Below are 57,090 nucleotides of genomic sequence, written 5' to 3'. Positions count from 1 at the left end.
TGGGTCAGGCGGTTGGTCGGCCAGCGGGTTACTGCGGATTTGAACGAGTTCTGTACCGAGGCGTAGAGGTTGCCCACGCCGGTGCCGTGCAGTGCCGAGATAAAGTGAATATCGGCAAACTCGACGAAGAACAGGCGACGCTGCAACTCGATCTTGACGAAGTCGCGCTCGCTCGGCGTCATGCCGTCCCACTTGTTGATCGCGATGACCAACGCACGACCGGCCTCAAGGGCAAAGCCCAGCAGGTTGAGGTCGTGGTCCACCACACCTTCGCGGGCGTCCATCACGAAGATCACCACGTTGGCGTCTTTGATCGCTTGCAGGGTTTTGACCACGGAGAACTTTTCGACTTCTTCGTGGATCTTGCCGCGCTTGCGCACACCGGCGGTGTCGATCAGCGTGTACTTCTCGTCGTTACGCTCGAACGGGATGTAGATACTGTCGCGGGTGGTGCCGGGTTGGTCGTAGACGATTACCCGGTCTTCCCCGAGCATGCGGTTGACCAAGGTCGACTTGCCGACGTTCGGACGGCCGATGATCGCGATCTTGATCCCGTCTTTTTCGCTTGGGCCAGGAATGCGCTTGGCTTCCTCGCCTTCGGCGACGTCTTCTTCCTCGCCTTCTTCCAGCTCGTCTTCGTCTTTCGGGAAGTCACTCAGTGCGATTTCCAGCATCTGAGTAATGCCACGACCATGAGCGCCAGCGATCGGGATCGCGTGTCCCATGCCCAACGGAGCGAATTCGGCGCGGGCCATTTCCGGGTCGATGTTGTCGACCTTGTTGGCGACCACGTAGGAACGCTTGTTACGTTTGCGCAAATGCTCGGCGATCATCTGGTCGGCGGCGGTGAAACCGGCCTTGGCATCTACCAGGAACAGCACGACATCGGCTTCTTCAATGGCCAGCAGCGACTGCTCGGCCATCTTTTCGTCCATACCATGTTCGTCACCGGAGATGCCGCCGGTGTCGATCAGAATGTAGGAACGCCCTTGCCACTTGGCCTCACCGTACTGGCGATCACGGGTCAGACCGGACAAGTCGCCGACGATGGCGTCGCGAGTCCTGGTCAGGCGGTTGAACAAGGTGGACTTGCCGACGTTTGGTCGGCCCACCAGGGCGATTACGGGAACCATGCGGCTCTCCACTTCGTTATTTCAGAAAATACAAAAGCCGCTGCGAGGCAGCGGCTGGTGCTCGGGGCAACGCCTGAAAGCGCTGCAAACCCCGGAAATCCGGAGCCGCCTGGGGTGTTAACCCCAAGCATAGTTCTTACTTGATGGTCAGGGCTTCCAGTTTGCCGCTGTTGCCATATACATAAATCGTGTCACCCATCACCAGCGGACGGGCACGCAGGCCGTCGCTGTCGATGCGCTCGCGGCCGACGAAACGACCGTCCACCTGACTCAGCAGGTGCAGGTAACCTTCCAGGTCACCGACTGCAACGTAGCTGGAGAACACTTCCGGGGCCGACAGTTGACGACGGGCCAGCGAATCGTTGCTCCACAAGGCTGTGGTGGAACGCTCGTCGACGCCTTCAACGGTGCCCGAAGACAGGCTCACATAAACGGTACCGAAACCCTGGGCGACACCGGCGTAGCTGGAAGCATCACGCTGCCAGAGCTGACGGCCGCTTTGCAGGTCCAGAGCGGCAACGCGCCCCTGATAGCTGGCGACATACAGCGTCTCGCCCGACAGCAGCAAGCCACCGTCGATATCGACCACACGCTCCAGCTCCGAACGACCTTGCGGGATCGCTACGCGCTGTTCCCACACCGGTACGCCGTTGGTGATATCCACGGCAACCACTTTACCGGTCGACAGGCCAGCCACCGCGAGGCGGTTGGTCACGATCGGTGCACTGGTGCCACGCAGGGTCAGTACCGCAGGGGTGCTGTCATAGATCCAGCGACGGTTACCGGTGGAGGCATCCAGGCCGATCAGGCGATCATCCTGGGTCTGAACCACCACAACGTCACCGTTGTTGGCTGGCGGTGCCAGTACTTCGCTGGACACGCGAGCGCGCCACTTCTCTTCACCGTTGATGGCGTCCAGGGCAACGATTTCACCCTTGAGCGTACCGATGGTGACCAGACCGTAACCTACGCCAACGGCGCCGGAGACAGGCAGCTCGAGATCTTTCTTCCATTTGACGTCGCCGGTGTTGCGGTCCATCGCCATCAACACGCCAGTGACGTCGGCGGCATAGATGGTATCGCCATCGATGGCCGGAACCAGCATGTTGTAGGTTTCGCCCTGACCGTCACCGATCGAACGACTCCACTGCTTGTGCAGAACCACTTCTTCCTTGAAGTCGACCAGTTCGGCCGGAGGCAGTTCTTTTTTGCTGTTGCTGCTGCAACCCGCGGCCAACAAGGCCAGAGCCAGCAATGCTGCATGTTTCCAACGAATCACGTCACGCATCCCCTTTGGCCAGGTCGTCCAGCTTGATTTGCAGGCCACCGACCGCCGCTTCATCCGACAGAGCCGCCTTGGCTTTTTGATACGCCGCGCTCGCCTCATCGGTACGCCCCAACTGCACCAGCAGGTCGCCCTTGAGCTCTTCGCGAGTGGCCAGGAATGCCTTGTCGGCATCGCCGTCGAGCAACTTCAGTGCTTCGTCGGGCTTGTTCTGCGCACCGAGCACCTGGGCCAGACGCTGACGGGCGATTTCGCCCAGCGCCGGGTTGGCCGGCTTGGCGACGATGGCTTTGAGCTCGCTGGCCGCGTCGTCCAGCTTGCCGCTGTCGACCGCAACCTTGGCCACGAACAGGCTGCCGTACTGCGCGTAGGCGCTGCCGCCGAACTCGCTGTTGAGCTTGCCGGCCAGGTCCGAAACACGGGCCGCATCAGGCTTGCCATCAGGCGTCAAGGTGGTTTCGAGCAATTGCTGATAGAGAATCGAGGCGCCTTGCGACTGATTGCTCTGATACTTGTGGAACGCCTGCCAGCCGAACACGATGACCAGCGCCAACAGGCCGCCAGTGACCAGGGGCTTACCGTTGCGTGACCACCATTCCTTCAATTCCGCCACATGTTCGTCTTCGGTACTCGACACCCCAATACTCCTTAATCGCTAATTCGGCTGTTTAGACAGCTTCAACCCTGCACGACGCAGGTGGCCAGGTGTGCTGCAAGCGCATCCCAGGCAATGCTTTGTTGTTCGCCCTGGCCACGCAGGGGCTTGAAACCTACCACTTGCTGGGCCATTTCGTCGTCACCGAGGATCAGCGCATACAGCGCACCGCTCTTGTCGGCCTTCTTGAACTGGCTTTTGAAACTGCCGGCGCCGGCATTCACTTGCAGGCGCAGGTTGGGCAACTGATCACGAACGCGCTCTGCCAGGATCAGCCCGGCGAGCTCGGCGGCTTCACCGAAGGCGCAGAGGTAGACGTCGACCTGACGGGAGATCTCCTGCGGGATCTGCTCCAGGGTTTCGAGCAACAGCACCAGGCGTTCGATGCCCATGGCAAAGCCAACGCCGGCGGTCGGCTTGCCGCCCATCTGCTCCACCAGACCGTCGTAACGGCCACCGGCACACACGGTGCCCTGGGCGCCAAGCTTGTCGGTGACCCACTCGAAAACGGTCTTGCTGTAGTAATCCAGCCCGCGAACCAGCTTCGGGTTGATCACGTAAGGAATGCCGGCGGCGTCCAGGCGAGCCTTGAGGCCCTCGAAATGCACACGGGATTCTTCGTCGAGGTAGTCGGCCATTTTCGGCGCATCGACCAATACCGCCTGGGTGTCGGCATTCTTGGTATCAAGAACCCGCAGCGGGTTGGTCTTCAGGCGGCGCTGGCTGTCTTCGTCCAGCTTGTCCAGATGCCGGGACAGGAACTCGACCAGTGCTTCGCGATAACGACCACGGGATTCGCTGGTGCCCAGGCTGTTGAGCTCGAGCTTGACCGCATCGCGGATGCCCAGTTCGCCCCACAGGCGCCAGGTCAGCACGATCAGCTCGGCGTCGATGTCCGGACCGTCGAGGTTGAACACTTCGACACCGATCTGGTGGAACTGGCGATAACGGCCTTTCTGCGGACGCTCGTGGCGGAACATCGGGCCGATGTACCAGAGTTTCTGCACCTGGCCGCCACCGGTGATGCCGTGCTCCAGCACTGCGCGCACACAGGCCGCCGTGCCTTCAGGGCGCAGGGTCAGGGAGTCGCCGTTGCGGTCGTCGAAGGTGTACATCTCTTTTTCGACGATGTCGGTCACTTCACCGATGGAACGCTTGAACAGTTCGGTGAACTCGACGATCGGCATGCGGATCTGCTTGTAACCGTAGTTATCCAGCAGGCGCGAAACGGTGCCTTCGAAATGACGCCACAGGGGGGTCTGCTCGGGCAGGATGTCGTTCATGCCACGAATGGCTTGCAGAGACTTGCTCACTTTAAATCCTTAAATTCGTTCGGCTCTTCAGTCAGGTTCAGCCGCGCGCAATAACGGCAGCGTCAGCTTCGACCTTTTCGGCCGCTTTCTGGCGGATCAAGCGTTCAAGCTCATCCACCAGATTGTCATTCGTCAGTTTCTGCGACGGCTTGCCGTCGATGTAAATCAGGTTCGGCGTACCGCCGGTCAAGCCGATATGGGCTTCCTTGGCTTCGCCCGGGCCGTTGACCACGCAACCGATGACCGCGACATCCAGCGGCACCAGCAAATCTTCGAGGCGCCCTTCCAGCTCGTTCATGGTCTTGACCACATCGAAATTCTGCCGCGAGCAGCTCGGGCAGGCGATGAAGTTGATGCCACGGGAACGCAGGTGCAGGGACTTGAGAATGTCGTAGCCGACTTTCACTTCCTCGACCGGGTCGGCCGCCAGCGAGATGCGGATAGTATCGCCAATCCCTTCGGCGAGCAGCATACCGAGGCCCACGGCAGATTTCACCGTGCCGGAACGCAAACCACCGGCTTCAGTGATGCCCAGGTGCAGCGGCTGGACGATTTCCTTGGCCAGCAGGCGGTAGGCTTCGACGGCCATGAACACGTCGGACGCTTTCACGCTGACCTTGAAATCCTGGAAGTTCAGGCGTTCAAGGTGCTCGACGTGACGCAAGGCAGACTCGACCAGCGCAGCCGGGGTCGGCTCGCCGTATTTCTTTTGCAGGTCTTTTTCCAGGGAGCCGGCGTTCACACCGATACGGATCGGGATCCCGCGGTCACGGGCGGCATCCACCACCGCACGCACGCGGTCTTCGCGACCGATGTTGCCCGGGTTGATCCGCAGGCAATCGACACCCAGTTCGGCTACGCGCAAAGCGATCCGGTAATCGAAGTGAATGTCGGCAACCAGGGGCACCTTGACCAGCTGCTTGATCTTGCCGAAGGCTTCGGCAGCGTCCATGTCCGGTACGGAGACCCGCACGATATCGACGCCGGCCGCTTCCAGGCGATTGATTTGCGCGACAGTGGCCGCGACATCGTTGGTGTCGCTGTTGGTCATGCTCTGCACAGCGATAGGTGCATCGCCGCCAACAGGCACGTTACCGACCCAGATCTTGCGGGATTCGCGACGTTTGATTGGAGATTCGCCGTGCATGACTTATTGACCCAACTTCAGGCGAGCAGTCTCGCCACTGGTGAACGGAGCGACATCAACCGGCTGGCCGTTGTAGCTGACCTGAGCGCCGCGGGCAAAGCCCAGACGCACGGTAAACGGTGGTTTACCATTGACTGCCAGGCTGGCGCCTTTGCGCTTGAGACCGCTGAACAGTACCTTGCCACTACCGTCGGTCACTTGTGTCCAGCAATCGGCGGTGAACTGCACCTGAACCTGGCCTTGACCGGCCACTGGCGCGGTTACCGCTGGAGCAGGAGCGCTCGGGGCTGCCGGAGCAGTCGCGACCGGGGCAGCAGGCGCTGCCGGGGCGGGAGTTGCCGGAGTCACTGGTGCTGCGACAACTGGCGCTGAATTGTGAGCAGGCGCGACGGGAGTGGCCGGCACCGCCGGTGCAGTCGCCTGAGCTTCTGCCGGAGTGTCGGCCTGTGGCAGTGCGAGGACGGTTCCGCCTTCGGTCTGACCTTCCACGACAGCCTGGTCTTCCGGCTCGTCCAGCGGATGAATCTGCGTAGTACCGTCGGCGCCTTCGACTTCAACGTGTTCCGGAACCAGCCCGATCAGGTCCTTGGTACGCATCGAGGTCTGATCCTGCCACCAGACGAATCCGCCACCGATCACCGCGATCAGCAACAGCAGGCTGACGATTCGCAGGATGGTGTGGGAGACCCGGACCGGTTCTTCGATACGACCCAGACTGTGAACACTGCTGCCCTGGGAGTCGGTACCGGTGGATTGATCGAATTGCTGGACCAGTACGGCCTGGTCCATGCCGAGCAATTTGGCATAGGCACGAATGTAACCACGGGCAAAAGTATGCCCGGGCAGCTTGTCGAAAGCGCCGGCTTCCAGATTGCTCAAGGAAGTGGGGGTGAGGTTGAGCTTGAGGGCCACTTCGGCCAGCGACCAGCCATTGCTTTCGCGGGCCTGGCGCAAAGTCTCACCGGGGTTTACGCGATTCGCTGCTACAACTTCGGGATGCGCCGCTTTCATCATTGCTCCGACAGGTATTGCTGATATTCCGGTGTACCGGGATAGAGTCTTTTTAGTTGCAGGCCGGCACTTGCGGCCTTGTCGCGGTCGTCAAACACTTTTGCCAGCCGAACGCCGAGCAATAGACTACGTGCATTTTGTTCAGTGAGCTGGCTAAAACGGTCGTAATAGTCACGCGCGGGCACATAATGCCTGTCTTCGTAAGACAACTCAGCCATTTCCAGCAATGCACGAGGTTGTTGGCGGTTCAGGCGCAGGGCTTTTTCCAGTTGCTGCTGGGCCAAATCGCGCTGACCGAGCATCGCAGCGGTCATGCCCAGGTTCTCGAACACCCGCGAACGCTCAGGATACAGGGTATCGGCTGCGGCTTGTTCAAAGCGCTCGTAGGCTTCCTTGTAACGCTTCTGCTCGAACAGAAAACTGCCGTAATTATTGAGGATTCGTGCATCGGCGGGACGGGAAGACAGCGCCTTGCGGAAATGCTCATCGGCAAGTTCCGGTTCCATCTCGGCCTGGAACACCAGCCCCAGCGCCGCGTTGGCATCAGGGTCGGAGCCATCCAGTTCCAGCGCTTTTTTCAACGGGACCTTGGCGCGCTCGGTCATCCCCTGCTGCAAATACCCGATACCCAGCTGAACGTACGCCTCACGCGCTTCATCGCGGCCCTTGCTGGTCTTCATCGGGCTGTAGTCGCCCGAAAGCACGCAGCCAGCACACAGGCTGGCCAACAGCAAAAGCAGCGCAAAGCGCAGGGACATAGAGTTCCTCTCTTGGTTATTTCGCGGCGTCTTGCGCTACATCGTTGTCGGCGTTGAGTTCACGCACGGCGATATAACGTTCGCTGCGACGGGTGCGATCCAGCACCTGCCCTACCAATTGACCACAGGCGGCGTCGATGTCCTCACCACGGGTGGTGCGGACGGTGACATTGAAACCTGCATGGTGAAGCTGATCCTGAAAACGACGAATCGCATTATTGCTCGGACGCTCGTAACCGGAATGCGGGAACGGGTTGAACGGGATCAGGTTGATCTTGCACGGGATGTTCTTGAGCAGCTCGATCATTTCCACCGCGTGCTCGACCTTGTCATTGATATCTTTGAGCAAGGTGTACTCGATGGTCAGCACGCGCTTTTCGCCGAGATTCGACATGTAGCGCTGGCACGACTCGAGCAGCATCTTAAGCGGATACTTCTTGTTGATCGGCACCAATTGGTTACGCAATGCGTCATTCGGTGCGTGCAGGGACAACGCCAGGGAGACGTCGATGTGCTTGGAGAGCTCATCGATCATCGGCACCACGCCGGAGGTCGACAGGGTCACACGGCGCTTGGAAATGCCGTAGCCCAGGTCGTCCATCATCAGATGCATGGCCGCGACGACGTTGTCGAAGTTCAGCAGCGGCTCACCCATGCCCATCATCACCACGTTGGTGATGGCACGGTCGACGGTTGCCGGGACGCTGCCAAAGGATTTGTTGGCAATCCACACCTGACCGATGACTTCGGCGGCGGTGAGGTTGCTGTTGAAGCCTTGCTTGCCGGTGGAGCAGAAACTGCAATCCAGGGCACAGCCTGCCTGGGACGAAACGCACAAGGTGCCGCGCTTGCCCTGGGGAATGTACACGGTCTCGACGCAGCTGCCGGACGCCACGCGCACCACCCATTTACGGGTGCCGTCGGTGGAAATGTCCTCGCTGACCACTTCAGGACCGCGAACTTCAGCAATCACCTTGAGCTTGTCGCGCAAGGCCTTGCTGACGTTCGTCATGGCGTCGAAATCATCGACGCCAAGGTGGTGAATCCATTTCATTACCTGACCGGCACGGAAACGCTTCTCCCCGATTGAGTCGAAGAATTTTTCCATTTCCTGTTGAGTCAGACCCAGCAGGTTGGTTTTTACAGTCGATGTAGTCATGGATTCACCTTCACTCTTAAGCCAATGCTTAGCGAGTGGTTACTTCAGTAGCTGCGAAGAAGTACGAGATTTCGCGAGCGGCAGCGGCTTCGGAGTCCGAACCGTGCACAGCGTTGGCGTCGATGGAATCAGCGAAGTCAGCGCGGATGGTGCCGGCAGCAGCTTCTTTAGGGTTGGTAGCGCCCATCAGCTCACGGTTCAGAGCGATAGCGTTTTCGCCTTCCAGAACCTGAACGACAACCGGACCGGAGATCATGAAAGCAACCAGGTCGTTGAAGAAACCACGAGCGCTGTGCTCAGCGTAGAAGCCTTCAGCTTCAGCTTTGGACAGTTGCTTCAGTTTCGAAGCTACAACGCGCAGGCCAGCTTTTTCGAAACGAGTGGTGATCTCGCCGATAACGTTTTTTGCAACAGCGTCAGGCTTGATGATGGAGAAAGTACGTTGAACAGCCATGGTGTAACTCCAGAAACGGTAATTTACGAAAAATTAAACCCGCGAATTATACGCGGGTTCTTGGGTATTGCCTAACCTGCAGCGTGGCTCAGTCGCGTTCTTCGATCCAGTGGGCCTGAATGGCCTCCAGAATCTTTTCGCCACAATGCTCAGGCATGTCGTCGAAATCGGGCAACTCCATCACCCATTTACGCAGATCGACGAAGTTGACCGACATAGGGTCCACGTCGGGCTTGCTTTCAGCCAGCTGGATCGCGATCTCCAGCACATCAGTCCACTTGAGTTTCATGACAATTCCTTGAATCAGTGTGCTGCTTCGGCTGCGTGGTTGAGCGAGTACTTCGGAATTTCGACGGTCAGGTCTTCGGTACCGACCTTGGCCTGGCACCCCAAACGCGACTCACGCTCAAGACCCCAAGCCTTATCAAGGTAGTCTTCTTCCAGCTCGTCGGCCTCTTCCAGCGAATCGAAACCCTCGCGGATGATGCAGTGGCAAGTGGTGCAGGCGCAGACACCGCCACAGGCACTTTCCATCTCGATATGGTGCTCATGGGCCAGCTCGAGGATGGACGTACCGGTCTCAGCCTCTACAACCATGCCTTCAGGGCAGAACTTCTCGTGTGGCAGAAAAATGACCTGCGGCATCGTTATTCCTCAATCTCATTCAGGTTGCGCCCCGCCAGCGCGGCTTTCACCGTCGAGTCCAGGCGGCGGGCAGCAAAGGCGTCGGTCACTTGCGACAGACGCTTGGTCTGCTGCTCGATGGCATAACCATCGGTACCTTTCATCAGTTCGGTCAGTTCCTGCACCTGCATGTCGATGACCAGGCGCTCTTCGGCGTCGAGCAAGCGCTCGCCATCCGCCTCCAGAGCAGCCTGCACCGCCTCGATCAGGCGCTGGGCGTCGACCTGCTGCTCGCGCAATACGCGGGCAACCTTGTCGTCATTGGCGTGCTGGAACGAATCCTTGAGCATTTTGGCGATTTCGCCGTCGGTCAGACCGTAGGACGGCTTGACCTGGATGCTGGCCTCGACGCCCGAACCCAGTTCGCGGGCGGAAACACTGAGCAGACCGTCGGCATCGACCTGGAAGGTCACGCGAATCTTCGCCGCGCCAGCCACCATCGCCGGAATCCCGCGCAACTCGAAGCGTGCCAGGGAGCGGCAGTCGCTGATCAGCTCACGCTCGCCCTGCAATACGTGGATGGCCATGGCCGACTGGCCGTCTTTATAAGTGGTGAAGTCCTGGGCGCGGGCGACGGGGATGGTGGTGTTGCGCGGAATCACCTTCTCCATCAGGCCGCCCATGGTTTCCAGCCCCAGGGACAACGGAATCACGTCGAGCAGCAGCAATTCGCTGCCATCACGCTTGTTACCGGCCAACGTATCGGCCTGGATCGCAGCGCCGATCGCTACCACTTGATCCGGATCGATTTCTGTCAGCGGCTCACGGCCGAAGGCTTCGGCGACGGCGTCACGAACGCGAGGAACGCGAGTCGAACCACCCACCATGACCACGGCATGCACGTCTTCCAGCTCGATACCGGAATCACGAACAGCGCGGCGGCAGGCCTTCAGGCTGCGGGCAACCATCGGCTCGATCAGCGCATTGAAGGCTTCACGAGTGAGTTCAGCCTTCCAGTCGCCATAAGCGACTTCGACGCTCGCAGAGTTGGTCAGCGCTTCTTTTGCCGCACAAGCAGTCTGCAGCAGGTTGCGTTGCACGCCCGGGTCGAGATCGGCGGACAGGCCAGCGCTCTCGATGATCCAGCCAGCGATCGCGTGGTCGAAGTCGTCGCCGCCCAGGGCGCTGTCGCCGCCGGTAGCCAGGACTTCGAAGACACCGCCGGTCAGGCGCAGAATCGAAATATCGAAGGTGCCGCCGCCCAGGTCGTAAATCGCGACCAGGCCTTCGGCGTGCTGGTCCAGACCGTAAGCCACGGCTGCCGCGGTCGGCTCATTGAGCAAGCGCAGCACGTTCAGACCTGCCAGCTTGGCCGCATCCTTGGTGGCTTGACGCTGAGCGTCGTCGAAATAGGCCGGAACGGTGATCACCGCGCCCACCAGTTCGCCGCCCAAGGTCGCTTCGGCGCGTTGACGCAGGACCTTGAGGATATCGGCGGAGACTTCGACCGGGCTTTTCGGGCCCTGGATCGTGTCGATGAACGGCATGTGCGACTCGCCGCCGACAAAGCGGTACGGCAACTGATCGCCCAACTGCTTGACGTCGGACAGACCACGCCCCATCAAGCGCTTGACCGACAGCACGGTGTTCAACGGATCGGTGGCGGCGGCCAGTTTGGCGGATTCGCCAACCTCGACGCGATCAGCGTGGTAGCGCACGGCAGACGGCAGGATGACCCGCCCTTCTGCGTCGGCAAGCGGCTCGGAAAGACCACTGCGCAATGCAGCGACCAGCGAATTGGTAGTGCCCAAGTCGATCCCCACAGCCAGACGACGCTGGTGCGGTTGAGGACTTTGGCCGGGTTCGGCGATCTGCAGTAGGGCCATCGTTATCAGGACTTATCTGTATATCAGGCGTGCGACCGGAGCGGCACTGGGTTAATCGTCGAGGCGCTCTTCTAACTGGCGCACTTCGTAGGTGAGCTTGTCGAGAAACTGCATGCGCCGCATCAGGCGCTCGGCCTGCTCACGTTGCGCTGCATCATTCCAGCAAGCCGCGAAGCTTTGGTTCAGTACATCCTGAGCGGTTTTCAAGCGACGCTTGAACGCTGCAACACCGGCCAAATCGGCACTGTCTTGCAGGTCTTCGAGCTCTTCACGCAACTCCATCTGCTGCAGAAGAAACTCCGGATCATGCACCGTGACCTCCAGCGGCAGCTCGCCACCATTCAAGGCGAGCAGGTAACGCGCGCGCTTGGGTGGACTCTTGAGCGTCTGGTAGGCCTCGTTGAGGCTCGCGGATTGCTCCAGCGCCAACCGCTGCTCGCGCTCGGAAGCGTCAGCAAAGCGGTCCGGATGAACGCCGCGCGCCAACTCTCGGTAGCGCGTAGCCAGCTGATCGAGGTCCAGATTGAAACTCGGTTGCAGCTCGAATAAAGCGAAATGACAAGGAGTACCCACGACAAGCCTCAGATGTTGAAGCTTTCGCCGCAGCCACATTCACCGCGCACGTTGGGGTTGTTGAACTTGAAGCCTTCGTTCAACCCTTCCTTGACGAAATCGAGCTCGGTGCCGTCCAGGTAGGCCAGGCTTTTCGGGTCGATGATCACTTTTTCGCCGTGACTTTCGAACACCTGGTCCTCTGCAACCACCTCGTCGACAAACTCCAGCACGTAGGCAAGGCCGGAACAGCCTGTGGTGCGAACACCCAGACGAATCCCTTCACCTTTGCCGCGCCCGTCGAGGGAGCGCCGCACGTGTCGAGCAGCCGCTTCTGTCATGCTGATAGCCATCGGTGACTCCTTACTCGTCGCCAAAACTCGAAAATCAGATCAAGCCTTTCTTCTGCTTGTAATCGCGAACAGCCGCCTTGATGGCGTCTTCAGCGAGTACCGAGCAGTGGATTTTCACTGGCGGCAGGGCCAGTTCTTCAGCCAGCTGGGTGTTCTTGATGGTTTCCGCTTCGTCCAGGGTCTTGCCCTTCATCCACTCGGTGGCGAGGGAGCTGGAAGCGATTGCCGAACCGCAGCCATAGGTCTTGAACTTGGCATCTTCGATGATGCCGGCGTCGTTGACCTTGATCTGCAGGCGCATCACGTCGCCGCACGCCGGAGCGCCGACCATGCCGGTGCCGACATCAGGGTCTTCCGCGTCCATCTTGCCGACGTTGCGCGGGTTTTCGTAGTGGTCGATGACCTTTTCGCTGTAAGCCATGATTCTTAATCCTCACTCATCAGAGAGTCGCTCTTGAAGCCCTGAAACCTGAGTTTACAGGGCTGATTGCGGCGACTTGAAATCAGTGTGCCGCCCACTCGATTTTCGAAATGTCGACACCGTCTTTGTACATGTCCCACAGCGGCGACAGAGCGCGCAGCTTGGTAACGGCCTCGCAGACTTTCTGCGCGGCGTAGTCGATTTCTTCTTCGGTCGTGAAGCGGCCGAAGGTGAAGCGGATCGAGCTGTGTGCCAGTTCGTCGTTGCGGCCCAGGGCCCGCAGTACGTACGAAGGCTCAAGGGACGCCGAGGTGCAGGCCGAACCGGACGAAACCGCCAGATCCTTGAGCGCCATGATCAGCGACTCGCCTTCAACGTAGTTGAAACTCAGGTTCAGGTTGTGCGGAACGCGGGCGGTCATGCTGCCGTTGACGTACAGCTCTTCCAGGTGCTCGACCTGCTTGTAGAAGCGGTCGCTCAACGCCTTGATGCGTGCGTTCTCGGCAGCCATGTCTTCCTTGGCTACGCGGAAAGCTTCGCCCATGCCGACGATCTGGTGGGTCGCCAGGGTGCCGGAACGCATGCCGCGCTCATGACCACCACCGTGCATGGTCGCTTCGATACGTACGCGCGGCTTGCGGCTTACGTACAGGGCGCCGATGCCTTTAGGACCGTAGGTCTTGTGGGCGGAGAACGACATCATGTCGACTTTCAGCTTCTGCAGGTCGATCTCGACCTTGCCGGTGGACTGGGCGGCGTCGACGTGGAACAGGATGCCCTTGGAGCGGAGCAGTTCGCCGATCGCTGCGATGTCGTTGACGGTGCCGATTTCGTTATTCACGTGCATGACCGAAACCAGGATGGTGTCGTCGCGCAGTTCGGCTTCGATCATCTCCGGGGTCACCAGGCCATCGGTGCGAGGCTCGATGTAGGTCACTTCGAAGCCTTCACGCTCCAGTTGGCGCATGGTGTCCAGGACAGCCTTGTGCTCAATCTTGGTGGTGATCAGGTGCTTGCCCTTGGTGGCATAGAAATGCGCCGCACCCTTGATTGCCAGGTTGTCGGATTCGGTGGCACCGGAGGTCCAGACGATTTCACGCGGGTCGGCGTTGACCAGGTCAGCGACCTGACGACGGGCATTTTCGACGGACTCTTCGGCTTTCCAGCCGAACACGTGGGAACGGGACGCCGGGTTACCGAAGTTTCCGTCGACCAGCAGGCATTCACTCATTTTTTGCGCAACACGCGGATCAACCGGGGTGGTCGCAGAGTAATCAAGGTAAATCGGCAATTTCATGGACTATCTCCTAAATCAGGCTGGCTGGCGTGCCGCTAGCTCTTCGGCTGTCATTCGACGGCGGACGCTTCAATCTTGTCCAGGCGTGGCGCCTTGCTGTTGCAACGGCGCTGGTCCTGACGCTGGGCTACTTCTTGCACCTCACGGCGAGTCACAAGGTCAGCCAAGCTGATACCGCTCAGAAATTCGTGAATCTGCAGGCTCAGATCGCACCACAAGTGGTGAGTCAGGCAAGTGTCGCCGGAATGGCAATCACCCTGCCCCTGGCATTTGGTTGCATCGACCGATTCGTTCACCGCATCGATCACCTGGGCGACCTGGATGCCCTGCATGTCGCGGGACAATTGGTAGCCACCGCCCGGACCGCGCACGCTGGACACCAGATTGCTGCGGCGCAATTTGGCGAAAAGCTGTTCGAGGTAGGACAGGGAGATGCCTTGGCGCTCGGAGATATCGGCCAGGGACACGGGCCCGTGCTGCGCGTGCAATGCCAGATCGAGCATGGCGGTCACGGCGTATCGGCCTTTTGTAGTCAGTCGCATGGACAATTACCACGGAGTTCGGAATGAGGCGAGTATGCAATTCCCGAGTATTTAAGTCAACTATAAGACCTAGTACTTTAGTCAGGTTTACCCGCAAAAGAGCGGCAGCATCATAGCAGGATCTACGGCGCAATGGCACACCGGTGAGCGCGCTGCCATTGTCTGAATACGACCCGTAGGAGCTGCCGCAGGCTGCGATCTTTTGACCTTTGCTTACAAGGGCAAAATCAAAAGATCGCAGCCTGCGGCAGCTCCTACGCCTGACTCTGATCCTTGTCCTTCACACAGGCAAAGTCTTCTTCGCGCAGCTCAGGCAGATCTTTCGCACAGTAATTGCTGCCCAGGTCCTTCAGCGCCCCGCACATCCCCTCCAGGCGCCCATCGACCGCCTGCAAGTGATCGAGCAGCTGACCAATGGCACGCGCCACCGGGTCGGGCATGTCTTCGCTGAGGCCGTAGGCATCAAAACCGATCTTCTCGGCCATGGCCTTGCGCTTGGCGTCCTGCTCGACATCGGACTTGACGATGATCCGCCCCGGAATACCCACCACAGTGGCACCCGGCGGCACTTCCTTGGTCACTACAGCATTGGAACCCACCTTGGCCCCGGCACCGACAGTGAACGGGCCGAGCACCTTCGCGCCCGCCCCGACCACTACGCCATCACCCAAGGTCGGGTGACGCTTACCCTTGTTCCAGCTGGTGCCGCCCAGGGTTACGCCCTGGTAAATAGTGACGTCATCGCCGATCTCGGCGGTTTCACCGATAACGATGCCCATGCCATGGTCAATGAAGAAGCGACGCCCCACCTTGGCCCCCGGATGGATCTCGATCCCGGTCAACCAGCGACCGAAGTTCGACACCAGCCGCGCCAGCCATTTCAGGTCCGCGCGCCACAGCATCGCCGACAAACGGTGAATCCAGATGGCGTGCATGCCGGGGTAGCAGGTCAGGACTTCAAAAGCGTTACGCGCCGCCGGGTCTCGGTGGAATACGCTCTGGATATCTTCACGCAAACGCTCGAACATCATTAATCCTTCCGCTTAAGGAGCTCGCCACGGGCCGCTTTCTGGGTTTCCGTGAGGATGCCACGCAAAATATTCATTTCCGCCCGGCTGACCGAGCTGCGTCCGTACAACCGGCGCAGGCGCGCCATCAAGTGCCGAGGCTTTTCCGGATCGAGGAATTCGATGGCCACCAGGGTCTGCTCCAGGTGTTCATAGAATCGCTCCAGCTCGTCCATGGTCGCCAGCTCAGCGCTTTTGACCGAGGCCACTTCTTCCTTCTCGACCTTGCTCGGCTGACCTTGCGCGGCCAGCCAGGACATGCGCACTTCATAACCCAACACCTGCACCGCCGCCCCAAGGTTCAGCGAGCTGAACTCAGGGTCTGATGGAATGTGCACGTGATAATGACATCGCTGCAGCTCTTCGTTGGTCAGGCCGGAGTCTTCACGACCGAACACCAGGGCGATTTGGGCACCCTGCCCGGCTTCCTCGACCACCTTCGTTCCGCACTCGCGGGGGTCGAGTAGCGGCCAGGGAATACGCCGGTCGCGGGCACTGGTACCCAACACCAGGTTGCAGCCAACCAAGGCATCTTCCAAGGTGGCGACGACTTGCGCTTTTTCAAGGATGTCGCCGGCACCGGAAGCACGGGCATCGGCCTCGTGGTGCGGGAACAGGCGCGGTTCGACCAGCACCAGCCGCGACAGGCCCATGTTCTTCATGGCACGCGCAGCCCCGCCGATATTGCCCGGATGACTGGTATTGACCAGGACGACACGAATGTTTTGCAGCAAGGGAGGCGCTCACGAACACGATAATCGGGAGCGGAATCTTACAGCTGTAGCAACCGTTAAGCCATGAAAGCGAACGTCGTCCTTCTCCTGTAGAAACTTTCTGATAGAATGCCCGGCTTTCTTTAACAACCTTAGGTGACACATCCATGCAGCCCATGCTGAATATCGCGCTGCGCGCCGCCCGCAGCGCCAGTGAATTGATCTTCCGCTCCATCGAGCGCCTGGATACCATCAAGGTCGACGAAAAAGACGCCAAGGATTACGTATCCGAGGTGGATCGCGCCGCCGAACAGAAAATCATCGACGCCCTGCGCAAGGCCTACCCGAATCACTCGATCATGGGTGAAGAGACCGGCATGCACGCCGGCACCGGCATCGAAGGCGAAGAGTACCTGTGGATCATCGATCCGCTGGACGGCACCACCAACTTCCTGCGCGGCATTCCTCATTTCGCTGTCAGCATCGCCTGCAAATACCGCGGTCGCCTGGAACACGCTGTTGTTCTGGACCCGGTTCGCCAGGAAGAATTCACCGCCAGCCGTGGTCGCGGCGCTCAACTGAACGGTCGTCGCCTGCGCGTCAGCGGTCGCACCAGCCTGGACGGCGCCCTGCTGGGTACCGGCTTCCCGTTCCGTGACGACCAGATGGACAACCTCGACAACTACCTGGGCATGTTCCGCGCCCTGGTTGGCCAGACTGCCGGCATCCGCCGCGCAGGTTCCGCGAGCCTGGACCTGGCCTACGTGGCCGCCGGCCGTTTCGACGCCTTCTGGGAGTCGGGCCTGTCCGAGTGGGACATGGCTGCAGGCGCCCTGCTGATCCAGGAAGCTGGTGGCCTGGTAAGCGACTTCACCGGCGGTCACGACTTCCTTGAGAAAGGCCACGTCGTTGCCGGCAACACCAAATGCTTCAAGGCAGTCCTGACGGCGATCCAGCCGCACCTGCCAGCCTCGCTGAAGCGCTAAGCTTCCAGCGACAGAAAAGCACCTTTCGGGGTGCTTTTTTTATGCCTGCGATTCGCCCCGAAATACTGTAGGAGCGAGCTTGCTCGCGATGAGCGTTAACGATAACGCGTGCATTCAGGATGAATACGGCGCCTCTGGGTTTTTCGCGAGCAAGCTCGCTCCTACAGGGACTCGCGGTGACGCTTGAATCGCGAGCACAAAAAAGCACCCCGCAGGGTGCTTCTTTTTTAATCCGGCATCAGCAGATCACTGAGCCGCCTGATTCTCCGACAAGATCAGCTTGCCTTCCTTATCCACCGGAATCTGGTTGCCTGGATCACGATCCATGCGCACCTTGCCTTCCTTGCCGTCCAGCGAATACCGCACGTCGTAACCTACAACCTTGTCACTGATGTCGTTAACCGTGTTACAGCGGGTCTGGGTCGTGGTGTAGGTATCACGCTCTTGCATTCCTTCCTGCACCTTGTTGCCGGCATAACCACCACCGACAGCGCCCGCGACCGTGGCGATCTTCTTGCCGGTACCGCCACCGATCTGGTTACCCAGCAAACCACCTGCCAATGCACCGACCACCGTACCGGCGATCTGATGTTGATCTTTCACCGGCGCCTGCCGGGTGACCGCTACATCCTTGCATACTTCACGTGGAGTCTTGATTTGTGTCTTGACCGGCTCAACGGCGAGTACTTGTGCGTACTCCGGGCCGCTTTTAACCAGGCTGTAGGTGGCCACAGCACCCCCGGCAGTCACACCGACAGCACCCAGTACAGCACCAACCAGCATCGACTTGTTCACATGAACCTCCTGGACCATCACATGCGGAACATGTCCGCGCTTCTCCCAGCCTTGGAGCACAAAAAAAGGCGCGAGTTCAACTCGCGCCTTTTTTGGACTACATCACTGGGAGACCGCTTTGGAAAAAAGAGCCCCCTCAAGGACGGTCGTCGACTTCCTTCTCGGTATTGGCCGGAGGAATCAGGTCTTCAGTGCTCAGGTTCAGCCAGATCAGCACCACGTTCGCGATGTAGATCGACGAGTAAGTACCCGCCAGAACACCGATGAACAGGGCAATGGAGAAACCGAACAGGTTGTCGCCACCGAAGAACAGCAGGGCCGCGATCGCCAGCAAAGTAGAGATCGAGGTGGCCATGGTACGCAGCAGGGTTTGCGTGGTCGAGATGTTGATGTTCTCGATCAGGCTGGCCTTGCGCAGTACACGGAAGTTCTCACGAACCCTGTCGAATACCACGATGGTGTCGTTGAGCGAGTAACCGATGATCGCCAGTACCGCCGCCAGCACCGTCAGGTCGAAGGTGATCTGGAAGAACGACAGGATACCGACGGTCACAATCACGTCGTGGATCAAGGACACGATCGCACCGACCGCAAACTTCCACTGAAAGCGGAACGCCAGGTAGATCAGGATGCCGCCCAGCGCCATCAGCATGCCGAGGCCGCCCTGGTCGCGCAGCTCTTCACCCACCTGTGGGCCGACGAACTCGACACGCTTGACCGTCGCCGGGTTCTCGCCACCCACCATCTGCAAGGCTTCGGCGACCTGGTGACCCAGTTGCGGGTCTTCGCCAGGCATACGCACCAGCAGGTCGGTGGTCGCACCGAAGTTCTGCACGATGGCTTCGTGATAACCCGCGGTCACCAGTTGCTCACGCACCTTGGTGACATCGGCCGGACGCTCATAGGTCAGCTCGATGAGCGTACCACCGGTGAAGTCCAGCCCCCAGTTCATGCCCTTGTGGAAGACACTGAACATTGCCAGCGCGGTAAGGAACAATGTGACGCCGAACGCAAAGTTGCGAACGCCCATGAAGTTGATTGTACGTAACATGGCAGCCCCTTAAATCCACAACTTCTTGAAGTCACGACCGCCGAAGATCAGGTTGACCATCGCGCGGGTCACCATGATGGCCGTGAACATCGAGGTAAAGATCCCGAGGGACATGGTCACTGCGAAGCCCTTGACCGGGCCGGTGCCCATGGCAAAGAGGATGCCGCCGACCAGCAAGGTGGTCAGGTTGGCGTCGAGAATCGCGGTGAATGCCCGGCCGAAGCCTTCGTTGATTGCGCGCTGCACGGTCATGCCGGCGGCGATCTCTTCACGAATCCGCGAGAAGATCAGCACGTTGGCGTCGACCGCCATGCCCATGGTCAACACGATACCGGCGATACCCGGCAGGGTCAGCGTTGCACCCAGCAGCGACATCAGGGCCAGCAGCATCACCATGTTCACCGCCAGAGCGACGGTGGCGATCAGGCCGAAGAAGCGGTAGATGGCCATGATGAACAGCGAGACGAACAGCATGCCCCACAGCGATGCATCAATACCCTTGGTGATGTTGTCGGCACCCAGGCTTGGGCCGATGGTACGTTCTTCAGCGAAGTACATCGGTGCAGCCAGACCACCGGCACGCAGCAGCAGCGCCAGTTCGGACGACTCACCCTGGCCATTCAGGCCAGTGATGCGGAACTGAGCACCCAGCGGCGACTGGATGGTCGCCAGGCTGATGATCTTCTTCTCTTCCTTGAAGGTCTGAACCGGCACGTCTTTCTCGACGCCGTTGACCATCTGCTTGGTGTAGGTGGTGATCGGACGCTGCTCGATGAAGATCACCGCCATGCTGCGACCGACGTTCGAACGGGTCGCACGGCTCATCAGCTCGCCGCCGTGACCATCCAGACGAATGTTCACTTCCGGTGTGCCATGCTCGCCGAAGCCAGCCTTGGCGTCGGTCACCTGGTCACCGGTGATGATCAGGCCACGCTCGATCAGCGCAGGAGGACGCTTGCCTTCACGGAACTCGAATTCCTCGGAAGTGGCTTTCGAAGCACCCGGCTCAGCAGCCAGACGGAACTCGAGGTTGGCCGTCTTGCCGAGGATACGCTTGGCTTCGGCAGTGTCCTGCACGCCCGGCAGCTCAACCACGATGCGGTTGGCGCCCTGACGCTGAACGATCGGTTCAGCAACACCCAGCTCGTTGACGCGGTTACGTACCGTGGTCAAGTTCTGCTTGATGGAGTATTCGCGGATTTCCGCCAGCTTGGCCGGGGTCATCGCCAGACGCAGCACCGCCTGACCATTGAGGTCGGCCGGAACAATGTCGAAATCGTTGAAGTTCTTGCGGATGATCGAACGGGCCTGCTCGCGGCTGTCTTCATCAGCGAAGCCCAGCTGGATAGCACCGCCCAGTTGCGGCAGGCTGCGATAGCGCAGCTTCTCTTTACGCAGCAGGCTCTTGACGTCGCCTTCGTAGACTTTCAGGCGCGCGTCGAGGGCTTTCTCCATGTCCACTTCCAGCAGGAAGTGCACACCACCGGACAAGTCCAGACCCAGCTTCATCGGGTGCGCAGCGAGGTTGCGCAGCCATTGCGGGGTGGTTTGTGCCAGGTTCAGTGCAACGACGTAGTCATCACCCAATGCCTTGCGCACGACGTCCTTGGCTGGCAGCTGGTCTTCAGCCTTGGTCAGGCGAATCAGGCCGCCCTTGCCGTTGGCAGCCAGGGTGGCAGCCTTGACGTTGATCCCGGATTCCTTGAGCGCAGCGCTCACACGGTCCAGATCAGCCTGATTGACTTGCAGTGCAGTGCTTGCACCGCTGACCTGAATGGCCGGGTCATCAGGATAAAGATTGGGAGCGGAATAAATCAGACCGACCGCCAGCACCGCCAGGATCAGAATGTATTTCCACAGAGGATATTTGTTCAGCATCACGCCGCCCGTTTATGACGCGGGGCGCCTTGCGCGCCCCGTCGATTGAATATGAAGTTGAAACTTAGATCGCTTTGAGCGTGCCTTTTGGCAGCGTGGCGGCAATGGCGCCTTTCTGGAACTTCATTTCGACGGTGTCGGAAACTTCCAGAACGACGAAATCGTCGGCCACTTTAGTGATCTTGCCGGCGATGCCACCGGTGGTCACAACTTCGTCGCCTTTCTGCAGGCTGCTCAGCAGGTTTTTCTGCTCTTTGGCGCGCTTGGCCTGTGGACGCCAGATCATCAGGTAGAAGATGACCAGGAAACCGACCAGGAAAATCCACTCGAAACCGCCACCCATTGGGCCCGCAGCAGGTGCAGCGGCGTCAGCCATGGCATTAGAGATAAAAAAGCTCATTTAGCACTCCAGTTGCAAATGTTGAATCTTGGGGTCAGAAAACTCAGTCCAAAGGCGGCACGGGAAGCCCGCGTTTGGCGTAGAAGGCATCGACAAAGGCGGCCAATGTACCCTGTTGAATAGCCTCGCGCAAACCAGCCATAAGCACTTGATAATGGCGCAAGTTATGGATGGTATTGAGCATGCTTCCCAGCATTTCGCCGCACTTGTCCAGGTGATGCAGATAAGCGCGGGAGAAGTTCTGGCAGGTATAGCAATCGCAGGTCGGATCGAGCGGCGAATCATCATGGCGATGGAACGCGTTACGGATCTTCAGCACGCCGGTATCGATGAACAGATGCCCGTTGCGGGCATTACGGGTTGGCATCACGCAATCGAACATGTCCACACCGCGGCGCACACCCTCAACCAAGTCTTCCGGTTTGCCAACGCCCATAAGGTAACGAGGTTTGTCAGCCGGCATCATGCCCGGCAGGTAATCCAGCACCTTGATCATTTCGTGCTTGGGCTCGCCCACCGACAGGCCGCCGATGGCCAGGCCGTCGAAGCCGATCTGGTCGAGGCCTTCCAGGGAGCGCATGCGCAGGTCCTGGTGCATGCCGCCCTGAACGATGCCGAACAGCGCCGCCGTGTTGTCGCCATGGGCTTCTTTCGAACGCTTGGCCCAACGCAGGGACAACTCCATGGAGATGCGGGCGACGTCTTCATCAGCCGGGTACGGCGTGCATTCGTCGAAAATCATCACAATGTCGGAGCCCAGGTCACGTTGAACCTGCATCGACTCTTCCGGGCCCATGAACACCTTGGCGCCGTCGACCGGGGAAGCGAAGGTCACGCCCTCCTCCTTGATCTTGCGCATGGCGCCCAGGCTGAACACCTGGAAACCGCCGGAGTCGGTCAGGATCGGGCCTTTCCACTGCATGAAATCGTGCAGGTCGCCGTGCTTCTTGATCACTTCCGTGCCCGGGCGCAGCCACAGGTGGAAGGTGTTGCCCAGAATGATTTCAGCGCCAGTCGCCTCGATATCCCGTGGCAGCATGCCCTTGACCGTGCCGTAGGTGCCCACCGGCATGAAGGCCGGGGTCTCGACGGTACCGCGCGGGAAGGTCAAACGACCGCGACGAGCCTTGCCATCAGTGGCCAGCAGCTCGAAAGACATACGACAGGTGCGACTCATACTGTTTCCTCTGGGCCCGATTCTTTAGGGGCAGTCGGCGCAGGATTACGCGTGATGAACATCGCATCACCGTAGCTGAAAAAGCGGTAACCGTTGTCCACGGCAGCCTTGTAGGCGGCCATGGTTTCGGGATAACCGGCGAACGCCGAAACCAGCATCAACAGCGTGGATTCGGGCAAATGGAAGTTGGTGACCAGGGCATCGACCACATGAAACGGCCGGCCCGGGAAGATGAAAATGTCGGTATCGCCGCTGAACGGCTTGAGCACGCCATCGCGGGCGGCGCTTTCCAGGGAACGCACGCTGGTGGTCCCCACCGCCACCACCCGACCACCGCGAGCGCGGCAGGCGGCAACGGCATCGACCACGTCCTGGCCGACCTCCAGCCATTCGCTGTGCATGTGGTGGTCTTCAAGCTTCTCCACGCGCACCGGCTGGAAGGTGCCAGCGCCGACGTGCAGGGTCACGAATGCAGTCTCGACGCCTTTGGCGGCAATCGCCTCCATCAGCACCTGATCGAAATGCAGCCCCGCCGTCGGCGCCGCCACCGCGCCCAAACGCTCGGCGTAGACGGTCTGGTAACGCTCGCGGTCGGCGCCTTCATCCGGGCGGTCTATATAAGGAGGCAGCGGCATGTGCCCGACGCGGTCGAGCAGCGGCAACACTTCTTCGGCGAACTTAAGCTCGAACAACGCATCGTGCCGCGCCAGCATCTCGGCCTCGCCACCGCCGTCGATCAGGATCTTCGACCCAGGCTTGGGCGACTTGCTGGACCGCACATGGGCCAGCACGCGATGACTGTCGAGCACCCGCTCCACCAGGATTTCCAGCTTGCCGCCGGAAGCCTTCTGGCCAAACAGCCGCGCCGGAATCACCCGGGTATTGTTGAACACCATCAAGTCGCCGGGGCGCAAATGCTCCAGCAAATCAGTGAATTGACGGTGTGCCAGGGCGCCGCTGACCCCATCCAGGGTCAACAGGCGACTATTGCGCCGCTCGGCCAGCGGATGGCGGGCGATCAGCGAATCAGGGAGCTCGAAGGTAAAGTCAGCAACGCGCATGATGGGGTGTCGTCTAGCAGGGCCGGGAAGTCTAGCGGAAATATCAAAAATTCTCCATGTACCTGATTGACCAGCGGTTATCTCATCTCTATACTTCGCCGCCATTGAGCCCTGATGGCGGAATTGGTAGACGCGGCGGATTCAAAATCCGTTTTCGAAAGGAGTGGGAGTTCGAGTCTCCCTCGGGGCACCAAAATTAAGAAAGGTCTTGCTTAGCAAGGCCTTTTTTTTCGCCCGCAAAAAAGCACCTGACACCCCACCGACAACGCCCTAACAACGCACTGACCTGTAGGAGCTGCCGAAGGCTGCGATCCTTTGATCCTGCTTTTCAACGCCACAACCCGAACCCGCTCGGCTAACGAATCAAGGATTCACACAATGGAATTGCCACTGGAAACCGTTGCCCTTTTCGGCCTCAAGCTGGCCTATGAGACTGAAGGTGAAAGTCCGATTTTGCGGGATGATCCGATCATGAGTGATTACGAGCGGGAGGTATTTGGCTTGCTGGTGCGCCGGGGTGATGTCGAGGGTATTCAGTTTAGAGTGGCACACTGTGTAGGTTTGGCGCTGGACGCTATAGGTGGTGTTGACACATTGCTAGGGCGTGAGCTGCATCGGTTGTCAGCTGATTTCAGCAATGCGCGGACGTTGGAGCAGCTTGAAGCGCCGCTCATTGCGCTTAGGGATTACTTGAAAGTTATTCAGTGAGTAATGAGGCTGCCCGAAGAGGGGAACATCTCATCCATGGACCGCACCTGGCCGACGAGTGTTGACGAGAACAGATCTGTCAAATCCTCAAGGCGTCACTGCCAAAAGTCGCTACTGTGTGAGCGTTACCACCGCAGTAGCGACTAGCACCCTCACTGGTTAGTCGGAGGCTTTATCCGCCACCAGGGCTTTGGGATTGCTACTCCCCCAAACGGTAGCAAGGTCCACCAGCAATGTTCCGCTGAGTTCTTCAAGTTCACTCTGGGTGATCTCACTGTCGCCTTGTTTACCGAAGAGCACCACTTGATCGCCAGCGCGCACAGCAGGGATATCTGTCACGTCCACCATGAGTGTATTCATGGAGACCTTCCCTACCACTGGAGCACGCTGCCCATCTATAAGGACAACGCCTTTATTGGTAAACGCTCGACGATAGCCATCAGAATAGCCCACTGGAATATTCGCAAGCTTTGAATCACGACTCAGTGTCACTGTTCGGTCATACCCCACTGTATTGCCTTTAGGGTATTGATTAACAGACGCCACGTATGACTTGACCTGCATGACCGGTTTGTACTCGGCATGCGAAGGTTCCATCATCCCATACAAGGCGCCTCCGGCACGTACCATGTCCAAATGCGACTCTGGCACTTCTAACGTCGCGTAAGAGTTCGCCGCATGAAGAGTGATTTTACTTCTATCAATTCCGGCGGCCTTTATCAGCCAAGCCGTTTGCTCATTGAAAGCCTTGAGCCCTTGCCGAACATCATCCTTATCCTGCACCGCGAAGTGAGTCATGATTCCGACCAGCTCCAGAGGAGCCAAACGATTGATCGCCAAGGCTTCTTGCCGACCGTGTTCAGTGCTCATTTCCAGGCCGTTGCGACTCATACCACCTGCGTTCAACGCCAAGTGAACCTTCAGGCGATCCCCATGCTTTTCAGCAATAGCGGCCGTTTCTCGAGCATAATCGAGGCTACTGACTAACTCCTCTATCTTGTACGGCAATGCTCCTTCCACCTCGGCCAACGTCGCTGTACGCACTCGGACAAGTTCCCCCTTGAATCCACTTTCACGTACAACTCGAGCCTCTTCATTGCTGGCAACGCCTACGCAGGGCACTTCCATTTTCATGACAGACGGCATCAATAACGCGACACCATGACCATAGGCATCCGCCTTGAGGATGGCACAAAGCCGTGATTTATTCGTCAAGGTGTTCTGGAGCGTACGAATATTGTTTTCAAACGCCGCCTGGTTAATTTCAACCCATGCATTACTGGTTACCACGGCCCGTTCAGACTGACCATTATCCAAAGAAAGCAGCGGTGCAGCCTGAACATACCCCTGCCCTATAATCAGACCTAAAGAAAGAGCAATAACAGTCCGAGTGAAAGGCATACAATACATCTCCTGATACAGAACGTTGTTGATGACAACTAACGATTTGACGACATACATGACTCTGCGCAAGCCACTACCCGACTAAGGAAATGGCCTGACTTTATGGGCGGCAGGAAACACCACTGATAGCGACAAAAGCAAACTCAGTACATGGCGAACAACGTTATTGAAACGTTATCCTTGGAGTAACCCTTCCGGTGAAATTTTTGATAACTCGCGAAATCACTGGGCAGGTATATATTAAATTTTTATATAGATTTATAGGTGACACTTTCTAACCCCACTTTAACTTGGGGCGCTGGCAGGGTGATATCCAGGGATATATCAAGCAGTTATATCCATCACGCAACCGCGTTGTCCGCCAGCTCCCAGCCCTCAGGCCGTAGCGTGTGCCAATCGCTGACCTGTTGATAGGCATGGCCGATGCGCAGAATCAGCGGTTCGGCGAATGCCCGACCCACAATCTGCATCGAGACCGGCATGCACTTTTCATCAAGCCCGATGGGCAGCGCCACCGAACACAGGTTCAGCAAGTTGGCGAACCGCCCCAACAAGGCCAGTGGCGTGCCATATTCATCGACCTCATCCAACGGCACACTGCCAATAGCGTTGGTCGGGAAAGCGCAGGCGTCTATGTTGGTCATGGCCTCCTGCATGGCGTGCCGAGCGGCGCGGCGCTGATTGTGCAACTGGATATACGACGCTGCGTCGATGGCGCGACCACTGAGTACGCGACGTTGAACATGGGGGTCGAAACGCAGATCGTCGCGCTCGAACAAGCTACCCAGGCTGGCATAACCTTCGGCGCTCATCAGCCCACCAGCGATGCGCATGCACTGCTCCAACGACGTGGGTAGCGGTTGCTCGATCAGTTGCATGCCCAGCGCGGCCAACTGCTTGAGCCCCAAATCGTAAGCCTTCAGCACCCCGGGAGCGACATGCGCTCGTTCGGCCTGTGGCAACACCCAGATGCGCAAACCGGCTACCGGCTGATTGAGACCGGCAGCGGCGCTGAATACAGGTGCCTGGGCCGAAACCGGATCCAGCGGGTCCGGGCCCAGCAGTGCATCCAACATCCACGCCGAATCTTCAACGGTGTGGGTGATAGGCCCTACCGAATCCAGCGAAGGACACAGTTCGATCAAGCCATGGCGACTGATAAGCCCACGCGTGGTTTTCAGCCCGACCAAGCCGCACATGCCCGCCGGAATCCGCACCGAGCCGCCGGTATCGGTGCCCAGCGCAGCGCTCGCCAACCCGCTGGCCACGGCCACTGCCGAGCCGCTGCTTGAGCCACCCGGAGCGCGATGCACGTTACGGTCCCACGGGTTCCACGGCGTGCCCATCACCGCGTTGGTGCCCCAGCCACCGAAAGCGAATTCGACGGTGTGGGTCTTGCCAAGAATGATTGCACCGGCACGCTCCAGGCGTTGCACTGCAGTGGCGGTCAACCTCGAAACACGCGGTGCCTGTGCCAATGATCCACCCGTGATGGCCTGGCCATCGATCTCGAACAAGTCCTTGATCGCCAGAGGAATGCCATGCAGCGGTCCCAGGTGTATGCCGGACGCACGCTGGCGATCAGCGGCGATGGCCGCGTTCAAAGCACGCGAAGAATAGGTCTCGACATAGGCATTGAGCTGCTCGTCAAAGCGCTCGATGCGCGCCAGTTGCGCACGAACCAGCGCTTCGCTAGTCAGCGATCCCGCCTGCAGCGCCCGCTGCAACTGGGCAATGCTGTGGGAAGTAACTCGATCTATGGTGCTCATATGTTCAACCTCGCACGGTTTTGCGCCCGCGTGAAAAGTGCTTTTCAAGCACACGCGACAGCATTGAAAGAGGGAAAGCGATAACAAAATAGAACAGCCCTACCAGCAGGAAGACATGCATTGGCAGGAAGGTTTCCGAAGCGATGGCCCGCGCCGCCAGCATCAACTCATCGGTGGCGATCAGAGCGCACAACGAGCTGTCCTTGAGGATCGACACGTAGGCGTTAAGCAGTGGCGGCAACATGCCGCGAATCGCTTGCGGCAGGATGACGGTGGTAAACGCTTTCAGCGGCGTCAGTCCGATGGCGATAGCGGCTTCGCGCTGGCCGCGATGCAGCGAATCCAGGCCGCCACGGAGGATTTCCGCAACGTAAGCGGCACCCTGCAAACCCAGACCGATGGCCCCGGCCCAATAGCCGGACAACGTCAACCCCAGGCTGGGCAACGCGAAATACAGGGCCAGCAGCAACGCCAGAAGAGGTACAGCGCGCATGCTCTGAATAAAGAACGCTGCCAACCGTTTCAGGATGACACTCGGACTTCTCATCGCCCAGACCAACAACGCCCCCAGCACGACCGCCAGAGCGAACCCCATCAGGGACAATTCGGCAGTGATCCGTGCACCGAGCAACAGGCGAGCGATCCAGTCGCTCCAGTACTCCGGGTATTGCTGAAAAAAACTGATCATCGCGCGCTCCCAAAATGACGTTCGAGCCGAATGAATCCCACACCGATCGGTAAAATCATCGCGGCGTAGATGCACATCACAGCCAAATAGATCAGTGAAGTCTGGAAGGTGGAGGTCACCAGATTGCGCGCCAGGAACATGATTTCCGGCACGGCGATGGCCGAGGCGATGGAGGTGTCCTTGACCAATTGCGTGACGTAGTTGGCGAACGCTGGCAACGTCACGCGCAGGGCCTGGGGCAAGAGAATGCAGTGCAAAATCTGCATCCGGCTCAGACCGACAGCCAACCCGGCTTCATGCTGACCGACATGCAGCGACTGCAAGCCGCTACGGAAAATATCAGCCAACACCGCGCTGCCCACCAGACTCAAGCCAACGATGGCGGCCAGCCACGCGGGCAAGTTGATGCCAAGGTAGGAGAGACCGAAATAGATCAGGAACAGATGCGCCAGCGCGGGAACATTGCGCATCCACTCAATGAAACAGCCGATCACCCCATGCAACACCCGTGACCGACTGAACGTCAGCAACACCGCCAGTACTACCCCACCGGCACTCGCCAGCAGCAAGGTACACAGCGCGATTTCCAGGGCGGTGAGCGCGCCTTTCAACAACAGAGGCAGTAGCCCGAGAAAGACCTCGAAGTTCGCCATCAAGCGCCCTCCATGGCCATGCGCCCAAGAAAACTGCGGGTGCGCTCATGGCTTGGGTTGTCGATTACCTGCGCCGAAGGCCCTTGCTCGACAATGTGTCCGCCGTCCATGAAGATCACCCGATCCGCCACATCCCGAGCGAAGCGCACTTCATGGGTCACCATGATCATGGTGCGGCCCTCTTGCGCCAGCTCACGAATCACGGCCAGTACTTCCCCCACCAGTTCGGGGTCCAGCGCCGAGGTCGGCTCGTCGAACAGGATGACTTTAGGTTGTTGGGCCAACGCGCGGGCGATAGCGACCCGCTGTTGCTGTCCGCCGGACAACTGCTCGGGATAGACCTCGGCCTTGTGCCGCAGATGGACTTTTTCCAACATGGCATCAGCCAGCTCATAGGCCTGCTTGCGCGGCATACCCTGTGCCTTGATCGGCCCCAGCGCGACGTTGTCGCGTACGCTCAAATGTGGCCAGAGGTAGAAGAGCTGGAACACCATCGCGATCTCGCGTCGCTGCGGAGCCATTTCCCGATCATTCATCAGACGTATGCGTTTACCGTCCTTGATCTGCCCGATCAACTCGTCGCCCAGCCAGATATCGCCTCGAGTGGGTTTTTCCAGGTAATTGATGCAACGCAGGCAAGTGGACTTTCCCGACCCGCTGGGGCCGATCAACGACAGGGTTTCACCGGCTTTCAACTCCAGGTTGATCCCCTTGAGCACCTCCAGATCACCATAACTTTTGTGCAGGTCATGCACTCGCAGCAACGCAGGTTCGGACGGGGTCGACATCTTGGTTAACCTCTTTTTGTTATAGACATGGCGATGAATCGGCACGGGCCATCAGGCCGATTCATCCGCTCAAGCGCTTACTTGCAGCCGGGCAGTTTCCAGTCCGCCGGGCGGTCGACACCCAGCCTCAGGTCCTTGCCTTCCGGCACATACCAGACATCCTGAGTCAGACCGTAGCGGGCACCGATCTTGCGCATTTCACAGCTTTTCCAGAGGGTCTGGATCTGCTCGTTCACGGCAGCCACCAGCTGCGGGCTGGCCCCTTTATTGAAGCCGTACACCACCTGACCTAGCCCCGTCAGCAGTGGGAAATTCGGATCGTTGTCGGTGAAAGCATTGAAGTGCAGGTGCCACTGCTCGTTGCGAAAAATGGCGTATTGCATGACCGGAGGATCGCCAATCACTGCATCGATGCGCCCGGCGAGGAGATCGCGCACCGCGGCATCGGAGGTGTCGTACAGCGCTACTTGCAGCCCTTCGATCTTGCGCATCTCAGGGATGAACGAGAAACCCGTGATGGTGCCGACCTTCTTGCCCTGCAAATCTTTGAGGCTGCTCCAGTTGGTCTTGTCGGTCTGGGTGATGCCGTTCTTGAAATAGTGAATCGGGTCGCTCACGGTCATGATCTTCGCGCGCTGCTCGGTCCAGCCCATGGTGCCGGCCATGACATCCACGCGTTTAGCTTGTACTGAGGCGATGGTGCCGGCCCAGTCCATCAAGGCAGGTTTAACCTTCAAACCCAGCTTCTCAGATATTTGTTGAAGGATTTCACCGTCGTAGCCGACCATCCGGCTGTCTTGATAACCGGTCCCCGGCATATCGCCAGTGAACGCGATAGTCAGGCTTCCCGGCTCTACCGTTTCCAGTGCGAATGCCGGTACCGAGGCCAGCATGGATACCAGCAGACCTGCATAGATACCGGCAAAACGTTGAACGTTGGGCTTCTTCATCACGTGCTCCTCGATTGTTTTTTTATGAACAGCATGGTGTTGGGCAGGCGCTCATCGTATGGTGATCGGCGGTATAACTGGTTGGATGGTTTGCATGAATGATTGAACATTTGCGACATTTCGGAGATGTACTGCCCAGGGCCTCCAGCGAAAGCCTCGTAGAAGAGCTTGATAATGGTCAGGCACGAAATCCGCCAAGCCGACGCGGCGCCACTGAGTTATCTATTGGCATTGTGTTGTGGCCGCGCTTCCCTTTGCTGTCACTGTCAGGGCTGACCGATGCGCTGCGACATGCCGCCGATACGGGCGATCAGAGCCGTCCGATACGCTGCCAATGGAAAGTACTCGGTACCCCCGGGCAAAGAGTCATTTCCAGCTGCGGACTGGATGTGCCTATCGACAGTGAGCTCACCCATCCTCATCAATTTGATTACATCGTGGTGATTGGTGGGCTGCTTGATTCCCTTGAGGCCGCACCAAAGACGTATCCGGCATTTCTGCTTCAGGCAGCAGCCGCTAACGTGCCGTTGATCGGTCTATGCACGGGCAGCTTCGTGCTCGCTCGACATGGCCTGATGGAGGGACGTACTGCTTGCGTGCATGCCTACCATTGCGACGACTGGAAACGTCTGTTCCCCAAATTGCGCTTTGTCAGCAACAGTGACTTCCTCATCGACAAGGATCGGATCACCTGCGCAGGCGGTATCTCGGTGATTGAGTTGGCCATCCATCTTATTGGGGTGCATTGCGGCCCAGATCGGGCCGGCAAAGTTGTTCATCAGATGACGGTCGCAAAAAGCAGTTCCGGCAGTTTCGTCGACCGGCGCAAGGCACTTGGCTACGCCAGCTCTTCGAACAGGCGCCTGCACGAAGCCGTGATGCTGATGGAAAAGCACATGACCGAGCCCTTGGACATTGACTCAATCGCAAACCTTGTCGGTACCAGTAAACGGCAACTGGAGCGGCTGTTTGTCGCTGAAACCAGTAACACTCCGGCCCAATTCTACCGTCAGGTTCGACTCAGATTTGGCCGATGGCTTCTCATCAGCTCGGATCGACATATCGGGGAAATCGCTTTCGAATGCGGATTCGCCGATGCGCCCCATTTCATTCGACATTTTCAGAACATGTTTGGCATGTCCCCCGGAAAATTGCGTAAAGAGTTGATGCGAAAAGCGACACTCACCCAAGGGGGGAGGTATTTTTTATAGACAGTGAAGCATTGATCGGTCGCGGGGCAGAATGTGAAGACCAAGTTGGGATGAGATTAACGGTTTTTCGACAGGCAGCTTTTGGCTGATTTCTGCCTGTCACCACCGTCAGCTTTGGGACCAGGCTATGTAAAAACGCAGACACTGTTTTGAAGTCTGCGTCGCTACGTAAAATCTGCCAATGATTGGTGTATCAGCGGACCTGAAATTTGCGTAGGAACGCGATTTTCGCTCTGGTTCTGACTGTCAAACCCGCTCTAAACCGTTTTTACACAGCCTCGGTCGTTTTCTGCCTGTCACGACTGGCTAGTTTGGGTCGACAGTTGCCTATAGCGGCAGGCCAGACTCCGCCAAACCTGATTGCTTTGTTAAAAACAATGACTCACACAACATGCATCTCGTCGAAAATTCAAAAGACGGAATCATAAATTCCCCCCCGCACACTTGCTCGCGTAAAAATACATGCCAAGTATAAATTCATGTACACAAAAAGATTTACATCCAATTTAATCTATACCAATCAAGTAATTAATGTTAGTTTCGAGTCTCCCTCGGCACCAATATTAAGAAAGGTCTTGCTTTGCAAGGCGTTTTTTTTCGTCCATAGAAAAGTGATCCACATTGCTGCCCTCTGTAGGAGCTGCCGCGGGCTGCGATCTCTTGACCCTCCTCACCAGACACACTGGACACTGCACAAGGACCATCCCCATGGAAACCCCACTGGAAACAGTCGCGCTTTTCTCGCTGAAACTGGCTTATGAGTCAGCGGATCAGAGTCCGATTTTGCGGGACGACCTGGTCATGAGCGTCTATCAGCGGGATGTGTTTGGCATACTGGTACGCCGGGGTGATGTCGAAGCGATCCAGCTCAAATTGGATGAGTGTCTGGCATTGGCACTGGATGCCGTCGGCGGTATTGAGAAACCGCTAGGGCGTGAGCTGAAAAGGTTGGCGATTAGTTTTGGCAATGCGCAAACGATGGAGCAGCTTGATGCGCCACTGATCGCGATCAAAAAATACTTGAAAGACATATTGTAAGAGATGACTTTCTGGCTAATTCCCATCTCGACATATCTAACGCCAACTTTCTTACAAGCCTATTCTGGTCTTTAACTAGACTATCAAGCAGGTAACACAAACTTTGCTTCAAGCCTATGCAGCAGCTCAAACGTATTCAAAAAAGGAATGTTTAGCTGCTCACAAAGATTAGGAATGATGAATTTTCGTTTGGCTTCACGATTCAACACTTCATGAGTAACGACTGTAGCCCCCGTAGTCATAGCTTTTGCGATTAACCAAGGGTCAGCACCGACTAAGAAATCGTCCATAGCACCTACTTTCATTTTCGGCGCTTGATTTGCTACAAGCCCTGCAATCTGAGCAAACGCCATTTGCGTAGCTTTATCGGTGGTTGAGTGGAAGAACTCTTGATTTTCCTTCGCCCACTCCGCCAATTCGTCATGCCCCTTAGTTAACTCATCCTTAACAGGTGCGATACTGGCTAAATCTAACGCTTTATTTTTCAACAACAGCCATTGCCAAAATCCAGGACAGATAGCCATCCCGTAGTAACGGTTCTTCGCTTCGATCAGTGTGTTAGCGTCGAGTAAATGATTCATTCCGTAATCTTGCTGGCGAGTGTCCTTAATTTGGCAGGTTGCACGCCGAGCAAGTGTCCCGCCTCGCGCAGCAGCATCCGGCCACTCATTGCTTCAGTCAGCACGGCCTTGCTTAGGCGAGGGCTGTTTTTCGCGGTAGCGTTACGGTAATAGTCACCCGCTCCACCTTTTTCATCCTGGAAAGCCTTGAGGATCATTCGATAGTAAGCGCTGTATTGCGCTTGGCTTATATATCCAAGATCCAATGCGCGGCGACCGATAGCTAATTTACTGATGTGAAACCGAGTGGCTAGCGGAGCTAAATTATCTTGCCAGTCAACATCTGCATTCCACAGGGCGCGGAATTGGGCTTCGGGAGCCAGAAACTCACCTGCAACTGCATTGCAGAAACGCTCCTCGTCTCGACCATTGGCGGTATTTCCGTCAGATACTCCACTGCTACCAATCCAGATATGGGCCAGCTCATGAAGTAAGCTAAACAGCCTGGCGGTGGGAGCGTCGGAGCTGTTGATAAATACGACGCGGGCGTAGGCATTGCTGATGGCAAAACCCCGAAACTCGCTCACTTCAAGTTTGCGGTGAGTGTTCCCCAAAGCAATTCCACTGCGCATAACCAAAATGCCAGCCGTTTCCGCTGCCTCGATCAAGGCGCGGCTGTATTTTTCGTAATCCAATCGAGCAATGTCAGGGTTCACGCCGAGGACCCGGCGGATATCGTCCACCACCTCTCTGACTTGAGATCGACTACTGAAGCGACCTACAAATGCCAGCGGTTGATGCTCCTGGTGTTGCAGATACTCCAGGTACCAGTCCTGCTTACGTATGGCATCCCTTACGGTGTCCAACAGCTCCAAAGTGGGACGTTGAGGAGCAATCCCTCCCACCGTCCGCAGATCAGGTAAAGGCAGTTGTTCGACGGGAGGCTGCTGTAGAAACAGGAATCCGAAAGGGATGTGAGCGACACTCGCCCATTTTTGAGCCTGAAGGAATGTTGGCTTGGTCTCGCCAGCCTCCCATTCCTGTACTCGATCAGGTTTCACTGGCAGCTTTTTAGCAACCTGCTCAGTGGACAGACCTGCGCGCTCCCGAGACCAGGTGAGCAGGCTTGGATTGACGAAGGCGGCTTGACTCATAGGGTCGCAGGCAAATCAGATGGGGCCAGTAACCGTTCAAGAGCATCCTTGGCAGATGCGTCCGACTGAAGCTGGTTCCCGCTATCTGGCATTGCCTTTCTCCTTGGCTATTGAATATCTGGTAACAGCGTCTACAGATTAGTAGAGAAGCGGAGCTACCGAAGGTAGAAGCGGGCGAGTATGAGGTAAATCCGCAACGACCCGAAGCGCAAATATGTAACCCGCGGATAGATGGCATTGCCCTTTTGCCAGCCCGCCGCCACGGCCTCCTAATGCAAACATCCGCCCTGATCGCCCACATCATCACCCAGCGTCTCGACGGTTGCAGGAAAAGGATCTGGACGATAACCTTCCACCGTCGCTGCCAATTCAGCGGCCGGGCTTGGTAACCCGAGGTAAATCACTGCGCAACAGTGCCATGCGTTCGCAGGCGCTTTTTTTCGCCTGCGATCTGCGTTATGGCGGCTGTGCGTGGGACGTCTTCGGACGTGCCGGTTTCCTTGATTTCCCGGTTTACCAACCTGCGCACAGCTGCCACCCATTCGCTTGGTAACGAATTGTGGCAGCTCTTCAAATTAAGGAGCTTCGCAATGCGCAGTATGAATCCGTTTGAAATTTGGCTTTTCCCTCTACGCAACTCCCAATCGCGTAAGACCCTCCCCCATTGCCTCTCCATCCTCGGAGGTGGCCAATGACTGAACAATCCGAACTCAAAACCATTGGCCTGACACCCGCGATCTACTGTGCGGATCAAGCGCTGTTTCATGTCACTCGCGGGGTTCCTCTCGGCGATGCGTTGTCCATGGCCTCCGATTTTCTGTTCCTGGCCAAGACGCTCACTGAAGATGCTGCTTACGCCAGAGACACAGACCGCCACGCTTGGGCTGCGCATTATCTGACTTCGATGAGTAAGGCGCTGGTGGATGATGCGGTGAAGGTGCTTACTCGGGATCGGACTTGTGCGCCGGTATCCACGCGGGCGGGGGCGAAGGCTGAGGGTTAGTGGTTGAGGCCTGTGGGGTGTGGGTGGCTTGTGATGGTGGTAGCTGATTCAGCATTTATGTTGTTTGGGTTGGTGCTATCGCGAGCAGGCTCGCTCCTACAGGGATTGCGGTGAGCTGACAGGCATTATTTGGCCCGACTGGGTGACTGGGTTGTGATTGCGGTGCATCTTCAGCATTGATGGTGGCTGGGCTGGCGCTATCGCGAGCAGGCTCGCTCCTACAGGGGTTGTGGTGAACAGACGGGCATTGTTTGGCCACGGTGTGTGACTGGGTTTGCGGTGCATCTTCAGTATTGATGCTGGTTGGGCTGGCGCTTTCGCGAGCAGGCTCGCTCCCACAGGGGGCTTTGTGTGTTGAGTGGCATTTGGAATTAGCCTCGAGGTTTTCGGGGCTTTTTTATTGCTTGGGGCAAAGTAAATGCTGGGAATTCGGTTTTGAGATTTCCGGCCTCCGAGTGCTTCCGGTGGGCTTGATCGTCACCTTCTCCACAGGCAATCCGCTGTGCATAACTCCGGCAACCTCCCCTCTGGCACGGCGCCTCCCCCCTCATTCTTCTAGACTCAATACAAGGTCGTAGACAGAACCGAACACGTCGCTCTGGTGCAGCCGAATCAAGGGCCGCGTGGCAATCTGGCTTTTATGCCCCTATTGAGGTGCGGCGAAGACCGTGCCGGGCACAACAAGATGCCCGCTCAGGGTGCCCTGGCCGACCGGCTTATAGATGCCACGATACCGTGACGTGGTGTGAATGCCGCAGCCGACACTTTCGGACAACCGACAACCGCCTGGTTTGTCCGTGATCGTGAGGATTGCTGAATGCCTGATGAGATGTTGCACCTGCCTGTGGTCAACAGTCTGCTGGAGCGCCACAAGGGTACTCCGGGTGCGCTGTTGCCTATTCTTCATGATATTCAGGAGCACATCGGTTACATCCCCGATGTCGCCGTCCCCGAGATTGCCCATGCCCTCAACCTGAGTCAGGCCGAGGTTCGCGGGGTGATCAGTTTTTACCATGACTTCCGTACCGCGCCGCCCGCGCGGCATATCCTGCGGCTGTGCCGGGCCGAGTCGTGCCAGAGCCGTGGTGCCGAGCAGCTTGCCGCGCAATTGCGCGAGCGCCTGCAACTGGACGATCACGGCAGCAGCGCCGATGGCAGCATCAGTTTGCGTCCGGTGTATTGCCTGGGTGCCTGCGCCTGTTCGCCCGCTCTGGAGCTGGATGGCCGGGTGCATGCGCGGCTCAGTGCCGAGCGGCTGGATGCCCTGCTCGATGCTTGCCGGGAGGACGCATGATGCCGACGCTCTATCTGTCCTGTGATTCTCTTGCCCGTGCCGTGGGTGCCGATGAGGTCGCTGTGGCCCTGATCACGCTGGCTCAGGAACGCAATCTGCCGCTGGAGTTGCAGCGCACCAGTTCGCGCGGTCTGTATTGGCTGGAACCGCTGCTGGAAGTGGACAGCCCGCAAGGTCGTTTCGGCTTCGGCCCACTGACGGCTGCTGATGTGCCGTCTGTGCTCGAAGCGCTCAAAGGCGACCCGTCTTCTCATCCACTGGCCTTGGGTCTGGTGGAAGAGTTGCCGTATCTGAAGACTCAACAACGCCTGCTGTTCGCCCGCGCCGGTATTACCCAGCCATTGTCGTTGGACGACTACCGGGCCCACGGCGGTTTCGAGGGTTTGACCCAGGCCATCGCCATTGGCGGCGAGCAGACCGCGACAGCGGTGTTCGATTCGGGCCTGCGTGGCCGTGGCGGCGCGGCGTTCCCAGCCGGGATCAAGTGGCGCACGGTGCGCGGCACCCAGGCTGCCCAGAAGTACATCGTATGCAACGCCGACGAAGGCGACTCCGGCACCTTTGCCGACCGCATGTTGATGGAAGGCGACCCCTTCCTGCTAATCGAAGGCATGGCCATTGCCGGCATTACCGTCGGCGCCACTTTCGGCTACATCTATGTGCGCTCGGAATATCCGGATGCCGTGGCCACGTTGCGGGCCGCGTTGAACATCGCCCGAGAAGCCGGTTACCTCGGTGCCAATGTCGGCGGCAGCGGCCAGGCCTTCGATATGGAAGTGCGCGTCGGTGCCGGTGCCTACATCTGCGGTGAAGAAACCGCGCTACTGGACTCGCTTGAAGGCAAGCGCGGGATCGTCCGCGCCAAGCCGCCGATTCCAGCGTTGCAGGGCTTGTTCGGCCTGCCGACGCTGGTGCACAACGTGCTGACCCTGGCCTCGGTTCCGATGATTCTGGCCAAGGGTGCGCAGTTCTATCGCGATTACGGCATGGGCCGCTCCCTGGGCACCATGCCTTTCCAGTTGGCGGGCAATATTCGTCATGGCGGGCTGGTGGAACGGGCCTTTGGTCTGACCTTGCGGGAGCTGGTGGAAGACTATGGCGGCGGGACTGCCAGTGGCCGGCCGTTGAAGGCTGCGCAGGTGGGCGGCCCGCTCGGCGCCTGGGTGCCACCTTCGCAATTCGACACACCGCTGGATTACGAAGCCTTTATGGCCATCGGTGCGATGCTCGGTCACGGTGGTGTGGTGGTGGCTGACGACACCCTGGACATGGCCCGCATGGCGCGCTTCGCCATGCAGTTCTGCGCCGAGGAATCCTGTGGCAAATGCACGCCGTGCCGCATCGGTTCGACCCGTGGCGTCGAGGTGATCGACCGTCTGCTGGCCGCGCCTGACCAGAACAGTCGCGATGAGCAGGTGATCATCCTCAAGGACCTGTGCGACACCCTGCAATACGGTTCGCTGTGCGCGTTGGGCGGCATGACGTCTTATCCCGTGGCCAGCGCCCTCAAGCACTTCCCCGCTGACTTCGGTCTGCAAGCCTCGGAGGCCGAACAATGATCACTCTCTTCGACCCGAAAACAGACATTGACCTGGGTACGCCTGCCCGCGACAGCCAGGTGCAAGTCACCCTCAACATCGATGGCCGCAGCATCAGCGTGCCCGAGGGCACCTCGGTGATGCGTGCAGCCGCGTTGCTGGGCACCACCATTCCAAAACTCTGTGCCACCGACAGCCTGGAAGCCTTCGGCTCCTGCCGCATGTGCCTGGTGGAGATCGACGGCATGCGTGGTTATCCGGCGTCCTGCACTACGCCGGTCAGCGAAGGCATGAGCGTGCACACCCAGACGCCCAAGCTCGCGACCCTGCGCCGTAACGTCATGGAGCTGTACATTTCCGATCACCCGCTGGACTGCCTGACCTGCTCGGCCAACGGCAACTGCGAGCTGCAAACCGTGGCCGGTCAGGTCGGCCTGCGGGAAGTGCGTTATGGCTATGAAGGCGAGAACCATTTGGAGGATGTGAAAGACACCTCCAACCCCTATTTCGACTACGACCCGAGCAAGTGCATCGTCTGCAACCGCTGCGTGCGCGCCTGCGAAGAAACTCAGGGCACCTTCGCCCTGACCATTACCGGGCGTGGCTTCGAATCCCGGGTGGCCGCCGCTGGTGGCGAGAACTTCCTCGACTCCGAATGCGTGTCCTGCGGCGCCTGTGTACAAGCCTGCCCTACTGCGACGCTGATGGAAAAAAGCGTGGTCGAACTGGGCCAGCCCGAACGCAGCGTGATCACCACCTGTGCCTATTGCGGCGTGGGCTGCTCGTTCCGTGCCGAGATGAAAGGCGACCAGTTGGTACGCATGGTTCCGGACAAGAACGGCCAGGCCAACCACGGCCACTCCTGCGTCAAGGGGCGCTTCGCCTGGGGCTACGCCACCCACCCGGATCGCATCACCAAGCCGATGATCCGCAAGCACATCAGCGACCCTTGGCAGGAAGTCAGCTGGGACGAAGCGGTGACCTACGCCGCCAGCGAATTTCGCCGGCTGCAGCAAAAATATGGCCGCGATTCCATTGGTGGCATCACCTCCAGCCGCTGCACCAACGAAGAAACCTATCTGGTGCAGAAACTGGTGCGCGCCGCCTTCGGCAACAACAACGTCGACACCTGCGCGCGGGTCTGCCACTCGCCGACCGGTTATGGCCTGAAACAAACCTTGGGCGAGTCCGCCGGCACCCAGAGTTTCGACTCGGTGATGCAGGCCGACGTGATCCTGGTGATGGGTGCCAACCCCAGCGACGCCCACCCGGTGTTCGCCTCCCAGCTCAAACGCCGCCTGCGTGAAGGCGCACGGCTGATCGTCATCGATCCGCGGCGCATCGATCTGGTGGATACGGTGCATGCCCGCGCCGAGTATCACCTGGCCCTGCGCCCCGGTACCAACGTCGCCATGCTCAACGCCTTGGCTCATGTGATTGTCACTGAAGGACTGCTCAACCAGGCCTTTATCGACGCCCGTTGCGAGGGTAGCGATTTCGCGATCTGGAGTGAATTCGTCAGCCGTGCGGAAAACTCGCCGGAAGCCCTTGGCCCTGTCTGCGGTGTACCCGCTGCCGACATCCGTGCCGCTGCGCGCCTGTATGCCACCGGTGGCAATGCGGCGATCTACTACGGTTTGGGCGTCACCGAACACAGTCAGGGCAGTACTTCGGTGATGGGCATCGCCAACCTGGCCATGGCCACCGGCAACATCGGCCGCGAAGGCGTGGGCGTGAACCCGCTGCGCGGGCAGAACAACGTCCAGGGCTCCTGCGACATGGGTTCCTTCCCCCATGAGCTGCCCGGCTACCGGCACGTCTCCAACGAGGTGGTACGAGCGCAGTTCGAACAGGCCTGGAACGTCACCCTGCAACCCGACCCGGGCCTGCGTATCCCCAACATGTTCGAGGCAGCCTTGGGCGGCAGCTTCAAGGGCCTGTATTGCCAGGGCGAAGACATCGCCCAGAGCGACCCCAATACCCAGCACGTCACCGCGGCCCTGTCGGCCATGGAATGCATAGTGGTGCAGGACATTTTCCTCAACGAAACCGCCAAGTTCGCCCACGTGTTCCTGCCGGGCTGCTCGTTCCTGGAAAAAGACGGCACCTTCACCAACGCCGAGCGACGCATCTCCCGGGTGCGCAAGGTCATGGACCCGCTGGGCGGCAAGGCCGACTGGGAAGGCACGGTGGCCCTGGCCAATGCCTTGGGCTACCCGATGAACTACCAACATCCATCGCAAATCATGGATGAAATCGCCAGCCTGACGCCGACTTTCACCAACGTCAGCTACGCCGAACTGGACCGCCACGGCAGCCTGCAATGGCCGTGCAACGCCGAGGCACCGGACGGCACACCGACCATGCACATCGAAGAATTCGTGCGTGGCAAGGGGCGCTTCATGCTCACCGGCTACGTGCCCACCGAGGAAAAGGTCAACAGTCGCTATCCGCTGTTGCTGACCACCGGGCGCATCCTCAGCCAGTACAACGTCGGCGCGCAGACCCGGCGCACCGACAACGTCGCCTGGCATGACGAAGACCGTCTGGAAATCCACCCGACCGACGCTGAGAGCCGTGGCATCAACGAAGGTGACTGGGTCGGCATCGGCAGCCGCGCAGGGCAGACCGTGCTGCGTGCGCGGATCACCGAACGGGTCGCCCCAGGCGTGGTGTACACCACCTTCCACTTCCCGGAATCGGGCGCCAACGTCATCACCACCGACAACTCCGACTGGGCGACCAACTGTCCGGAGTACAAGGTTACGGCCGTGGAAGTCAGTCGCGTTTATCACCCTTCGGAGTGGCAAAAGCGCTTCCAGGAATTCAGCGAGGAACAGCAACGTTTGCTCGATGAACGTCGTCAGGCACGCGGGACCAAAGCCGAGGTACGCCGATGAGTACTGACAACCTGATCAAGATGGCCAACCAGATCGCCCAGTACTTCGCCAGCCAGCCGGACCAGCAACAGGCGGTGCTCAGCGTGCGCAATCATATGCAGATGTACTGGGCGCCGAGCATGCGCAAGGAATTGCTGGCCTGGCAGACGGAACATCAGGGGGCGGACTTGCACCCACTGGTGCAGGCGGCGGTGACTGGGGCGGGTTGGGAGACTTAACCTGCTGGCTGAAAAAACTGTAGGAGCGAGCCTGCTCGCGATGGCGGCTTAACATTCAGCATTTTTGCCGGCTGAAGTACCACTATCGCGAGCAGGCTCGCTCCTACAGGGGGGGTGTGTTGGGGTTGGGATTTGCCCTACTCCTCCCCCTTCCTCGCCGCCGTCACGGTCACTTCAATGGCCCGGACACTGATCGCCGCGAATGTCGCGGTCATCAGCACGCCGTTGAAACCCAGCAGGATCGCCAGCACTCGCGACACACCCAGTTTTGGCACCAGTTCTCCATAGCCGATGGTCAGTCCGGTCACGAAGGCAAAGTAGACACCGTCATCAGGGCTCCACCCTTCCAGCTGGGCGATGACGAGGCCAAACGCAACGATCACTAACAGCAGTATCGAGAAGATCGGCCACACCACTTTGAAATAGAACCAGACGGCTTTGTAGAACTCCTTGCGGACGTTTGCTGCACGGGCGAGGTTCATGGCGTGGGCTTCCTTGGGTTTGACTGGCCGGCAGTTGAATACGCGGCGGTTCAATACCCCGTTCAGCTTGGCACAAGCGCTGAAAACTGCGACCAACGGGGCGTTATCTTTGGCGAGGACTATGACAAAGATGACGCCCCGCAAACTATCCAGAAACAGCCCACTGTTGAATTTGTTGCAGGTTTATCCCTCAGTTCGCTTCAGTTTCCCTAATCAGCTTCTTGTTGATCTTGCCGACGCTGGTCTTGGGGATTTCGGTCACGAACTTGAACTGCTTCGGGATCGCCCATTTGTTGATGCGCCCGCCGTCGACGAAGGCTTGCAAATGAACCTCCAGAATCTTGCGGTCGAGGTATTGCCCCGGCTCGCAGACGACCATGGCCATGGGGCGTTCACCCCATTGTTCGTCGGCAATGCCCACCACGGCGACGGACATCACGCCCGGGTGTTCGCTGATCAGGCTTTCCAGTTCCAGTGAGCTGATCCACTCGCCGCCGGTCTTGATCACGTCCTTGATGCGGTCCTTGATTTCCACGCCGCCCAGCTTGTCGATCGAGGCCATGTCGCCGGTGTGCAGCCAGCCGTTGTGCCACAGTTCCGCGCCTTTGTCCGGGGCTTTCAGATAGCCCTGGGTCAGCCATGGTGCGCGCACCACGATCTCGCCCAGGGACTCGCCGTCATGGGCCACATCGTTGCCGTCGGCGTCGATGATCTTCAGGTCGACCATCGGCACCGGCGTGCCGGTCTTGATGCGGATCGGCAGTTGCGCTTCGGCGGACAGTTGCAGGTCTTCATTGCGCAGATACGTCAGACACAGCAACGGGCAGGTTTCCGACATGCCGTAACCGGCGTGCACCACCATGCCTTTGGCATTGGCTTCGCTGGCCACGCCCAGGGTCAGCGCGCTGCCGCCCAAGAGCATTTTCCAGCCGTCGAAACGGGTCGCCTTGCCTTCTTCACAGTTGAGGATCATCTGCAAAATGGTCGGCACGCAGTGGGAGAAGGTCACCTTCTCTTCGCGGTACAGCTTGACCAGGCTGTTGGGCTCATAGCGGCCGGGGTAGACCTGCTTGATGCCCATCAGGGTCGCGACATACGGCACGCCCCAGGCATGCACATGGAACATCGGCGTGATCGGCATGTACACGTCGTCGGAGCGCAGCAGCGGCTGGCCCTGATAGACGCCCAGGGTGCCGACGGCATTCAGGGTGTGCAGCACCAGTTGCCGGTGGCTGAAGTACACGCCTTTCGGGTCGCCGGTGGTGCCGGTGGTGTAGAACAGCGTGGCGACCGAGTTCTCGTCGAAATCGGGGAAGTCGTACTGGTCCGGGGCCAGGGACAGCAGGTGTTCGTACTCGCCCAGCACCGGCAGCGAGGTCGTGGTCGCCTCGTCATCGGTGAGCTGCAGGTAGCCTTTAACGGTTTCCAGCCGACCTTGGATCTGCTCGATCAGGGGCAGGAAATCATCATGCACCAGCACCAGGTCATCTTCGGCGTGGTTCATGGTGAACAACACCTGCTCCGGCGACAGGCGAATGTTCACGGTGTGCAGCACCGCGCCGATCATCGGCACGGCGAAGAAGCATTCCAGGTAACGGTGGCTGTCCCAGTCGAGTAAAGCCACGGTGTCACCGGCCTTGACCCCGGCCGCCGTCAGCGCATTGGCCAGGCGGCGAATACGCTTGTTGAGGGTCTGGTAGCTGTAGCGCAGCTTGTCGGCGTAGACGATTTCCCGGCCCGGCTGGTAGCGCATGCCGGACAGCAGCAGTTGCTTGATCAGCAAGGGATAGGCATAAGCGCCGTCGGCGGGCGGAATTATTTTTGTCGCCATCATGTTTAAGGTTCCTTGTCCTTTCGATCAGAACTGATCGGCTTGCAGCTCGTAGAGGCAGTCGCTGCCGGCCTTGGCCGATGCGCTCAACGAGTGGATACGCGGCAGCAACCGGGCGAAGTAGAAACGTGCGGTGGCCAGTTTGCTGGTGTAAAAATCGTCTTCGCCATCGCCGCTCATGACGGCCTTGGCCATACGCGCCCACATGTAGGCGTACGCGGTGTAGCCGAACACGTGCAGGTACTCGACCGAGGCCGCGCCGATTTCGTTCGGGTTGTTTTGTGCCCGGTCGAGCAGCCACGCGGTCAGGTCGTCGAGGGTGTCGACGGCGGCGTTCAGCGGCTGGGTGAACTCGCCGAGGTCCGCGCAGGCAGTGGCGGTGAAGTTGCGGATTTCCGAAGCGAACAAACGGTAGAGCGCCCCGCCGCTGCCGACGATCTTGCGCCCGGCCAGGTCCAGCGACTGGATGCCGTTGGTGCCTTCGTAGATCTGGGTAATGCGCACGTCCCGCACCAGTTGCTCCTGGCCCCACTCACGGATGTAGCCGTGGCCGCCGAAGACCTGCTGGCCGTGGAGGGTGGTCTCCAGGCCCATGTCGGTGAGAAATGCCTTGGCCACCGGGGTCAGCAGCGATACCAGATCCTGCGCGCGCTGGCGTGTCGGTGCGTCTTCGCTGTACTTGGCGATGTCCAGTTGCAGGGCCACGTAGCTGGAGAACGCACGGCCGCCTTCGTTCAAGGCTTTCATGGTCAGCAGCATGCGGCGCACGTCCGGGTGCACGATGATCGGGTCGGCCGCTTTGTCCTTGTGCTGCGCGCCGGTCGGTGCACGGCTTTGCAGGCGGTCACGGGCGTAGGCGACGGCGTTCTGGTACGAACGCTCGCCCTGTGCCAAGCCTTGTATGCCCACGCCCAGACGTTCGTAGTTCATCATGGTGAACATGGCCGCCAGGCCTTTGTTCGGTGCGTCGACGATCCAGCCGGTGGCGCCGTCGAAGTTCATCACGCAGGTGGCGGAGGCCTTGATGCCCATCTTGTGTTCGATGGAGCCGCAGGACAGCGCGTTGTTTTCACCCAGCGAACCGTCAGCGTTGACCAGCACTTTCGGCACCAGGAACAGCGAGATGCCTTTCGGCCCGGCCGGTGCATCCGGCAGTCGCGCCAGCACCAGATGGATGATGTTTTCGGTCAGCTCGTGCTCGCCACCGGTGATGAAAATCTTGCTGCCGCTGACCTTGTAACTGCCATCGGCCTGGGGTTCGGCCTTGGTGCGGATCAGGCCAAGGTCGGTACCGGAATGGGCTTCGGTCAGGCACATCGAACCGGTCCAGGTGCCGGCGTACATGTTCGGCAAGTAAGCCGCTTTCAGTTCTTCGCTGGCGTGGGCCTTGATCGACAGGCAGGCGCCGGCGGTCAGCATCGGGTACAGGCCGAACGACAGGCTGGCCGAGTTGACCATCTCTTCGACCTGCGCCGAAATCGCCTTGGGCATGCCCATGCCGCCGTACTGCGGATCACCGCCGACACCCACCCAACCGCCTTCGGCGAAGGCTTGATAGGCCTGGGCAAAACCGTCCGGAGCGGTGACCGCGCCGTCGTTCCAGGTGCAGCCCTGTTCGTCGCTGGCGCGGTTCAGTGGCGCGATCACTTCGGCGCTGATCTTGCCGGCCTCTTCAAGGATGGCGGCGGCGGTCTCTTCATCGATCACGTCGGCCAGGCCGGGCAATTGCGCCCAGAGCCGGGACACCTGGAAAACCTCGTTGAGTACGAAGCGCATGTCGCGCAGGGGAGCTTTGTAATCAGACATCTTGGCTTACTCGGAAGTGGTCACGGCATGGGGCATGCCGGGACGTTCAGTGGATTCAGCGTTTTCGGTTACCGCGACAGAACCGGGCTGAGGGGCCCGTTCGCGCAGCAGGAACCAGGACAGGGCCGGAATCAGGATCAGCGCGCCGAGCATGTTCCACAGGAACATGAAGGTCAGCAGGATGCCCATGTCGGCCTGGAACTTGATCGGCGACCAGACCCAGCACACCACGCCAGCAGCGAGGGTGATGCCCACCAGCCCGACCACCCGGCCGGTGAACGACACGGCGTTGCGGTAGGCCTGGGACAAAGGCAGGCCCTGGCGCTGGAAGTGCAGTTGCACGCTGAGCAGGTACAAGGCGTAGTCCACGCCGATGCCCACGCCGAGGGCGATCACCGGCAGGGTCGCGACTTTCACACCGATACCCATGGCCACCATCAAGGCTTCGCAGAGGATCGAGGTCAGCACCAGCGGCAACAGCGCCACCAGCGTGGCGCGCCAGCTGCGGAAGGTGATCAGGCAGAACAGCGTCACCGCCGCATACACGTACAGCAGCATGGTGCGGTTGGCTTCGCGCACCACGATGTTGGTCGCGGCCTCGATCCCGGCGGTGCCGGCAGCGAGCAGGAACTGGCGATCCGCGGTGCTGTTTTCCTTGGCGAACTTGTCGGCAATCGCCACCACCGCGTCCAGGGTCTCGGCCTTGTGATCCTTGAGGAAGGTGATCACCGGCATCAGCGAGCAGTCGGTGTTGAACAGCTCCGGGGAGTTGACCGAGGCTTGTTGCGCGGCGTAGTTCAGCACGTCCTGGTTGCGCTGGATGCTGTTGAGCTTGGGGTTGCCTTCGTAGGTGCCGGCGGTGATCTGGCGTACCGCGTTGACCAAGGACGCGGTCGCCTGCACGCCCGGATACTGTTGCAGTTCCCAGGCCAGGCGGTCGGCGAGGACCAGGGTCTTGTAGTTCAGGCAGCCTTCCGGCGCGGTCTTGATCATCACCGCGAACAGGTCGCTGGACAGCGCGTAATGCTGGGTGATGTAGGCGTTGTCGCGGTTGTAGCGCGAGTCGGCGCGCAGCTCCGGCGCCCCGCTGTCGAGGTCGCCGATTTTCAGGTTCTGGCTGACCATGTAACCGCCAATGCCCATCAACACCGCGACCACTACTGCGCCCGTGGCCCACTTGGCGGTGGTGAAGCGATCGAGCGCGTCCCACAGTCTGCCGAAGCCTTTGTGCTTCTCTGCGCGGTTGTCGATTTTCAGCGCACGCTCGGCAGCTTTCGCGCCCACACCGACATAGGACAGCGCCACCGGCATCAACAACAACGAGGTGAAGATCAGCACGGCGACACCAATACTGGCGGTGATCGCCAGATCCTGGATCACCGGGATATCGATCAGCATCAGCACGGCGAAGCCCACGGCGTCGGCCAGCAGCGCGGTGACACCGGCGATGAACAGACGGCGGAAGGTGTAGCGCGCAGCGATCAGTTTATGGGTGCCACGGGCGATGTCCTGCATGATGCCGTTCATCTTCTGCGCGGCGTGGGACACGCCGATGGCGAAGATCAAGAACGGCACCAGCACCGAGTACGGATCAATGGCGTAGCCGAGCCAGGCGACAATACCCAGTTGCCAGACCACCGCGATCAGCGAGCAGCCGACCACCAGCAGAGTGCTGCGCACGCAACGGGTGTAGCCGTAAATGATGATCAGCGAAGTGACCACGGCCAGGCCGAAGAACATCATCACCTGGATCAGGCCGTCGATCAGGTCGCCCATGAGCTTGGCGAAGCCGATCACCCGCACCTTGTAATGGCCGGTGCCTTCGACCCCGGATTTACGCGCCGCGCTGTCGCCGGCGTATTCGATCTTGTCGCGCAACTGCTCTTCGAGCATCTGCGAGAACGCGTGGTAGTTGATGCGTTGACCACCGGCGGCGGCTTTGTCCATCAGCGGCACGATCAGCATGGTCGACTTGAAGTCGCTGGCCACCAGGCTGCCCACCAGACCGGCGCGGGAGATGTTCTGGCGCAACTGTTCAATGTCGGAGGGCGAGCCCTGATAACTGTCGGGCATCACCGGGCCACCCTGGAAACCGTCCTCGGTGACTTCAGTCCAGCGCACCGCCGGGCTCCACAGCGACTTCATCCACGCGCGGTCGACGCCTTCGGTGAGGAACAGCTGGTCGTTGACCTGCTTGAGCACGTCGAGGTATTGCGGATCGAAAATATCGCCCTGGGTGTTCTCGACCACTACCCGCACCGAATTGCCCAGGCCGCGCAGCGAAGCGCGGTTTTCCAGGAAGTTCTGGATGTAGGGCTGACTCTGGGGAATCATTTTTTCGAAGCTTGGGCGCAACTCCAGGCGAGTCACGGCCATGAAGCCCAGCACCACGGTCGCCAGCGCCATCAGCAGCATGAACAGCGGGCGGTAGTTGAACACCAGCCGTTCGAGGAGGTTGCCGGAGCGCTGGTCGAAATCCCGCAGTTCGCGGATCACCGGCATGGCGTCTTGTTTGATATTGCCCATGTCTGGGTTCTCGCTCTTAGGGTTCGAGGGCTGGATCGGCGGACAACGTCCGGGCACCACGGCTGCCGGCCAGTACCAAGGCGCCATCGGCGGACTGGGTGGCGCCGGCGACCGGGGTCGGTGCCGGCTGCTGCTTCAGACGCAACTGCGCGCCCGTGCCTTGGCTGACCAGCATCTGCCCGCCCTGGGTGAACAAGCGATAGTTGCCACGGGCATCGATCAGGCCCGCGGTGATGCTGACGTGCAGACCGGTGTCCAGTGCGGTCCAGCTCTGGCCGCCGTCGGTGCTGCGCAGCACGTTGCCGCGCAGGCCGTAGACCAGCACTTCGCCGGGTTTGCCGAGCACGCCGAAGAAGCTGCCTGGATAAGGCGTCGGCACGGCATTGAAGCGTTGGGCGCTGTCGTCCCATTTGAGCAACAGGCCCTGCTCGCCGGCGATGTACAAACCGTCGCCGGTAGAGGCGATGGCGTTGAGGTGGAAACCCTGTGGGTTGTCGGTGCGGTCCTGGAATGGCGTCCAGGTCAGGCCACCATCGTCGGTGCGCAGGATCAGGTTGAATACACCGACCACATAGCCGGTCTTGTCGTTGGCGAACCAGACGTCGAGCAGCGGTTTGTCCGCGCCCTGATCGACCAGCTTCTGGCCCTCGGTGACCAGCAGCGGCCATTGCTCATTGCCCGGCTCGGCGCTGGCCAGCGCCGTGTAATGCTTGACCAGCAAGGCGCCGATCTGACGACCGTCGAGTTGCTTTTGCCAAGTCGCGCCAGCGTCGCTGCTGTGCAGCACCACGCCGTCATTACCCACCGCCCAGCCTTGGGTGGCGGTCGGAAAATTCACCGCAGTGAGGTCGGCACTGGCCGGTACGGCGGCCTGTTGCCAGTGGTTTCCCGAATCATCGGAAAACATAATATGGCCACGCTGGCCGACGGTAATCACGCGCCCACCGGCGCGGGTCATTCCGGACAACGGGCTGTTGATGGCCAAGGCACTGACCCTGGCAGGCAGGTCCAGCACATCGACGTACTCGGCCGCATGGGTGACGCCCTGCGACAGGCCGAGCACGACACCAAACGCCAGCCGCAAAATATTATTTTTATACGAACACATACTGCGTCCTCTTCGGAAAACCGCGCCACACCTCGCGCCGTGCAGCTCATGCAGTTGTAGGAGCGAGCCTGCTCGCGATGGACCTGAGGGCGACGCGGGCATCCTGAAAACACGCGTAATCGTTAACGTCCATCGCGAGCATGCTCGCTCCTACATTGCGGTTGGCTTAGCGAATACCGGCGCCGGCCAGGGATTCCGAAGACCATTGGGCCTTGGAGAGCGGCTCGATGTACTTGATGCCGCCGTAAGGGCCGACTACACCGTTGATGTTGTAGGAACCGCCGACCAGGTCGTAGATCATGAACGGCGTGGAGTCCGGAACCTGCTTGTCATAGCTCTGGCTCAGGAAGGCAAACGAGCCACGGTAGAGCTGACCACGAGCGTCATATTGATCCGAGGCCAAAGCGGTCCAGCTGTCTTCGTCGAGGTAGAAGCGGCGCTTGGCGTAGATGTGACGGGCACCGGCCTTGAGGTTGCCTTCAACGACCCATACGCGGTGTTTTTCCCAGCGTACGAAGTCCGGTGACAGGTGATTGGCAGTGGTCAGCGACTTAGGATCCTGCACGTAGGTCAGCTTGTAGGTGTTGTAGGGCACGATCATTTCTTGCTTGCCGACCAGTTTCCAGTCGTAGCGATCCAGTGCACCGTTGAACACGAACACGTCATCGTAGGTGCCCGCACCGGCGGTACCAGGGTTTGGCGTGTCGTAGGCCAGGCTCGGAGCCAGCTTGACTCGACGCTGCCCCGGCAAGTATTGCCAGGCGCGACGTGGCTGCTGCAACGGGTTGGCGGCGTCCTTGAGCATGATCGCCTCACCGGCCCGGCGCGCAGGGCCGGTGTACGCCAGCTTCATCTGGTAGTACACGTCGGCGCTGCTGATCGGCTGCGAGAGGTTTTCATAGATCGGGTAGGAGATGTTCGCTTGCCCGGTGGTCGCCAGGCTCGCCACGCCGGCCGAGTCGACGTTCCAGGAGTCGTACTTGGAGCTGATGCTGACGCCTTGGTAGCGCAACAGGAAGTTCCACATCGCTTCGTTGCCCGACTGCGGAATCGGGAACGGAATGCCCGGCAGTACGTTGTCGATGGCCAGGCCACCTTCCAGGGACTTGGCGCCGCTGGCGTTCTTCACGCCGTTATCCAGAATCGCTTGAGGCAGCGACACGGTGCGGTGCGTCGGGAACACGTCGACACGGAAAGTCGGGAAACGCTTGGCCAGTTCTACCGTGGTCGCCGTGAGCATGCCCTTGTACTGATCGACGTTCTTGCCGTCGATCACCAGCAGCGGCTTCTCACTGGCAAACGGATCCGGGCGCATGCTGTCGCCGGCTTTGAAGCTGGCCGGCGCAGTGGTCAAGCCACCGTTGTAGGCAGGAATGGAACCATCAGCGTTCCCGGCTTTTTCAGCCCCTACCTGTGTCAGGCTGGTGCCCAGTTTGGCAGCTTCCTGAGTTGAAACAGCAGCCTGTGCCTGAGCGGCAAGGACCATGGCCAGCGAAGCGGCCAACACGGTTTTTACAAATTTCATCTTGTTATTCTCCTGCTTGCATTGAGCAAATCAGTGGTGAATCAGAATGTTGTTTTCATCGTCAGGTACACGGCGCCACGGTCCTCAGTCGTGGCACCACCTCCGGAGAAGGACGAGTAGCCACCGGCGAAACAGGCGTAGTTCTCGTTGCCGCTAAAGGCGTTAGGCGTGGAGCCGTCACCACCGTTCGGGCCGGTACTCACACCGCTGACGTTGCATTTTTCGGTTTTGCCGAAGGAGTCCACGTACTTCAGGTCAACGAAGTATTTGTTGTACACAACGGCACCGACGCCCACGGCATAGTTGCCGGTGTCCTTGGCACCGCCACCAGAGACTGGTGACACGCCGGCGAGACCGACGTTGACCGACATCGGCGCGTTGAGGTCGACACCGGGAAACACCTGGTACCAGGTCGGTGTGAAGTTGACCGCGATGCCCCAGTTGTCCCGGGTCGGCGCGTCGATGCCGCGATAGCTGTCCTTGCCCTTGTAGAGCGCTTCGTTCTTGCTATCGAGCTTGAGCAGGTTGCTGTAGTACAGCTCGGCAAGCACGGTTGCCTGATCGAACACCGGCGTTTTCGGCAGGGTCATCAGACCGTTGAGCGTCCAGTGCAAGGTGTCACCGGTGGCGCTCATGCTGTCGCCGCGGCTCGGGGTGTCGTAGACCACACCGGTGGCGTCGGTACGTGCAGGCAGCAGACCAAGCCCTTGCCCCAGACCCAGCGGGCTGCGGGTACTGACGATCGCCGGGATACTGGCCAGCGGCATGTTGTGACGGATGTTCAGGTCCGAACCGACACTGATCCCGCCCACGTCCTTGGACAGGCTCAGGCCGACGATCTTGATGTTGTCGGCATAGGCCATCTGATAGGTGGCGGTGTCCAGCGAATTGAGGGTGTTGATCACCGCAGGCACTTGCCCTGCCGGCCGAGTGCCGTTGGGGTTGGCCGAGGTAATGCCCCTGGCGTCCAGCCAGGCTTGCGGCAGGATTTCCGAAGTCTCGCGGTAGTAGACACCGAGGGTGCCATCGAGCCAGGCCGGCGACCACTTGGCCATGACGCCCCAGTCGCCGCTGCTGCCCGGCGTCAGGTCATGGCCGCGACGCACGTTGGTCAACGCGTTGCACGGCGCCAGGCCACAACCCAGCGGACTGCCAGGCACCACGGCGTTGGTGTTGCCGAGCAGGAACGATTGCGCACCAAAGCCGACCAGGTCGGAACCACCGTAATAAGTACCGGCTTCCGGCAGACGCGCGGCGTCCCAATCGAGGAAGTACTGGGCACCCACGGTCAATTCCGGATTGACGGTGAACGTCATCGACAACTGGTTACGCGGAACGAACAGTTCCTTGGCCTCGGTACCCGGCGACGCGGCAAGCTTGGCCAGGTCGAGGCCGGACTGGCCGTAGCTGACCGAGTGCACCGGGTTGAGAATGGTCTCGCCCCAGAACACGTTGTGCTGACCGGCCTTGACGCTGAACATCGACTCCTCGCCCACTTCGGTGCTGTAGAACACGAAGGCATCGAGGATTTCGCCCGAAGGACCGCTGTAGTAGCGCTGGGCATAATTGCTCAGGTGCGGGCTGCCGTTGCCAACGTTGTCATGGGTGACCCCGGCCAGGCGCGGGTCGTTGGCGATCAGGCCCGAGCGCGCATCGTTGCCGTTGACGAACGGGTTGGAATTGGAACCGGTATTGTCATAGGCCTTGTCGTACCAGCTGGCGGCGCTGACGCGAAAGCCCATGGCGTTCTTGTAGACCACGTCCATTTCGGTCAACAGGTCGATACGGTTGGTGATGTTGGTACCGGCCTTGCGGAAGTTGTAGTCGCCGTCGTTGTTGTTCGGGGTTGCCAACATGCGCTTGTCGGCACTTTCGGTGCGCACGCCGTAGTTGTACTTGATGGTGTTATCCACGCGTACGTTCCAGTCCGGATTCCCCGTCTCGATCTCGGCCGCATGGGCCACCGGTAGGGTTGCCGCAAGAATGGCTGAGGCCAGCAAGGTGTAGCGTGGAGCGGTGAAGCCGTGACTCTTATTGTTGTGCATTGCGTTGTCTCCGCCTTTTTGTATTTGTTTTAAGCGCAGCCGCCCTCGCGCAAGCCTCTTCGGGTTTGCGTTTAAGGAATGAGGGCAAATGCCGGTTGGCGTACTGCCAGTCCAGCTCCTTGTACTAGCGATCCAGCTCCTGGATGAGTGCCTCGGCTTGCTGCCAATGGCCAAATCCTGCGGCCGGATTGAGATGGCCGACATCGCCCAGATTGAGCAATTCGGCGCCCCAGCCTTCTGCCATCCGGGTGACCGCAGGCATACTGGCAAGGTGATCGTTGGTGCTGCCGGCCACGATGCTGCGAAATGGCAGCGGGCCTTGTGGCAGAGGGTTCCAGCCCTGGTTACGCAGGGTCTCGGAAGATGGATAGTTTGACGGCCAGACCGCATCGAGGTCCGGTGGCGCGGCCAGCAAGGCGCCCTTGATCGGACGGCTGTAGTGCGCCGCCCAGTGCGCGACCATCAGCACGCCGGCGCTGTGGGCCACCAGAATCACGGGGCCGTCGATCTGTTCGAGTTCGTGTTGAATCGCCCGCACACGGGCCATGCAATCGAGCTTGTCGGTCTCCAGCGGCGCAACACTGCGCACGTTGCTCAGCCTGGCTGCAAGCAATGTTTGCCAATGTTCGGCCACGTGCTCGCGCAGACCCGGAACGATCAGAATGGTGGCGGCAGTTTGCAGTTTGTCCACGGTCAACACCTTCGCTTTCTCGATAACTCGACTGGCTGTTTTCGCCAGGGGCTTTTTGTAGTGTCGACATTAAAGAGCGCCCACCCGCAGCGCTTTACATTGGACGTCAGGCACTTTTCTTTTGATGACAAATTGTCGGACAGCAGGACAGCGCGACCACTGGTCGAAAAATCCCCCAGGTTGGCGCAAGGTCACTGTAATCAACGGATGAGCGCTGATGGCTCCCTGCAGCGTAGAGGATGGGTGACCGGACAGCATGAAATCCATCAACGACATGACAACTGTTCAACTGTTGATGCGCTGGATATAGTCGCCACGCTCACGCCAATCGCCATAGGCCCAGGGAAGACTTTCGCATGACCAAGCTTGTTCGCGCCGCTGTCTTGACCAACTACCTGGAGGTCACCCAGTACCTGGGTTTCAACCCGCGCGACGTGCTGGCCGCTGTCGGCCTGAGCAGGGCCCAACTGCAAGCCCCTGAACACCGTATCCAGATCGATGCCGCCGTGCGGTTGCTGGAAGACTCGGCCGCTGCCAGCGGTTGCCAGACCTTCGGCCTGAGCATGGCCGAATCGCGCCAGCTCTCGGACTTCGGCGTGGTCAGCCTGCTGCTCAGCCACCAGCGCACCCTGCGCGATGCCTTGCAGGTCGTGGTGGATTACCGGCACCTGATGAATGACTCGCTGGCGATCTTCATTGAAGAGGCCGGCAAGATGGTGATCATTCGCGAAGAGGTGGTCACCGAAACGCCGATGCCCAGCCGCCAGGCCACGGAGCTGGCCATCGGTGTGATGTTCCGGCTGTGCTCGGCATTGCTCGGCTCACACTGGCACCCCTACAGCGTCAACTTCATGCACCAGCCACCGGACAACCTGCACCTGCATCGCCGCCTGTTCGGCTGCAACCTGGAGTTCGGCAGCGAGTTCAACGGCATCGTCTGCCCGGACGTCAGCCTCGACATGACCAACCCCAACGCCGACCCGGCCATGGCCCGCTACGCCCAGAGCTACCTCGATTCGCTGCAGAACCACGAAGGCGCCTCGATGCTGTTCGAGGTGCGCAAGGCCATCTACCTGCTGCTGCCCATGGGGCGCGCCACCATCGAACAGGTCGCCCAAAGCCAGGGCATGAACGTGCGCACCCTGCAACGCCGCCTCAAGGACGACGGCTGCGCCTTCAACGACGTGATCAACGACGTGCGCCGCGACCTGGTGCTGCGCTATCTGGATAATCCGAATTATCCGCTGAGTCGGATTGCAGACATGCTCGGCTATTCGATGGCGAGTTCGTTTACGCGGTGGTTCATTAGCCAGTTCGGTATGCCGCCGGCGACTTGGAGAGCGCAGAAACAAACCATCGTCAAACCCCTTACTAGTCCTAAAGAACTCTGAATCAACAGCACAAAAAAAACGGCGACTGCTGGTACAGTCGCCGCGAAAGACCGGTGCTTGTAGCACCGGTCTGGAGCCCCACGGCATGAGGAGTCAACGCCGTGCAGCCCTGCCATAAAACGAACGAGTGGTGACGTGCTCAGAGGCCCCAGTGCAGCAACAACAGCACCAACACGACGAGGAACACCGTCTCCCCCACCATCAGCAGAATCGGTTTGATCCCGACCGCCGCCAGCTCCTTGAGCCGGGTCTTCATGCCCAGGGCACTGATGGAGATCACCAGGCACCAGCGCGACAGTTCGTTGACCGATCCTTGCACCGCAGGCGCTATCCATCCGGTGCTGTTGATGCAGGCCAGAATCAGAAAACCGACGGCGAACCATGGCAACAACGGTGGGCGTTTGCCGGTCGGGTCGGCGCCTTGCATGCGGGTGATCATCGCGGCGGTGACGATCACCGGCAGCAGCATGGCAACGCGCATCAGCTTGACCACCGTGGCCGTGTCGCCGGTCTCGGTCGACATGCTGTAGCCGGCGCCGACCACCTGGGCCACGTCGTGGATTGTGGCGCCGAGGAACACCCCCGCCACCTGCGGCGATAACTGCAGCCAGTTGGCGATCATCGGATAGACGATCATCGCCAGCGTGGACAGCGCCGAGACGCCGATCACCGTGAACAGTGTGGCGCGTTCTTTCTGCGGATGGTTCGGCAGTGCCGCCGCCAGGGCCAGTGCCGCCGAGGCGCCGCAGATGGCCGTCGCGCCGCCGGTGAGCATGCCGAACAGACGCTGGAAGCCCAGGGCCTTGGCCGCGACCACCGAAACACTGATAGTCACCACCACCAGAATCACCACCAGCGCTATCGGCTTCCAGCCCAGCGCCGCCATTTGCTCCAGGGTGATGCGCATGCCCAACAGCGCCACGCCGATGCGCAGCACGGTGCGGGCGGTGAACTCGATGCCGGCCTTGCAGGGGCCGTCATCGGCGAGAAAATTCAGGGCCATGCCCAGCAGCAAGGCAAACAGCATGACCGGCGCACCGTAGTGCTCGGACAGGAACGACGCGGCGGCCGCCACGATCAGGCTGACGATAAACCCCGGTGCCAGTTCGCGCGTGCGACTGTGGATACGGGTGAGAGCAATGGCGCTCATGACGCGGACTCCTCGGATGCGATGACGATAAACGCCTGGCCGTCGATGTTCTCGACCGGGTAGTTGGTGACTTTGACCTGGGTGGAATTGAGCAGGTAGCCGCTGCGCAAATCGAAGCGCAGGCCATGGGCGCAGCATTGAATCACCCGCCCCTCAAGACGCCCGCCACACAGCGAGGCGCCCTGATGCGGGCAGCTGTCGTCGATGGCAAACAGCTGCCCGTCGACGTTGAACAACGCCAGGCTTTTGTCTTCGAATTCGAACAGCGCCCGGCCACCGGCCTGCGGGTGTTTGCCGGCAGGTACGGGAATGCGCCGGGTCATGCCGATTGCCGCTCGCGATCACTTTCTTTCAGTGCCTGGCTCATGGCTGCCAGCAATGTCTCGGCAGGCTGTGCGCCCACCACCGTCATGCGGCGGTCGAACTGAAAACCCGGTACGCCACTGCTCGCTCCGGAAAAGCCTTCAAATGGAGAGGCGTCGCCATTCAGGCAATCGGCCACGGCCCCCACTTCAATGCCGCAGGAGCGGGCAATGGCGAGCAAGGTCTCACGGCAACCGAGATCTTCGCCCTTCTGGAAATATGCCGCGAACAGGCGCTCAAGCAAGACGTCACTCTGGACAGCATTGCCCAGCGCACCGACACGCTCGAACAAACGATGAGCGTCTGCGGTGTTGGGCATGGTCGCGATGCGGCTGAAATCGATAGCCAACCCGACTGCCGCCGCAGCCTGCCGGACCTGGGCCTGACGCATGGCCACTGCGTCCGCATCGCCCAGGCGCTTGCGATAGAAATCGGCGAAGGGTTCACCTTGTACCGGCAGCTGCGGCAGCAACTGCACCCCGTGCCACACCGTGGTGATCTGCACATCCGGGTGGCGACTGCGAAACTGCACCTGCGCATGCTCCAGTTGGCGTTTGCCGATCAGGCACCAGGGGCAG

General features: G+C 59.5%; 54 protein-coding genes and 1 tRNA gene (2 of these 55 cut by a window edge). 11 read left to right on the top strand and 44 right to left on the bottom strand.

The features are described from left to right. From der to trmJ, 19 genes are all read right to left on the bottom strand, one after another. Positions 1 to 1,133, bottom strand: the 5' portion of a protein-coding gene (gene der / locus AC1D19_RS11985) for a ribosome biogenesis GTPase Der (RefSeq protein ID WP_477763297.1). The gene continues 337 nt to the left of window position 1, outside the view; only the first 1,133 of its 1,470 coding nucleotides appear in the window; its start codon is at positions 1,131 to 1,133; its stop codon lies beyond the left edge, outside the window. A gap of 136 nt (positions 1,134 to 1,269) precedes the next feature. After that, on the bottom strand, positions 1,270 to 2,421 hold the full coding sequence (gene bamB, locus AC1D19_RS11980; protein ID WP_477754693.1) for an outer membrane protein assembly factor BamB: 1,152 nt from the start codon (positions 2,419 to 2,421) through the stop codon (positions 1,270 to 1,272). Then, positions 2,414 to 3,055: a YfgM family protein gene (locus AC1D19_RS11975; protein ID WP_477754694.1), complete on the bottom strand. Its 642-nt coding sequence runs from the start codon at positions 3,053 to 3,055 to the stop codon at positions 2,414 to 2,416. Before AC1D19_RS11975 ends, bamB begins: the two co-directional genes overlap by 8 nt. Before the next feature lie 41 nt (positions 3,056 to 3,096). Further along, entirely contained in the window at positions 3,097 to 4,386 is a 1,290-nt protein-coding gene (gene hisS / locus AC1D19_RS11970) for a histidine--tRNA ligase (RefSeq protein ID WP_477754695.1), read from the bottom strand. A 37-nt stretch (positions 4,387 to 4,423) separates the two neighbouring features. After that, a complete protein-coding gene (gene ispG / locus AC1D19_RS11965) occupies positions 4,424 to 5,533 on the bottom strand; it encodes a flavodoxin-dependent (E)-4-hydroxy-3-methylbut-2-enyl-diphosphate synthase (protein ID WP_003185136.1) in 1,110 nt (369 codons plus the stop codon). A 3-nt stretch (positions 5,534 to 5,536) separates the two neighbouring features. Continuing rightward, entirely contained in the window at positions 5,537 to 6,544 is a 1,008-nt protein-coding gene (locus AC1D19_RS11960) for a RodZ domain-containing protein (RefSeq protein ID WP_477763296.1), read from the bottom strand. Then, positions 6,544 to 7,302 (bottom strand): type IV pilus biogenesis/stability protein PilW, encoded by a 759-nt coding sequence (gene pilW, locus AC1D19_RS11955; protein ID WP_477754697.1) that lies wholly within the window; start codon positions 7,300 to 7,302, stop codon positions 6,544 to 6,546. The genes AC1D19_RS11960 and pilW overlap by 1 nt, the downstream gene beginning before the upstream one ends. Positions 7,303 to 7,318: 16 nt before the next feature. Continuing rightward, the gene (gene rlmN, locus AC1D19_RS11950; RefSeq protein WP_477754698.1) at positions 7,319 to 8,461 is read right to left on the bottom strand and encodes a dual-specificity RNA methyltransferase RlmN; all 1,143 of its coding nucleotides are present in this window, start codon (positions 8,459 to 8,461) and stop codon (positions 7,319 to 7,321) included. Between the two features lie 28 nt (positions 8,462 to 8,489). Then, positions 8,490 to 8,915 carry a nucleoside-diphosphate kinase gene (ndk, locus tag AC1D19_RS11945; RefSeq protein ID WP_007903599.1) on the bottom strand — a complete coding sequence of 142 codons (426 nt, stop codon included), beginning with the start codon at positions 8,913 to 8,915 and terminating at the stop codon, positions 8,490 to 8,492. A gap of 88 nt (positions 8,916 to 9,003) precedes the next feature. Next, entirely contained in the window at positions 9,004 to 9,204 is a 201-nt protein-coding gene (gene iscX / locus AC1D19_RS11940) for a Fe-S cluster assembly protein IscX (RefSeq protein WP_007973999.1), read from the bottom strand. A 14-nt stretch (positions 9,205 to 9,218) separates the two neighbouring features. Next, the gene (gene fdx, locus AC1D19_RS11935; protein WP_477763295.1) at positions 9,219 to 9,560 is read right to left on the bottom strand and encodes an ISC system 2Fe-2S type ferredoxin; all 342 of its coding nucleotides are present in this window, start codon (positions 9,558 to 9,560) and stop codon (positions 9,219 to 9,221) included. 2 nt (positions 9,561 to 9,562) lie between these two features. Further along, positions 9,563 to 11,425 (bottom strand): Fe-S protein assembly chaperone HscA, encoded by a 1,863-nt coding sequence (hscA, locus tag AC1D19_RS11930; RefSeq protein WP_477754700.1) that lies wholly within the window; start codon positions 11,423 to 11,425, stop codon positions 9,563 to 9,565. A 51-nt stretch (positions 11,426 to 11,476) separates the two neighbouring features. Then, entirely contained in the window at positions 11,477 to 11,998 is a 522-nt protein-coding gene (gene hscB / locus AC1D19_RS11925) for a co-chaperone HscB (protein WP_477754701.1), read from the bottom strand. Positions 11,999 to 12,006: 8 nt separating this feature from the next. Next, complete coding sequence (gene iscA / locus AC1D19_RS11920) at positions 12,007 to 12,330, bottom strand: iron-sulfur cluster assembly protein IscA (RefSeq protein WP_003227904.1); 324 nt, start codon at positions 12,328 to 12,330, stop codon at positions 12,007 to 12,009. Between the two features lie 34 nt (positions 12,331 to 12,364). Continuing rightward, positions 12,365 to 12,751, bottom strand: a complete 387-nt coding sequence (gene iscU / locus AC1D19_RS11915; protein WP_007974006.1) for a Fe-S cluster assembly scaffold IscU — start codon at positions 12,749 to 12,751, stop codon at positions 12,365 to 12,367. An 82-nt stretch (positions 12,752 to 12,833) separates the two neighbouring features. Beyond that, positions 12,834 to 14,048: an IscS subfamily cysteine desulfurase gene (locus AC1D19_RS11910; RefSeq protein WP_057716303.1), complete on the bottom strand. Its 1,215-nt coding sequence runs from the start codon at positions 14,046 to 14,048 to the stop codon at positions 12,834 to 12,836. A 50-nt stretch (positions 14,049 to 14,098) separates the two neighbouring features. Then, positions 14,099 to 14,590, bottom strand: coding sequence for a Fe-S cluster assembly transcriptional regulator IscR (iscR, locus tag AC1D19_RS11905; RefSeq protein WP_003227911.1), 492 nt, complete (start codon positions 14,588 to 14,590; stop codon positions 14,099 to 14,101). Between the two features lie 254 nt (positions 14,591 to 14,844). Then, the gene (gene cysE / locus AC1D19_RS11900) at positions 14,845 to 15,618 is read right to left on the bottom strand and encodes a serine O-acetyltransferase (RefSeq protein WP_477763294.1); all 774 of its coding nucleotides are present in this window, start codon (positions 15,616 to 15,618) and stop codon (positions 14,845 to 14,847) included. Positions 15,619 to 15,620: 2 nt separating this feature from the next. Next, positions 15,621 to 16,391 (bottom strand): tRNA (cytosine(32)/uridine(32)-2'-O)-methyltransferase TrmJ, encoded by a 771-nt coding sequence (gene trmJ / locus AC1D19_RS11895; RefSeq protein WP_477763293.1) that lies wholly within the window; start codon positions 16,389 to 16,391, stop codon positions 15,621 to 15,623. A gap of 146 nt (positions 16,392 to 16,537) precedes the next feature. Between trmJ and suhB the strand changes: the two genes are divergently transcribed. Further along, entirely contained in the window at positions 16,538 to 17,356 is an 819-nt protein-coding gene (gene suhB / locus AC1D19_RS11890; RefSeq protein WP_007982736.1) for a type III secretion system regulator SuhB, read from the top strand. 246 nt (positions 17,357 to 17,602) lie between these two features. Here suhB and AC1D19_RS11885 read toward each other — a convergent pair whose 3' ends face one another. The 6 genes from AC1D19_RS11885 to queA form a co-directional block, all read right to left on the bottom strand. After that, the gene (locus tag AC1D19_RS11885) at positions 17,603 to 18,151 is read right to left on the bottom strand and encodes a glycine zipper 2TM domain-containing protein (RefSeq protein ID WP_150728289.1); all 549 of its coding nucleotides are present in this window, start codon (positions 18,149 to 18,151) and stop codon (positions 17,603 to 17,605) included. A gap of 136 nt (positions 18,152 to 18,287) precedes the next feature. Further along, positions 18,288 to 19,202 carry a protein translocase subunit SecF gene (gene secF, locus AC1D19_RS11880; protein ID WP_477763292.1) on the bottom strand — a complete coding sequence of 305 codons (915 nt, stop codon included), beginning with the start codon at positions 19,200 to 19,202 and terminating at the stop codon, positions 18,288 to 18,290. 9 nt (positions 19,203 to 19,211) lie between these two features. Further along, positions 19,212 to 21,080: a protein translocase subunit SecD gene (gene secD / locus AC1D19_RS11875; protein WP_477755278.1), complete on the bottom strand. Its 1,869-nt coding sequence runs from the start codon at positions 21,078 to 21,080 to the stop codon at positions 19,212 to 19,214. A gap of 64 nt (positions 21,081 to 21,144) precedes the next feature. Continuing rightward, positions 21,145 to 21,480, bottom strand: a complete 336-nt coding sequence (yajC, locus tag AC1D19_RS11870; protein ID WP_007982729.1) for a preprotein translocase subunit YajC — start codon at positions 21,478 to 21,480, stop codon at positions 21,145 to 21,147. A gap of 43 nt (positions 21,481 to 21,523) precedes the next feature. Then, positions 21,524 to 22,639: a tRNA guanosine(34) transglycosylase Tgt gene (tgt, locus tag AC1D19_RS11865; RefSeq protein WP_191624894.1), complete on the bottom strand. Its 1,116-nt coding sequence runs from the start codon at positions 22,637 to 22,639 to the stop codon at positions 21,524 to 21,526. Positions 22,640 to 22,653: 14 nt separating this feature from the next. Next, complete coding sequence (queA, locus tag AC1D19_RS11860; protein ID WP_477763291.1) at positions 22,654 to 23,718, bottom strand: tRNA preQ1(34) S-adenosylmethionine ribosyltransferase-isomerase QueA; 1,065 nt, start codon at positions 23,716 to 23,718, stop codon at positions 22,654 to 22,656. A 108-nt stretch (positions 23,719 to 23,826) separates the two neighbouring features. On the opposite strand from queA, the gene AC1D19_RS11855 reads away from it, so the two are divergent. Both AC1D19_RS11855 and AC1D19_RS11850 read left to right on the top strand, forming a co-directional pair. Then, a tRNA-Leu gene (locus AC1D19_RS11855) sits at positions 23,827 to 23,911 on the top strand. Positions 23,912 to 24,096: 185 nt separating this feature from the next. Then, the gene (locus AC1D19_RS11850) at positions 24,097 to 24,426 is read left to right on the top strand and encodes a hypothetical protein (RefSeq protein ID WP_477755280.1); all 330 of its coding nucleotides are present in this window, start codon (positions 24,097 to 24,099) and stop codon (positions 24,424 to 24,426) included. A gap of 159 nt (positions 24,427 to 24,585) precedes the next feature. On the opposite strand, the gene alr is transcribed toward AC1D19_RS11850, so the two are convergent. The 6 genes from alr to AC1D19_RS11820 all read right to left on the bottom strand — a co-directional run bounded on the left by alr (position 24,586) and on the right by AC1D19_RS11820 (position 30,678). Then, positions 24,586 to 25,827, bottom strand: coding sequence for an alanine racemase (gene alr / locus AC1D19_RS11845; protein WP_477763336.1), 1,242 nt, complete (start codon positions 25,825 to 25,827; stop codon positions 24,586 to 24,588). Positions 25,828 to 26,171: 344 nt separating this feature from the next. After that, complete coding sequence (locus AC1D19_RS11840) at positions 26,172 to 27,599, bottom strand: amidase (protein WP_477763290.1); 1,428 nt, start codon at positions 27,597 to 27,599, stop codon at positions 26,172 to 26,174. Between the two features lie 4 nt (positions 27,600 to 27,603). Beyond that, a complete protein-coding gene (locus AC1D19_RS11835; protein ID WP_218429438.1) occupies positions 27,604 to 28,287 on the bottom strand; it encodes an amino acid ABC transporter permease in 684 nt (227 codons plus the stop codon). Further along, positions 28,284 to 28,940 carry an amino acid ABC transporter permease gene (locus tag AC1D19_RS11830; RefSeq protein ID WP_019582764.1) on the bottom strand — a complete coding sequence of 219 codons (657 nt, stop codon included), beginning with the start codon at positions 28,938 to 28,940 and terminating at the stop codon, positions 28,284 to 28,286. Before AC1D19_RS11830 ends, AC1D19_RS11835 begins: the two co-directional genes overlap by 4 nt. Then, positions 28,940 to 29,728, bottom strand: a complete 789-nt coding sequence (locus AC1D19_RS11825; RefSeq protein WP_477763289.1) for an amino acid ABC transporter ATP-binding protein — start codon at positions 29,726 to 29,728, stop codon at positions 28,940 to 28,942. The genes AC1D19_RS11830 and AC1D19_RS11825 overlap by 1 nt, the downstream gene beginning before the upstream one ends. Positions 29,729 to 29,805: 77 nt before the next feature. After that, the gene (locus tag AC1D19_RS11820; RefSeq protein ID WP_218429437.1) at positions 29,806 to 30,678 is read right to left on the bottom strand and encodes a substrate-binding periplasmic protein; all 873 of its coding nucleotides are present in this window, start codon (positions 30,676 to 30,678) and stop codon (positions 29,806 to 29,808) included. Positions 30,679 to 30,776: 98 nt separating this feature from the next. Between AC1D19_RS11820 and AC1D19_RS11815 the strand changes: the two genes are divergently transcribed. Together AC1D19_RS11815 and AC1D19_RS11810 are read left to right on the top strand one after the other, a co-directional pair. Continuing rightward, entirely contained in the window at positions 30,777 to 31,889 is a 1,113-nt protein-coding gene (locus AC1D19_RS11815; RefSeq protein WP_477763288.1) for a GlxA family transcriptional regulator, read from the top strand. A gap of 708 nt (positions 31,890 to 32,597) precedes the next feature. Then, on the top strand, positions 32,598 to 32,927 hold the full coding sequence (locus tag AC1D19_RS11810; protein ID WP_477763287.1) for a hypothetical protein: 330 nt from the start codon (positions 32,598 to 32,600) through the stop codon (positions 32,925 to 32,927). A gap of 83 nt (positions 32,928 to 33,010) precedes the next feature. Here the strand turns inward: AC1D19_RS11810 and AC1D19_RS11805 are convergent, their stop codons facing one another. Continuing rightward, entirely contained in the window at positions 33,011 to 33,508 is a 498-nt protein-coding gene (locus AC1D19_RS11805) for a DUF4411 family protein (protein ID WP_477763286.1), read from the bottom strand. Further along, positions 33,505 to 34,641 (bottom strand): ImmA/IrrE family metallo-endopeptidase, encoded by a 1,137-nt coding sequence (locus tag AC1D19_RS11800; protein WP_477763285.1) that lies wholly within the window; start codon positions 34,639 to 34,641, stop codon positions 33,505 to 33,507. The genes AC1D19_RS11805 and AC1D19_RS11800 overlap by 4 nt, the downstream gene beginning before the upstream one ends. 691 nt (positions 34,642 to 35,332) lie before the next feature. On the opposite strand from AC1D19_RS11800, the gene AC1D19_RS11795 reads away from it, so the two are divergent. From AC1D19_RS11795 to AC1D19_RS11775, 5 genes are all read left to right on the top strand, one after another. Beyond that, positions 35,333 to 35,644 carry a DUF3077 domain-containing protein gene (locus tag AC1D19_RS11795; RefSeq protein ID WP_477763284.1) on the top strand — a complete coding sequence of 104 codons (312 nt, stop codon included), beginning with the start codon at positions 35,333 to 35,335 and terminating at the stop codon, positions 35,642 to 35,644. Positions 35,645 to 36,461: 817 nt separating this feature from the next. Continuing rightward, complete coding sequence (locus tag AC1D19_RS11790) at positions 36,462 to 36,938, top strand: formate dehydrogenase subunit gamma (RefSeq protein ID WP_477763283.1); 477 nt, start codon at positions 36,462 to 36,464, stop codon at positions 36,936 to 36,938. Beyond that, the gene (locus tag AC1D19_RS11785; RefSeq protein WP_477763282.1) at positions 36,935 to 38,497 is read left to right on the top strand and encodes a formate dehydrogenase beta subunit; all 1,563 of its coding nucleotides are present in this window, start codon (positions 36,935 to 36,937) and stop codon (positions 38,495 to 38,497) included. The genes AC1D19_RS11790 and AC1D19_RS11785 overlap by 4 nt, the downstream gene beginning before the upstream one ends. Further along, a complete protein-coding gene (gene fdhF, locus AC1D19_RS11780; protein WP_477763281.1) occupies positions 38,494 to 41,376 on the top strand; it encodes a formate dehydrogenase subunit alpha in 2,883 nt (960 codons plus the stop codon). Before AC1D19_RS11785 ends, fdhF begins: the two co-directional genes overlap by 4 nt. Then, complete coding sequence (locus AC1D19_RS11775; protein WP_477763280.1) at positions 41,373 to 41,594, top strand: formate dehydrogenase subunit delta; 222 nt, start codon at positions 41,373 to 41,375, stop codon at positions 41,592 to 41,594. The genes fdhF and AC1D19_RS11775 overlap by 4 nt, the downstream gene beginning before the upstream one ends. Positions 41,595 to 41,731: 137 nt before the next feature. Here the strand turns inward: AC1D19_RS11775 and AC1D19_RS11770 are convergent, their stop codons facing one another. The 8 genes from AC1D19_RS11770 to AC1D19_RS11735 form a co-directional block, all read right to left on the bottom strand. Next, positions 41,732 to 42,076 carry a potassium channel family protein gene (locus AC1D19_RS11770; RefSeq protein ID WP_477763279.1) on the bottom strand — a complete coding sequence of 115 codons (345 nt, stop codon included), beginning with the start codon at positions 42,074 to 42,076 and terminating at the stop codon, positions 41,732 to 41,734. A 190-nt stretch (positions 42,077 to 42,266) separates the two neighbouring features. Next, positions 42,267 to 43,910, bottom strand: a complete 1,644-nt coding sequence (locus AC1D19_RS11765; RefSeq protein ID WP_477763278.1) for a fatty acid--CoA ligase — start codon at positions 43,908 to 43,910, stop codon at positions 42,267 to 42,269. A 24-nt stretch (positions 43,911 to 43,934) separates the two neighbouring features. Further along, positions 43,935 to 45,713 (bottom strand): acyl-CoA dehydrogenase C-terminal domain-containing protein, encoded by a 1,779-nt coding sequence (locus tag AC1D19_RS11760; protein ID WP_477763277.1) that lies wholly within the window; start codon positions 45,711 to 45,713, stop codon positions 43,935 to 43,937. 6 nt (positions 45,714 to 45,719) lie between these two features. After that, positions 45,720 to 48,239, bottom strand: coding sequence for an efflux RND transporter permease subunit (locus AC1D19_RS11755; RefSeq protein WP_477755135.1), 2,520 nt, complete (start codon positions 48,237 to 48,239; stop codon positions 45,720 to 45,722). Between the two features lie 16 nt (positions 48,240 to 48,255). After that, a complete protein-coding gene (locus AC1D19_RS11750) occupies positions 48,256 to 49,347 on the bottom strand; it encodes a WD40/YVTN/BNR-like repeat-containing protein (RefSeq protein WP_477763276.1) in 1,092 nt (363 codons plus the stop codon). Positions 49,348 to 49,513: 166 nt separating this feature from the next. Beyond that, positions 49,514 to 50,872, bottom strand: coding sequence for a DUF1329 domain-containing protein (locus AC1D19_RS11745; protein WP_477763275.1), 1,359 nt, complete (start codon positions 50,870 to 50,872; stop codon positions 49,514 to 49,516). A gap of 41 nt (positions 50,873 to 50,913) precedes the next feature. After that, complete coding sequence (locus AC1D19_RS11740) at positions 50,914 to 52,917, bottom strand: DUF1302 domain-containing protein (RefSeq protein WP_477763274.1); 2,004 nt, start codon at positions 52,915 to 52,917, stop codon at positions 50,914 to 50,916. A 124-nt stretch (positions 52,918 to 53,041) separates the two neighbouring features. Beyond that, complete coding sequence (locus AC1D19_RS11735) at positions 53,042 to 53,608, bottom strand: RBBP9/YdeN family alpha/beta hydrolase (RefSeq protein ID WP_477763273.1); 567 nt, start codon at positions 53,606 to 53,608, stop codon at positions 53,042 to 53,044. A 356-nt stretch (positions 53,609 to 53,964) separates the two neighbouring features. Here AC1D19_RS11735 and AC1D19_RS11730 point away from each other — a divergent pair, with 356 nt between their 5' ends. Beyond that, positions 53,965 to 54,999, top strand: a complete 1,035-nt coding sequence (locus AC1D19_RS11730) for an AraC family transcriptional regulator (protein WP_477763272.1) — start codon at positions 53,965 to 53,967, stop codon at positions 54,997 to 54,999. Positions 55,000 to 55,138: 139 nt separating this feature from the next. Here the strand turns inward: AC1D19_RS11730 and AC1D19_RS11725 are convergent, their stop codons facing one another. The 3 genes in view from AC1D19_RS11725 to AC1D19_RS11715 are tightly spaced (each overlapping or abutting the next) and all read right to left on the bottom strand, a layout consistent with a single transcriptional unit that may run on beyond the window. Continuing rightward, positions 55,139 to 56,149 (bottom strand): YeiH family protein, encoded by a 1,011-nt coding sequence (locus AC1D19_RS11725; protein ID WP_477763271.1) that lies wholly within the window; start codon positions 56,147 to 56,149, stop codon positions 55,139 to 55,141. Continuing rightward, entirely contained in the window at positions 56,146 to 56,472 is a 327-nt protein-coding gene (locus AC1D19_RS11720) for a Rieske (2Fe-2S) protein (RefSeq protein WP_477763270.1), read from the bottom strand. Before AC1D19_RS11720 ends, AC1D19_RS11725 begins: the two co-directional genes overlap by 4 nt. Then, positions 56,469 to 57,090 carry the 3' portion of a DsbA family oxidoreductase gene (locus AC1D19_RS11715; protein ID WP_477763269.1) on the bottom strand. The gene runs 41 nt beyond the window's last position, so 622 of the gene's 663 nt are visible here — the last part of the coding sequence; the start codon falls outside the window, past its right edge — the gene reads right to left on this strand; its stop codon occupies positions 56,469 to 56,471. Before AC1D19_RS11715 ends, AC1D19_RS11720 begins: the two co-directional genes overlap by 4 nt.

This window comes from Pseudomonas sp. P1_C12 (genome assembly GCF_056406435.1).
Note: the sequence above shows the minus strand (reverse complement) of the source record. Positions and strands in the feature narration are given on the sequence as shown.

Bases quoted from the DNA above. Each gene is read 5' to 3' on its own strand.
- bamB (WP_477754693.1), bottom strand. From the start codon at position 2,421: ATGCGTGACGTGATTCGTTGGAAACATGCAGCATTGCTGGCTCTGGCC.
- ispG (WP_003185136.1), bottom strand. From the start codon at position 5,533: ATGCACGGCGAATCTCCAATCAAACGTCGCGAATCCCGCAAGATCTGG.
- AC1D19_RS11960 (WP_477763296.1), bottom strand. From the start codon at position 6,544: ATGAAAGCGGCGCATCCCGAAGTTGTAGCAGCGAATCGCGTAAACCCC.
- pilW (WP_477754697.1), bottom strand. From the start codon at position 7,302: ATGTCCCTGCGCTTTGCGCTGCTTTTGCTGTTGGCCAGCCTGTGTGCT.
- rlmN (WP_477754698.1), bottom strand. From the start codon at position 8,461: ATGACTACATCGACTGTAAAAACCAACCTGCTGGGTCTGACTCAACAG.
- ndk (WP_007903599.1), bottom strand. From the start codon at position 8,915: ATGGCTGTTCAACGTACTTTCTCCATCATCAAGCCTGACGCTGTTGCA.
- iscX (WP_007973999.1), bottom strand. From the start codon at position 9,204: ATGAAACTCAAGTGGACTGATGTGCTGGAGATCGCGATCCAGCTGGCT.
- fdx (WP_477763295.1), bottom strand. From the start codon at position 9,560: ATGCCGCAGGTCATTTTTCTGCCACACGAGAAGTTCTGCCCTGAAGGC.
- hscA (WP_477754700.1), bottom strand. From the start codon at position 11,425: ATGGCCCTACTGCAGATCGCCGAACCCGGCCAAAGTCCTCAACCGCAC.
- iscA (WP_003227904.1), bottom strand. From the start codon at position 12,330: ATGGCTATCAGCATGACAGAAGCGGCTGCTCGACACGTGCGGCGCTCC.
- iscU (WP_007974006.1), bottom strand. From the start codon at position 12,751: ATGGCTTACAGCGAAAAGGTCATCGACCACTACGAAAACCCGCGCAAC.
- AC1D19_RS11910 (WP_057716303.1), bottom strand. From the start codon at position 14,048: ATGAAATTGCCGATTTACCTTGATTACTCTGCGACCACCCCGGTTGAT.
- iscR (WP_003227911.1), bottom strand. From the start codon at position 14,590: ATGCGACTGACTACAAAAGGCCGATACGCCGTGACCGCCATGCTCGAT.
- cysE (WP_477763294.1), bottom strand. From the start codon at position 15,618: ATGTTCGAGCGTTTGCGTGAAGATATCCAGAGCGTATTCCACCGAGAC.
- suhB (WP_007982736.1), top strand. From the start codon at position 16,538: ATGCAGCCCATGCTGAATATCGCGCTGCGCGCCGCCCGCAGCGCCAGT.
- secF (WP_477763292.1), bottom strand. From the start codon at position 19,202: ATGTTACGTACAATCAACTTCATGGGCGTTCGCAACTTTGCGTTCGGC.
- secD (WP_477755278.1), bottom strand. From the start codon at position 21,080: ATGCTGAACAAATATCCTCTGTGGAAATACATTCTGATCCTGGCGGTG.
- yajC (WP_007982729.1), bottom strand. From the start codon at position 21,480: ATGAGCTTTTTTATCTCTAATGCCATGGCTGACGCCGCTGCACCTGCT.
- tgt (WP_191624894.1), bottom strand. From the start codon at position 22,639: ATGTCTTTCGAGCTGCTGGCCACTGATGGCAAGGCTCGTCGCGGTCGT.
- queA (WP_477763291.1), bottom strand. From the start codon at position 23,718: ATGCGCGTTGCTGACTTTACCTTCGAGCTCCCTGATTCGCTGATCGCC.
- AC1D19_RS11850 (WP_477755280.1), top strand. From the start codon at position 24,097: ATGGAATTGCCACTGGAAACCGTTGCCCTTTTCGGCCTCAAGCTGGCC.
- alr (WP_477763336.1), bottom strand. From the start codon at position 25,827: ATGCCTTTCACTCGGACTGTTATTGCTCTTTCTTTAGGTCTGATTATA.
- AC1D19_RS11840 (WP_477763290.1), bottom strand. From the start codon at position 27,599: ATGAGCACCATAGATCGAGTTACTTCCCACAGCATTGCCCAGTTGCAG.
- AC1D19_RS11835 (WP_218429438.1), bottom strand. From the start codon at position 28,287: ATGATCAGTTTTTTTCAGCAATACCCGGAGTACTGGAGCGACTGGATC.
- AC1D19_RS11830 (WP_019582764.1), bottom strand. From the start codon at position 28,940: ATGGCGAACTTCGAGGTCTTTCTCGGGCTACTGCCTCTGTTGTTGAAA.
- AC1D19_RS11825 (WP_477763289.1), bottom strand. From the start codon at position 29,728: ATGTCGACCCCGTCCGAACCTGCGTTGCTGCGAGTGCATGACCTGCAC.
- AC1D19_RS11820 (WP_218429437.1), bottom strand. From the start codon at position 30,678: ATGAAGAAGCCCAACGTTCAACGTTTTGCCGGTATCTATGCAGGTCTG.
- AC1D19_RS11815 (WP_477763288.1), top strand. From the start codon at position 30,777: ATGATTGAACATTTGCGACATTTCGGAGATGTACTGCCCAGGGCCTCC.
- AC1D19_RS11810 (WP_477763287.1), top strand. From the start codon at position 32,598: ATGGAAACCCCACTGGAAACAGTCGCGCTTTTCTCGCTGAAACTGGCT.
- AC1D19_RS11805 (WP_477763286.1), bottom strand. From the start codon at position 33,508: ATGAATCATTTACTCGACGCTAACACACTGATCGAAGCGAAGAACCGT.
- AC1D19_RS11800 (WP_477763285.1), bottom strand. From the start codon at position 34,641: ATGAGTCAAGCCGCCTTCGTCAATCCAAGCCTGCTCACCTGGTCTCGG.
- AC1D19_RS11795 (WP_477763284.1), top strand. From the start codon at position 35,333: ATGACTGAACAATCCGAACTCAAAACCATTGGCCTGACACCCGCGATC.
- AC1D19_RS11790 (WP_477763283.1), top strand. From the start codon at position 36,462: ATGCCTGATGAGATGTTGCACCTGCCTGTGGTCAACAGTCTGCTGGAG.
- AC1D19_RS11785 (WP_477763282.1), top strand. From the start codon at position 36,935: ATGATGCCGACGCTCTATCTGTCCTGTGATTCTCTTGCCCGTGCCGTG.
- fdhF (WP_477763281.1), top strand. From the start codon at position 38,494: ATGATCACTCTCTTCGACCCGAAAACAGACATTGACCTGGGTACGCCT.
- AC1D19_RS11775 (WP_477763280.1), top strand. From the start codon at position 41,373: ATGAGTACTGACAACCTGATCAAGATGGCCAACCAGATCGCCCAGTAC.
- AC1D19_RS11770 (WP_477763279.1), bottom strand. From the start codon at position 42,076: ATGAACCTCGCCCGTGCAGCAAACGTCCGCAAGGAGTTCTACAAAGCC.
- AC1D19_RS11765 (WP_477763278.1), bottom strand. From the start codon at position 43,910: ATGATGGCGACAAAAATAATTCCGCCCGCCGACGGCGCTTATGCCTAT.
- AC1D19_RS11760 (WP_477763277.1), bottom strand. From the start codon at position 45,713: ATGTCTGATTACAAAGCTCCCCTGCGCGACATGCGCTTCGTACTCAAC.
- AC1D19_RS11755 (WP_477755135.1), bottom strand. From the start codon at position 48,239: ATGGGCAATATCAAACAAGACGCCATGCCGGTGATCCGCGAACTGCGG.
- AC1D19_RS11750 (WP_477763276.1), bottom strand. From the start codon at position 49,347: ATGTGTTCGTATAAAAATAATATTTTGCGGCTGGCGTTTGGTGTCGTG.
- AC1D19_RS11745 (WP_477763275.1), bottom strand. From the start codon at position 50,872: ATGAAATTTGTAAAAACCGTGTTGGCCGCTTCGCTGGCCATGGTCCTT.
- AC1D19_RS11740 (WP_477763274.1), bottom strand. From the start codon at position 52,917: ATGCACAACAATAAGAGTCACGGCTTCACCGCTCCACGCTACACCTTG.
- AC1D19_RS11730 (WP_477763272.1), top strand. From the start codon at position 53,965: ATGACCAAGCTTGTTCGCGCCGCTGTCTTGACCAACTACCTGGAGGTC.
- AC1D19_RS11725 (WP_477763271.1), bottom strand. From the start codon at position 56,149: ATGAGCGCCATTGCTCTCACCCGTATCCACAGTCGCACGCGCGAACTG.
- AC1D19_RS11720 (WP_477763270.1), bottom strand. From the start codon at position 56,472: ATGACCCGGCGCATTCCCGTACCTGCCGGCAAACACCCGCAGGCCGGT.